The following is a 57,671-nucleotide window of genomic DNA, read 5'->3' on the forward strand; positions in this document are numbered from 1 at the left end:
CTAACCAAGAAGGGCCCGCTAATGCCCGGCCCGGCCACTCTGCGGCGATTCCGCAATGCGCCGTAAGGGGTACGACTCGCGCCCGAATCGGGACAGAGGGGTTTACATCGGGCTTGGAGGTGGGATGGTCCGTTCGCCGACGTGCGATTCCCCGAGCGCACACTGAGCGAAAGGCCATGGCGCTTATGAACACCACGGTCAGCTGCGAGCTGCACCTGCGCCTCATCGTGTCCAGCGAGTCCTCACTGCCCGTCCCCGCGGGCCTTCGCTACGACACCGCCGACCCCTACGCCGTGCACGCCACGTTCCACACGGGCGCCGACGAGACCGTGGAGTGGGTGTTCGCCCGAGATCTCCTCGCGGAGGGGCTGCACCGACCCACCGGTACCGGCGACGTCCGGGTGTGGCCGTCGCGCAGCCACGGGCAAGGGGTGGTCTGCATCGCACTGAGCTCTCCGGAAGGAGAGGCCCTGCTGGAGGCCCCGGCCCGGGCGCTTGAGTCGTTCCTCAAGCGGACGGACGCCGCGGTGCCCCCCGGCACCGAACACCGTCACTTCGACCTCGACCGGGAGCTGTCCCACATCCTCGCCGAAAGCTGACCCCGACCGGAGGCGGTCCAGCCCCGCTGCCTGCGGGGCCTCACCCCCTGCCGTCATCGCAGCCGTCCTACTCGGGGGCACGGCAGCGGACTCAGCCGCGTTACGACGCGGCCTCGGGGCCGGTGGACCGCCCCGCTCCCACCGGAGCGGGGCTGCGGCACCGCAGGCGCCCGGTACCGGGCCGGTCATCCGTACGGGTGGCCGGCCCGGTGCCGGGCGCCTCAGCCTTGCCAGGGGTCGCACAGGGGGCGCACATGCCGGAGTGGAGTACGGATCCGGACGCTCCGGCGCAATCCGTACAGGCCTTCGAAAGAACGCACCACCCTTCTGCCACAAGGGCCGGTATGGTCTGGGGTAACCGCGGACGCGGGGTATCGGAGTCCCCCTGCGCGAGGAGCCCCTACGTGCTGATCACCCATGACACCGAGTGCGCGCTGAGCATCCTCGTGGAGCTGCTCAACACCGCACCCGAGGTGTGCGGCGCCGAGCGGCTGCCGGACATCGCCGCGCTGGACGCCTTCGTGGTGCGCCAGGAGATCAGCGAGATCGACTCGCTGACCGAGGACGACCTGCGCCGGGTGCACGAGCTGCGGACCCGGCTGCGCGAGGTGTTCGCGACGCAGTCCACCGCCGAGGCCGCCGAGCTGGTCAACTCGATCGTCGCGGCCGCCGGGACGACGCCCCGGCTCACCAACCACGACCAGCACGACTGGCACATCCACTACTTCGCGCCGCACGCCGCGCTCGGCGACCACCTGGCCGCCGAGCTGGGCATGGCGCTGGCCTTCATCCTGATGGCGGGCGAACGGGAGCGGCTGCGCCGGTGCGAGGCGCCGGACTGCGCCCGGGTCTTCGTGGACCTCTCCCGGAACCGCTCCCGGCGCTACTGCGACAGCCGCACCTGCGGCAACCGGCTGCACGTGGCCGCCTACCGGGCGCGACAGCGCTCCGCGGAGACCGTCGCCTCCGCCTGACGCCGCCGGCCCTTCAGGGGCTCCGCGGGCCTCAGATCCCGCGCTTGCGGAGGATCTCCTCGATGTCGGCGAAGTCGCCGAGGCCGTCGTCCCGCTTGCCCGCCGCCTGCCTCCCGGGCGCCTTGGGTGCCTTGGGCGCCTGGGCCACCGCCGGGCGCTCGGGCGCCGGGCCGGCTGCCGCGGGGCGCTCCGGCGAGGCCTCCACGGCGCCGCGGCGGCCCACCCAGCGGGTGGTGACCAGCAGGGCCGCGGAGACGCCGAGCAGCACGATGCCGGTCCACACCCGGGGGTCGAAGACCAGCCTGGCCGCCCAGTCCGCGAACTCCCGGCCGATCGTGCTCGCCAGCGGGAACAGACCGGTCAGGTAGAGCCCGGCGGGCAGCAGGGCCACCGCGAACCAGCGGGTCGCCGAGAGGAAGCGCCGCCGCCAGGCCCGCTGGCCCGCGATCGCCACTCCGCCGGCAGTGAGGATGAAGCTGATCGCCGCGGTCAGCACGGGTTCACCCCTTCGCTTCCGGTCGTCCTGATCATCGCTGCCTCCCTGTCGGTGCGTGCTCGGGCGCACCGCCGGCCGGAACGGGCACCCACTAGTGGAACACTGGGGGAATGATCGATGGTTCCCTCCCCCGCCTCGAGTTCTGGTGCGACCTCCAGTGCCCGGACTGCCGCACCGCGCTGGACGACGTGCGGGCGCTGCGCGAGCAGTACGGCGACGCCCTTCCCGTGGAGCTCCGGCACTTCCCGCTGGAGAAGCACAAGCACGCCTACCCCGCCGCCGAGGCCGCCGAGGAGGCGTTCGCCCAGGGGCTGGGGTGGCCGTTCGTGGAGGCGCTGCTGGCCCGGGTCGAGGAGCTGGACGCGCGGGGGCAGCAGGTGCTGCTGGAGGTGGCCCGGGAGGTCGGCGTGGACGCCGAGGAGGTCGACACCGCGCTGATCGACGGCCGGCACATGCTGACCGTGGACGCCGACCAGGCCGAGGGCCGGGCGATCGGGGTCACGGGCACGCCGACGTACGTGATCGGCGGGAAGCGGCTGGACGGCGGGCAGAGCCAGGACGGACTGCGGGAGCGGATCACGGCCGTGATCGAGGCGGCGCGGACCTCCTGACGTCACGTCACAGGTGCTTGCCGTAGAGGCGGTTGGTGGTCTGGTAGCCGAGTGAGGCGTAGAGCCGGACGGCGACGGCGTTGTGGGCGAAGACGTTGAGGCCCAGGTTCCGCACTCCGGCCGCCAGGCACTCCCGTTCGGCGATCAGCATCAGGGCGCGGCCGTGGCCCCGGCCCCGGTGGGCCGCGGCCACCTCGACGGTCATCACCCAGGCGAGCGCTTCGCCGTCCGGCAGGTCGCGCAGGTGGAGGTCGAGCCAGAGCGAGCCGAGCGGCTCCGGCTCGCCGTCCGCGTACAGGCGGCGCAGGACGACTCCGGGGCTCTCGGCACCCTGCGGGAAGAGGTCCTGGTGCTCCAGCCGCGACTTGTCCCGGGCCTGCTGCTCACTGAGGCCGGAGTCGAGGAGCGAGCGCAGGTGGTTCCGCTCCGCCTGGCCGAGCCAGGCGGGGAACTCCTCGGCGCCGATCGGGCGCGCGACGACACCCCGGGGCAGGGCGGGCGCGACGGTCAGGCGCTTGGACATGTTCCGCGCCCGCTCGGTGTAGCCGAGGGTCAGGGCGAGGCCGCGGGCGGCCGGGGCCGACTCGGGGACGTCGACGTCCACCCGGGTGCAGCCCCAGTTGCGCAGCACCTCCTCCGCGGCCAGCCCACCGAAGGTGCCGCGGCCCCGGCCGCGGCCCTCGGTGACCTCCAACTCGGATATCCGCCCCCAGAGTTGGCCGCTGCGGGGAACGGCGGTGGTGCGCAGCGCGCCGACCGGGCGGCCGTTCGCGAGGATCCGCCAGCGTCTGGTGCGGCCGCCGTCCGCGGTGGGTGTCTCCGGGCCCTCGGGGCGCAGCGTGGTGGTCATGTGGTGGTCCCTTCCCCCTGTCGCGAAGGTTATCCGCGCTGTCGGCCCCACCCGGGGTCACGGGTCGAGGTCGTCGCCGCTGCGCTCGGTGAAGACGGCCATGGCCTTGGCGGTGACCGGGCCCGTGCCGGGCAGTTCACGGTCGTCGACACGGGTGACGGCCTGGACGTCGCGGGTGGTGGAGGTCAGGAAGATCTCCTCGGCGTCCTGGAGGGCGCTGAGCGGGAGGTCGGCCTCCTCGGCGCCGCACCAGTCGATGACCAGCTGCCGGGTGATGCCGGCCAGGCAGCCGGAGGCGAGGGCGGGGGTGAGCAGGCGGCCGCCGACGACCAGGAAGACGTTGGAGCCGGTGCCCTCGCAGAGTCGGCCGGCGGTGTTGGCGAAGAGCGCCTCGGAGGCGCCGGCGCGGTGGGCGGTGGCCAGGGCGACGACGTTCTCGGCGTACGAGGTGGTCTTGAGGCCGGCGACGGCGCTGTGTTCGTTGCGGCGCCACGGGACGACGGCGACGGCGGTCTCGTCGGGGCGGCGGTTGATGACGCCGAGGGCGACGACCAGGGTGGGGCCGGTGGTGCCGCGTTCGGAGCCGAGCGGGGCGTTGCCGCCGGTGTAGGTGACGCGCAGGCGGCCGAGCGGGGCGGGGTTGGCGGCGAGGACCTGGGCGCAGGCCTCGCGGACCAGGTCGTGGTCGGGGTCGGGCAGGCCGAGGCCGCGGGCGGAGCGGGTGAGCCGGTCGAGGTGGCGGGTGACCGCGAAGGCCCGGCCGTCGACGGTCTTCATGGTCTCGAAGACGCCGTCGCCGGTGGTGAGGCCGTGGTCGAGGACGGAGACGGCGGCGTCGGTGGAGTCGACGAGTGTCCCGTTGACCCAGCTCGTGGTGCGGTTGTGCATGGAGGGCTGCTCCTAGGCGCGGTGCGGCTCGTGGTCGGGTTCGCTGCCCGACGCTATCGCGACCAGGCGGGCGGCCTTCAGTTCGGTTTCCGCCCACTCGCGTTCGGGGTCGGATCCCCAGGTGATGCCGGCGCCGGTGCCGAAGCGCAGGACGGGGGCCTCGGCGTCCCGCCGGTCGATCCAGAAGGTGCGGATGCCGACGGCGAGTTGGCCCTCGCCGCGATCGGCGTCGACCCAGCCGACGGCGCCGCAGTAGGGGCCGCGCGGCGCGGTCTCCAGGGCGTCGATGATCCGCAGGGCGCTGGACTTGGGGGCGCCGGTGACGGAGCCGGGCGGGAAGGTGTCGGCGAGGAGTTCGGGCCAGCCGGCACCGTCGCGCAGGGTGCCCTCGACGGTGGAGACGAGGTGGACCAGGCCCGGGTGCTTCTCCACCACGCAGAGGTCGGGGACGGTGACGCTGCCGGTCTCGCAGACCCGGCCGAGGTCGTTGCGGACCAGGTCGACGATCATCACGTTCTCGGCGTGGTCCTTGTCGAGGAGGTCGCCCTCGGTACGGCCGGTGCCCTTGATCGGGCCGGAGGCGACGGTGCGGCCGTTGCGGCTCAGATAGAGCTCGGGGGAGGCGGTGGCGATCTCGACGCCGTGCCCGGGCAGCCGGACGGTGCCGGCGTAGGGGGCGGGGTTGCCGTGGGCGAGCAGGCCGGTGAGGGCGTCGATGTCGCTGCGGTCGGGGTCGGGCAGTGGTGCGGAGAGCACTCGGCAGAGGTTGGCCTGGTAGACCTCGCCGGCGGCTATGTGCTCGCGGATGCGGCGGACGCCCGCGGTGTAGGCGGCGCGGTCCAGGGAGCTGTGCCAGCTGCCGGCGTCCGGGCCGTGCCAGCCGGCGCCGGAGGGCGGGGCGGGGGCGGGGCGGACGTCGTCGAAGCGGGCGCAGGTGAGCCGCCCCTCGTAGTCGTGGGCGACGGCCCAGTAGCCGGAGGAGTCGAGCGCGGCCGGGTCCGCGGTGACGTCGCGCAGTCCGGTGGCCAGGCGGCCGCCGAAGCGGGCGAGCGGAGTGCGGGGGTCGGGGTGGCCGGACACGGTTCTCCTGCGCAATGGTGTCTGGGGGTGGCGGTGCCTGAAGTGTAGGTCGGGGGGCGTGACCCGGGTCGGGCCCGCGCCCGCGCACGAGCAGCCGCGTGCGTCGCGCGGGTGTGCGCCGGGTGACCTGCCGATGATCGTCCGGGAGCGCCGCAGGTCGCGGCCGACGACCGGCCGGAAGGCCTGACGGGACGGCACTCGACGGGCATCCCCTCGGCACGCTGCGGGAACGGATTTTTAGCTGGCCCGGGAATCCGCTAGAGTTCAACACGTCGCCGGGGAGCGCAGCCGAAGAAAAGCGGTGAAGATCCCGGGAGACAGGCGGACGTGGCTCAGTTGGTAGAGCATCACCTTGCCAAGGTGAGGGTCGCGAGTTCGAATCTCGTCGTCCGCTCGATGGAGAACAGTGTAAGATCGTTCTTCATGTGTTGCCTGGTGGAGTGGCCGAGAGGCGAGGCAACGGCCTGCAAAGCCGTGTACACGGGTTCAAATCCCGTCTCCACCTCCAAGAGGATCTCCCGGTTCCACCGGGAGACCTCCCCGCGCGATTAGCTCAGCGGGAGAGCACTACCTTGACACGGTAGGGGTCACTGGTTCAATCCCAGTATCGCGCACGTCGGATCCTCCGGGGTCCGCTGCAGGACCGCCTCACCAGGCGCGATTAGCTCAGCGGGAGAGCACTACCTTGACACGGTAGGGGTCACTGGTTCAATCCCAGTATCGCGCACAGTAACGGGCCCTTCGAGGTTCGCTGCACAACCGCCACACCAGGCGCGATTAGCTCAGCGGGAGAGCACTACCTTGACACGGTAGGGGTCACTGGTTCAATCCCAGTATCGCGCACAGTAACGGGCCCCTCGGGGCCCGCTGCACAACCGCCACACCAGGCGCGATTAGCTCAGCGGGAGAGCACTACCTTGACACGGTAGGGGTCACTGGTTCAATCCCAGTATCGCGCACAGTAACGGCCGAGGCCGCGATCCGTGAGGGTCGCGGCCTCGGCCTTTTCGTCGTTCCGGTGGGTTCGGCACGGTTCGTCGGCTTCGAGGGTGGTTCGGAACAGGGAAGAGCCGCGTACGGTCGCCCTCACCGACGTCCGTACGCGGCATCTCCGCCTGCCGGGGTGCTCTGCGCACCGCTCTCGCCCGTCCGCGTGTCATCGCGGTCGCGGCCTCCCCGGCGGCACTGCTCCCCGTCCCCAGGGGACCAGTGCCAGTCCATTGGTGTTGCTGGTTCCGCTCCCTCAGCCGCCGATCAGATCGGCCAGGGCTTCGACCTGGCTCGCCATCTGCTCCCACCCGCCGAACAGCAGCACCAGGACCACGGCGCACGGCAGGGCCATGGCCAGCGCGACGGCGGGGTGCCGGGTGGGCTGCTCGGCGGACTGGGACTGGGTGAAGGCCGGCCGACGGCCGCGGGTGGCTCCCGTCTGCTGCGATGCCATGGCCTTGCTCCTGATCCGGTCGAGTTGGCGCGGTGGACGGCTTACCTCGGGGGACGAGCTCCCCGTCCACCGCTGGACACAACGCTATTGGTCAGGGGCCTGTCCGGGCGTCATGCCGTCGTACTGTTCCTCGGGCATCCCGGAGGATGACGCTCAGACTCAAGGCGTACTACCGGAGGGGGAGGACCGCCTGACCGCACCCCCGGGGGAACCCTGAGGGGCGACCCCGAGAAACGATTCGGCACCTCTGTGACCTGCAGCTCAGCGCAAGATCGGACAATCGCACGGTGGCTTGAGGTGTTGCGTATCAGCACACCGCAGCGGCCAGTCCGTAAGCTGTGCCAGACAGGAACTGACGATGCCCCAACGGACGGGGCCTCACCCACAGGCTGACGGGGAACGAAACATGGCGATGATGCGGCTGAGGCGTGAGGACCCCCGCATCGTCGGGCCGTACCGCCTGCACCGGCGACTCGGGGCCGGCGGCATGGGCGTGGTCTACCTCGGCTCCGACCGCCGGGGGCAGCGCGTCGCCCTCAAACTGATCCGCGCCGAACTCGCCGAGGACCAGGAGTTCCGCACCCGCTTCGCCCGCGAGATCGCCGCCGCCTCCCGGATCCGCGGCGGCTGCACCGCCCGCGTGGTCGGCTCGGACATCGAGGCCGACCGCCCCTGGCTCGCCACCGCGTACGTGCCCGGGCCCTCGCTCTACAAGCGGGTCGGCGACGAAGGGCCGCTCAGCTGGCCCGAGGCCGCCCGCATCGGCGCGGCGCTGGCCGACGGGCTGGTCAAGGTGCACGAGGCCGGGGTCGTCCACCGGGACCTCAAGCCCTCCAACATCCTGCTCTCGCCGCGCGGCCCCCGGATCATCGACTTCGGCATCGCGTGGTCGCGCGGCGCCAGCACCCTCACCCACGTCGGCACGGCGGTCGGCTCCCCCGGCTTCCTCGCGCCCGAGCAGGTGCGCGGCGCCGCCGTCACCCCGGCCACCGACGTGTTCGCCTTCGGGGCCACCCTCGCCTACGCGCTCACCGGGGACACCCCGTTCGGATCGGGGGCGTCCTCCGAGGTGATGCTGTACCGGGTCGTCCACGAGGAACCCGACCTCTCGGCCGTCCCGCCGCAGCTCGCGCCGCTCATCCGGGCCTGCCTGGCCAAGGAGCCCGCCGAGCGGCCGGGTGCGGCCGCACTGCACGAGCGGCTCAGCGAGCTGGCGGCGCGCGGGGCCGCGGGGGCCGGGCGCGCGGCACGACGGGGTGCGGCTCCAGCGGCACCACCGCAGCAGGAGGGCGTCCGGCACGGCGTCCCGGCACCGGGGCGTCCGCCCGAGTCGGCCGCTCCGGCGCGGGCCCGCGCCGCGGCCGCCGGCCAGCCCGGGGTGCATCCGGGAGGACACCCCGGCGGGCACCCTGGCATGCATCCGGGAGCGCACCCCGGCGCGCATCCGGGAGGGCACCCCGGTGTGCATCCCGGAGGGCACCCCGGCGTGCATCCCGGCGAGCAGGCTCCGGGGGCCGCGGCGCGGCGCCCGACCGCACCCCTCCCCCGCCCCGAGGCGACGCCGGTGACCCGTCCGCCACGGGAACGCCCGCGGGAACGCGCGCAGACTCCCCCGCCGGCGCGGCCGCGACCGCGGGACCGGCAGCACACCCCGGCGCCCGGCGGGCGGCCCGGCACGGCGCGGCAGCGGCTGCTGCGGCAGCGGCTGATCGTCTTCGTGACCGTGACCATCGGTGTCGCGCTGGCCATCGCGGCGGCGCAGGGGTGCGAGAACAAGGGCAACCAGGGCATGCGGCCGCCGGCCGGGCAGACCGCGACGGCCGGTGCCGCAGGCGGGCAGGCGGCGCCCGGAACCTCGATGGACGTCGCACCACAGACCTCGGCGACACCGCTCCCGGCGGCGGCGCGCGGGAACGCCGGGGACGGTGGGCTGACCACCGCGCTGGGGCCGGTGCCCACGGTGGACTGGCCCAACCGCAGCTACCCCGACGGGACGGGCGGGAACGCCATCGCGCTGCACGACGGGCACTCGGTCGGGGCCGGACCGCAGGTCACGCTGAGCGCGGTGCTGCCGGCCCGGTACAAGGGCCAGCCGGCCACGGTCGTCGTCCTGCGGCGGGCGGAGGGCTCGGCGCCGGTCGACCTCGTCCAGCTCTACACCTTCACCGGGGACACCCCCGTCGCCGCCACCACCCGCACCTCGACGGCCGACCCGCAGGCCATCACCACCTGGCGCCTGGACGGCGGGGCGGTCGTCCGCGAGGAGCGCGTAGCCGCCACCAACGCGGTCACCTCGACCCGCTACACCGTCCGCGCCGACGGCACCCTCGACGAGTCCTGGCCCGGCGCGGGCGCCTCCGGCGGCACCGGCCTCACCCCGCCCCCGGCCGCCGCCCCCGCACCCCCGACAGCCCCGGCGGGCTGAGCCCCGCCGGGCACGGCGCCGTGCGCAGGAAGTCGGATCGGCCGACTTCCCGTGCGCCACTGCTGACGCACGCCCGCCAGGAACCACACCCGCTACCGGGAAGACGGCCCGCGAAGCAGAACGCCGGCGGGCGGCCACGGCGTGACCCATGAGCTGGCGCAGGAAGTCGGACGGGCCGACTTCTCGTGCACCACCACCAACACACGCCTGCCACCGGGAAGACGGCCCGCGACGCACGACCGCGCTGAACGCAGGAAGTCGGACCGGCCGGCTTCCTGCGTTGGGGGGTGGGTCAGCTCGTGGTGACGGCGTAGAAGGCGACTGCTGCGGCGGCGCCCACGTTGAGGGAGTCGATGCCGTGGGCCATGGGGATGCGGACCGGGTGGTGGGCGGCGGCGATGGCGTGGGGGGTGAGGCCGTCGCCCTCGGCGCCGAGCATGAGGGCGGCCTTGGGGAGGCGGTGCGGGGCCAGGGTGGCGAGGTCGACGGCGTTGTCGGCGGGGGTGAGGGCGAGCAGGGTGAAGCCTGCCGCGCGGACGGTGTCGAGGGCGGCGGGCCAGGGGTCGAGCCGGGCGTAGGGGACCGCGAAGACGGCGCCCATGGAGACCTTGACGGCGCGGCGGTAGAGCGGGTCGGCGCAGTCGGGTGAGAGCAGGACGGCGTCCATGCCGAGGGCGGCCGCGCTGCGGAAGATCGCGCCGAGGTTGGTGTGGTCGACCAGGCCCTCCAGGACGGCGACCCGGCGGGCCCCGGCGAGCACCTCGGCGGCCTCCGGCAGCGGCTTGCGCTCCATCGAGGCGAGGGCGCCGCGGTGGACGTGGTAGCCGGTGACGGCTTCGGCGAGCGCGGGCTCGACCACGTGGACGGGGGCCTCGGCCTCGGCGATGACGTCGGCCATCACGTCCAGCCACTTGGCGGTGAGCAGCATCGACCGCATCCGGTAGCCGGCCGCGAGGGCGCGGCGGATGACCTTCTCCCCCTCGGCGATGAACAGGCCCTCGGCGGGTTCGCGGCGGCGGCGCAGTTCGACGTCGGTGAGGCCGGTGTAGTCGGCGAGGCGGGGGTCGGCCGGGTCGGTGATGGTGCTGGGTTCGGACACCCTGAGATCTTGCCAAGCCGGGGCGGGGAAGGCCAAACGGCCGAAGGGGCGGGGTGGTCGCTGGCTGGTCCGAGTGCAAGCATGACCGTATGGCCCGAAATCCGGGCCGATCCTGGGCTCCGTCGGCCTCTGGTGCCACTGGCGACGCCGGCTCCTCCGGTGGGCGCCCACACGGTCGGCAACAGCTGCCACGCGCGAAGCGGCCGCGGCCGGTACGGCACCGGTCGGTGGCCGGGCAGGTGTTCGCGCTGCAGATCCTGATCGTGCTGCTGCTGGTGGCGGGGGCCGCGGTGGCGTTGTTGGTGCAGTCGCGCAACGACGCCGACCACGAGGCGCGCAACCGGTCGGTGGCGGTGGCTCAGGCCTTCGCCAACTCGCCGGGCATCGTGGACGCGCTGCGCTCCCCCGACCCCACCGCGCTGCTGCAGCCGAAGGCGGAGGCCGCGCGGATCTCCTCGGGTGTGGACTTCGTCGTCGTCCTGAACGACGAGGGCATCCGCTACACCCACCCCAACCCGGCCCGGATCGGCCACAAGCTCATCGGCACGTACGAGCCCGCGCTGCACGGCCAGGTGGTGGTCGAGCACCTCAACGGCACGCTCGGCCCGCTGGTCCAGGCGGTGGTCCCGGTGTACGCGCCGGACGGTTCGGTGGCGGGGATGGTCGCGTCGGGCGTGACCCTGAAGAGCGTCTCCTCCGCGAGCGAGCGCCAGCTGCCGGTGGTCCTCGGCGCGGCGGCGGGCGCGATCGGGCTGGCCACCCTGGGCACCGCGCTGATCAGCCGGCGGCTGCGGCGGCAGACGCACGGGCTGGGCCCGGCCGAGATGACCCGGATGTACGAGCACCACGCGGCGGTGCTGCACGCGGTGCGCGAGGGCGTGATGATCGTCGGCGGGGACGGGCGGCTGCTGTTGTGCAACGACGAGGCGCGTCGGCTGCTGGATCTGCCGCCGGACGCCGAGGGCCGCCCGGTGGCCGAACTGGGCCTGGAAGCGGCCCCGCTGGAGCTGCTGACCGCCGACCGGCCGGTGACCGACCAGGTGGTGCTGTCCGGGGAGCGGCTGCTGGCGGTGAACGTACGGCTCACCGACCAGGCCGGCGGCCCGCCCGGCTGCGTCGCCACGCTGCGCGACTCCACCGAGCTGCGGGCCCTGGCCGGCCGGGCCGAGGGCGCGCAGCGGCGGTTGCGGCTGCTGTACGACGCCGGGGTGACGGTGGGCAGTTCGCTGGACGTGACCCGCACGGCGGAGGAGCTGGCGCAGGCCGTGGTGCCGCGGTTCGCGGACTTCGTCACGGTGGACCTGGCCGAGGAGGTGTACTCCGGCGAGGAGCCGCCGCCCGGCACCTCGCTGGGCCGGATGCGGCGCGCGGCCCTCGCCGGGACGCGGGACGACGCCCCGTTCCACCCGGTGGGCACGGTGCTGGACGTGGTGCCCGCGACGCCGCTGGCCGGGACGCTGAACAGCGGGGCGCCCGTCCTGGAGCCGCGGCTGGCCGAGACGGAGCGCTGGCGGGTGCAGGACCCGGAGCGCTCGGCGCAGGTGCTGGCGTACGGGGTGCACTCGCTGGTGCGGGTGCCGCTGCGGGCACGCGGGGTGCTGCTGGGACTGGTCCGGTTCTGGCGGGCGGATCGCGCAGAGCCGTTCGAGCCGGAGGACCTGACGCTGGCCGAGGAGCTGGTGGCGCACGCGGCGGTGTGCATCGACAACGCCCGCCGCTACACCCGCGAGCACGCCATGACGGTGACCCTCCAGCACAGCCTGCTGCCGCGCAGCCTGCCGGCGCAGAACGCGCTGGAGGTGGCGCACCGCTACCTGCCCGCCCGGGCGGGGGTGGGCGGGGACTGGTTCGACGTGATCCCGCTGCCGGGCGCCCGGGTGGCGCTGGTGGTCGGGGACGTGGTGGGGCACGGGCTGCACGCGGCGGCGACGATGGGACGGCTGCGCACCGCGATCCACAACTTCTCGACGCTGGACCTGCCGCCGGACGAACTGCTGGGGCACCTGGACGAGTTGGTGAACCGGATCGACCAGGACGAGGCGGCCGACGACGGCGGCGCCGGGCTGGCCGGGGCGACCTGCCTGTACGCGATCTACGACCCGGTGTCGCGGCGCTGCGCGCTGGCCAGCGCCGGGCACCTGCCGCCGGCCGTGGTGGACCCGCAGGGCCGGGTGGGGTACCCGGAGCTGCCGACCGGGCCGCCCCTGGGGCTCGCGGTGCTGCCGTTCGAGACGGTCGAGCTGGAGCTGGCCGAGGGCAGCCTGCTGGTGCTGTACACGGACGGGCTGGTGGAGGGCCGCGACCGGGACGTCGACGACGGGCTGGAGCTGTTGCGGTCGGCGCTGGGCGGGTCGGCGCGCACGCCCGAGCAGACCTGCGCGGACGTGCTCGACGCGATGCTGCCGACGCATCCGGAGGACGACATCGCGCTGCTGGTCGCGGAGACCAGGGGGCTGGCGGCGGACCACGTCGCGGAGTGGGACGTGCCGTCCGATCCGGCGGCGGTGCGCACCGTCCGGGCGGCGGTGGCGGAGCGGCTGGCGCGGTGGGGGCTGGACGAGACCGCGTTCGTCACCGAGCTGATCCTGAGCGAGCTGGTGACCAACGCCATCCGGTACGGCTCCGCGCCGATCCGGGTGCGGCTGCTGCGCGACCGGGTGCTGATCTGCGAGGTGTCGGACGGCAGCAGCACCTCGCCGCACCTGCGGTACGCGGCGACCGAGGACGAGGGCGGGCGCGGGCTGTTCCTGGTCGCGCAGTTCGCGGACCGCTGGGGGACGCGGTACACGGCGACCGGGAAGGTCATCTGGACGGAGCAGCCGCTGGAGTAGGACGTCGGACCGGCCGACTTCCCGCTCCCCCGCCCGTAACGGCTCGGGGATCGCGGATCACGGCCGGAAGGCGGCGGCCAGCACGTCGACCACCTCGCCGACCACGATCACCGCCGGGGGCTTGACCCCCTCCGCCTCGACCACCGCGGCGACGGTGCCCAGGGTGGCGTCCACCCGGCGCTGGGCGGCGGTGGTGCCCTCCTGGACGATGGCGACCGGTGTGTCGGCCGGGCGGCCGTGCTCGACCAGCTCGGCGGCGATCGCACCGATCTTGTCCACCGCCATCAGCAGCACCAGGGTGCCGCTCATCCCCGCGACGGCCCGCCAGTTGGTCAGCGAGCGCGGGTCGCCGGGGCCGACGTGGCCGGAGATCACGGTGAACTCCTGGGTCAGCCCGCGGTGGGTGACCGGGATGCCGGCCGTCTCCGGGACGCTGATCGAGCTGGAGATCCCGGGCACCACGGTGACCGGGATGCCCGCCTCGGCGCAGGCCAGCAGCTCCTCGCCGCCGCGGCCGAAGACGTACGGGTCGCCGCCCTTGAGCCGGACCACGAACTTGCCGGCCGCGGCGTGCTCGATCAGTGCCTGGTTGATCGCCTCCTGGGCCATCTGGCGCCCGTACGGGATCTTGGACGCGTCGATCACCTCGACGTGCTCGGGCAGCTCGGCGAGCAGCTCGCGCGGGGCGAGGCGGTCGGTGACCACCACGTCGGCGTCGGCGAGCAGGCGGCGGCCGCGCACGGTGATCAGGTCCGGGTCGCCCGGGCCGCCGCCGACCAGGGCCACGCCGGCGCCGTGCGCGCGGTACTGGCGGGCGGCCAGCGAGCCGTCCCGCAGGCCGCCGACGATCGCGTCCCGCAGCGCGGCGGAGTGGCGCGGGTCGCCGGTGAGGACGGCGACGGTGGCGCCCGCGTCGCGGCCGCTGGCCGGGGTCCAGGCGGTGGCGGCGGAGGCGTCGTCGCTGCGGGAGCAGAACACCCGCTCCCGCTCGGCCTCGGCGCTGACCTCGGTGTTCACGGCCGGGTCGTCGGTGGCGACCAGGACGTACCAGGCGCCGGCCAGGTCGCCGTCCCGGTACGGGCGGGCGTGCCAGGTCAGCTCGCCCGCGTCGGCCATGGCTTGGACGGCCGGGGTGGTGGCCGGCGATATCAGGTGCAGCTCGGCGCCGGAGGCGATCAGGGCGGGCAGCCGCCGCTGCGCGACCTGGCCTCCGCCGACCACGACGACGCGGCGGCCGGCCAGCAGCAGACCGACCGGGTACGGGGTGCGGCCCTCGGTGCTGGGGTGCGGGGTGGGCGCGGTCATCGGCGGTGCTCCTGATCGGGGATGAGGGTGTGTTGTCGGTACGGCGGTACGCCGCTCCGCGGGCCGGCGCGCCCTCGGGCCGGTCCGCGGAGCGTGGCGAGGTGCGTCAGGCCTTCTCGGTGACCCCGGCGGAGTCGAAGGTGGCTACATCGTGCATCGCGCGGGCCGCACTCTGCACCAGCGGCAGCGCCAGCAGGGCACCGGTGCCCTCGCCGAGCCGCAGGTCGAGGTCGATCAGCGGACGCAGGCCGAGCTTCGCCAGCGCGGCCTGGTGGCCGGGCTCGGCGGAGCGGTGGCCGGCGATGCAGGCGGCCAGCACCTCGGGGGCGATCGCCTTGGCGGCCAGCGCGGCCGAACCCGCGATGACGCCGTCCAGCACGACCGGGGTGCGCAGCGAGGCGGCGCCCAGCAGGAAGCCGGCGAGGGCCGCGTGCTCCAGGCCGCCGACAGCGGCGAGGACGCCGATCGGATCGCTCGGGTCGGGCTGGTGCAGGGCCAGCGCGGCGCGGATGACCTCGATCTTGCGGGTGTGGGTCTCGTCGTCGATGCCGGTGCCGCGGCCGGTGACCTCGGCCGGGTCGAGGCCGGTGAACACCGAGATCAGGGCGGCCGAGGCCGTGGTGTTGGCGATGCCCATGTCGCCGGTGACCAGCGCCTTGTTGCCCGCCGCGACCAGGTCGCGGGCGGTCTCGATGCCGACCTCGATGGCCTTCAGCGCCTCTTCCCGCGTCATGGCGGGGCCCTGGGTCATGTCGGCGGTGCCGGGGCGGACCTTGCGCGGCAGCAGGCCGGTGGCGCGGCCCTGCTGGACGGCCTCCGGCAGCTCGGCGGCCACGCCGACGTCCACCACGCACACCTCGGTGCCGATCTGCTTGGCGAAGGAGTTGATCACCGCTCCCCCGGCCAGGAAGTTGCCGACCATCTGGGCGGTCACCTCCTGCGGCCACGGGCTGACGCCCTGGGCGTGCACGCCGTGGTCGCCCGCGAAGATCGCCACGCAGGCGGGCTCCGGGATCGGCGGCGGGCACTTGCGGGACAGGCCGCACAGCTGGGCGGAGATGATCTCCAGCATGCCGAGCGAGCCGGCCGGCTTGGTCATCCGCTTCTGCCGGTCCCAGGCCTCGCCGAGCGCCTTGGCGTCCAGCGGGCGGATGCCGCGCAGGGTCTCGGCCAGCAGGTCCTGCGGCTCCTCGCCGGGCAGCGCGCGGTTGCCGTACTGCTCCTCGTGGACCACCCAGGACAGCGGGCGCTTCTTCGCCCAGCCCTGCTGCTCCAGCTCGGGCTCGTCCGGGAACGAGTCGACGAAGCCGACGCACAGGTAGGCGACGACCTCCAGGTGCTCGGGCAGGCCGAGCTCGCGGACCAGTTCCTCGTCGTCGAAGAAGCTCACCCAGCCGACACCCAGGCCCTCGGCGCGGGCGGCCAGCCACAGGTTCTCCACGGCCAGGGCGGCCGAGTACGGGGCCATCTGCGGCTGGGTGTGCCGGCCCAGGGTGTGCCGGCCGCCGCGGGTGCGGTCGGCGGTCACCACGATGTTGACCGGGGTGTCGAGGATGGCCTCGATCTTGATCTCACGGAACTGCTTGGCCCGGCCCTTGGGCAGCGAGTCCGCGTACGCCTCGCGCTGGCGCTCGGCCAGGGCGTGCATCCGCTTGCGGGTCTTGGCCGAGCGGATCACCACGAAGTCCCAGGGCTGCGAGTAGCCGACGCTGGGCGCGGTGTGGGCGGCCTCCAGGACGCGGATCAGCACCTCGTGCGGGATCGGGTCCGGACGGAAGCCGTTGCGGATGTCGCGGCGCTCGCGGATCACCTGGTGGACGGCGTCGCGGCCGGCCTCGTCGAAACCGGGGGCGGCCGGGCCGCGCGGCTCGGCGGGCTCGACGGGCTCGACGGCCTGCTCGGGCTCCTCGGCGTGCTCCGGCTGCTGGTCGGCGGGCTGCTCGGCCTGGGCGGCCTCGGGCTGCGGCTGGTCGGCGACCGGGGCCTCGGCGGGCTGCTCGGCCGGGTGCTCGGCGGCGGGCTGCTGCTCGGCACTCTGCTCGGCGTCCTGCCCGGCCGCGGGGGCCTCCTCCTGACCGGCCTCGGGCGCGGCGGCGAGGGCGACGGGCTCGGACTGCTCGGCCTCCGGCTGCGGCGCGTCGGCGGCCGGGGCCTCGACGGACTGCTCGGCGGCGGGCTCGACGGCCTGCGGCTCCTCGGCGGGCTGCGGCTCCGCCTCCGGCGCGACGGCCTCGACGGGCTGCGCCGCCTCGGCCTGTTCCGGCTGCTCGGCGGCGGGCTCGACGGCCGGCTCGGCCACGGGCTCGGCAGCCTGCTCCGCGACCGGCTCGGCCGACACGGCGGCCGGGGTCTCGGCGGCGGGCTCGGCCTGGGCGGCCTCCGGCTGCTGCTGCGGCTGCTCGGCGGCCGGGGCCTCGACGGGCTGTTCGGCCGGCTGCTCGGCGGCGGGCTCGCTGACGGCCTGGCCGGAGGGCATCTCGCCGGTACCGGCCGCGGTCTCGGCGACCGGCTCGGCGACGGCCTGCGGCGCGGCCTCGGCGCTCTCCGCGACCTCCGCGACCTCCACGGCCTCGGCGGCCGCGACGACCTCCGCGGTCTCGGCGGCCTCGGTGCCCTGCTCGGTCTGGACCGGCTCGACGGCCGGGGCCTCCTGCGCGGCCTGCGGCGCGTCGGCGGCCGCTATGGGCGCGGCCTGCTGCGGCGCCGCCTCCTCGGCCACCGGGGCCTGCTCGGCCGCCGGGATCTTGGGCAGGCCGTGCGGGGTCGGGGCGGCGAGGAAGGCGGAGATCCGGCGCGGCTGACCGGTCGGCGCGGCGGCCTCCGGCTGGGCCTCGGGCTGCTCCACGGGCGCGACGGCGACGGCCTCGGCCGCAGGCTCGGCGGCGGCCTCGACCATCACGGTCTCGACGGCGGCGGTCTCGACGACGGCAGCTTCGGCCACAGCGGTCTCGGCCACCACGGTCTCGACGGCGACGGCCTCCGCCGGAACCGGCTCGACCACGACGGCCTGCGCGGCCTCGGGAGCCGGTGCGCCCTGGACGCCCTCGACCACCGGCACCGCCTGGACGGCCTCCGGCGCCTCGACGACCTCGACCACCTCGATCGCCCCGACCGTCTCCACGGTCAGCACGCCCTCGACCGGCTGCCCGGGCAGGGGCACCTGCTGGAAGCCCTGGCCCTGCGGCGCCTGCTGAACCTCCTGCACGCCCTCGGCCGTCTGGGCCACCGGGGGCACCGGAGCCGTGGGGGCCATCGGAGCCGCCTGCGGCACGCCCTGCGGGGCGGCGCCCGGGACCGGCGCGGCGGCCTCGCCCATCGGCGCCCGGCCGACGACCGGGATGCCGTGCGCGGGCGTGCCGCCCTGCGACGGGCCGCGGTCGGCCAGCGAACGGACCGGCACCTGGCCGGTCATCAGCGACGGGTCCGGGACCGGCGGGCCGGCGTGCAGCGGGCGGCGCGGCGGCTGAGCCTGCGTCACCGGCTGCTGCGCCTGGACGGGCGGCTGCTGGACGTGGTCGCCACCGCCGAGCACCGGCGGGTCCACCGGCGGCCAGGAGGGCTCGACCGGGGTGCCGTCCGGCTGCGGCGCGTACTGCTCGGGCTGGGCGGGAACGACCGGCTCGCCCCAGGAGCCCTGCGGGCCGGGCATCAACAGCACGTCGTCCTCGTCGTCCAGGCCGTCCGGCTGGTCGACGAAGTGGAAGGCCGGGTGTCCGGCACCCCGGTCGACGGCCCAGCCGTCGCCCGGGACGGCCTGCGCGCCGGGAACGGTGAAGCCCTGCTGGCCCTGCGGCGGGATGACGCCCGCGCCGGGCACACCGAGCGGCGCCGCAGGGTTGGGGATCACCCCGCCGTCCGTCGCGACGCCCTGAAGGGGTGCAACGCCGGCGACGCCCTCCGGTCCGCCGAGCGGGTCGGGCCCGGCGTGCAGGTGCTCCGGCAGTCCCTCGCCCGGGACGTGGCCGCCATCGGTCATTGTCAAAGCTCCTTCCAGGCCGCTGCCGCGCCCTTGGCGACACGATCACCGACCGCAGCGCCCATCCGCTCGGAGCGGGCCTGCACCGACCCGCCCCTCAACCACATGCGGCCGCCGCGCCGAGGCGCTGCGGCCCAAGTCCTTCCGGCGCGCTGCGGCACCCCGGCCCGGGCACCGCCCGTACGGGAGGTGCACCATCTGAAACAACGACAACCCGGAGCAACCGGCACGACCGCACCGGACCCTACGACATTCTCCAGGTCCGGGACGCGGCCCGTCGAATTGCCCACGATCCGAGCGGAACCGGGTTGCACCACGTCAAAAAGGTGACAAACCGACCGAATCGGGCGGGTGGCCGGCGGCTACCGCCGCCTGGGACGCCACACTACCGGCCCCGCGCGGTCACCTCTCGAATCGGTGTCCGGATGCGACCTGGATCACCGCACGGGGGCGCGACGGCCCCGGCTCGCACCCGAGGCCTTCACACGATCTGCTCACCCCAGAGCAGCAGTGCGCCGCCCGCGCCCGCTCCGAGCTCCAGTCCGCCCCCCTCGTCGGCCGGCCGCAGCGGGGTGGACTGCAGCAGCGCGCCGTCCGCCCGGTAGCCGGCCTCGGCGATCGCCCGGCGGATCTCCTCCGCCTCGGCGAAGGTCCGGGCCAGTGCGACGAACCGCTCGGGCCTGCGGGCGAGCACCGCGCGCACCACGTCGAGGCCGCCGGACTCCACCACCGCCGCGTCCGGCTCCGGCAGCCCGCCCAGCACCTCGGGGCCCCGCCCGTGCACGGCCTCCACCTCGACCCCGTACCGACGGGCGTTGACGGTGAGTCGGGCGCAGGCCGAACGCGAGGCCTCGACCGCGACCACGGCGGCGCCGAACCGCGCGGCCTCCACCGCGAGGGCGCCGCTGCCCGCGCCCACCGACCAGAGCAGGTCCCCGGGGCGCGCGCCCAGCCTGGCCAGCACCAGGGCGCGTACGTGCGCCGGGAGCACCTCCGATGCGCCGGGCTCGCCCTCCGTGCGCCCGGCGCCCGCGTAGGCGTCGGCGGGGAGCGCCCAGCCGCGGTCCGCGCCGGGGTAGCCGATCGGGCGCCCGGCCAGCCAGCCGGCCGCCTCGTTCACCGCGCCGGTCGGGGCGGTGCCGCCGATCACCAGCACCACGTTGGGGTCGCGCCAGACGTGGTCGGCGATCCGGTCGGAGGTGAGGACGGTGACGTCCTCGTCCGGGGTGCCGAGGGCCTCGCAGACCACGAAGGTCCGGTGCACCCCGCGCAGCATCAGGGCGAGCTCGCTCGGACCGGCCCCCGGCGCGGTGAGCACCGCGACCTTGGGGTGGGCCCGGCAGATGTTGGCCGCGCGGCGCAGCCGTCCGCCGTGGGCGCTGACCACCTGGGCGTCCTCCCACGGCATGCCGGCCCGGGCGAAGGCGGCGGCGACGGAGGAGACGGCGGGCAGGACCTCCAGCTCCAGGCCGTACTCGGGGCGGCGCAGGGTGCGCACCACGCCGAAGAAGCCCGGGTCGCCCTCGGCGACGACGACGGCGGCGCCGCGGTGTTCGGCGATCCTGCGGGCGGCCTGCTGGACGTTGCCGAGGGTGATCCGTTCGGCGGTGTCCGGCACCGGGAGGGCGCCCAGTTGATAGGGGGCTCCGGCCACCAGGGTCGCCGCGGCGAGGGCCGCACCGGCGGCCTCGGTCAGTGGCGTTCCGTCCCACCCGATGACCGTGATCCGGTCAGCCATCTGCGGCCGTTCTCCCTCGACTCGATGCGCGGTGCGTCGCGCCGACTGCGCGGCGCCGGTGCAGAGGCTACCGGGTGTGATCCCCGAAACGCCGACATCTCGCACACATGTGCGCGCCGGTCGTACGGGCGGTCCGCTCCACGGCCGGGAACGGGCGGGGTCTCAGTCGCGCAGGACGTAGCGGTGGTCGCCGTGCCAGCCGTCGCGCCGCAGTTCGGGCGACTCCAGGTCCTCCGGGAGCAGGCTCCACAGGATCAGGTCGCTGCGGCTCTCTTCGACGACCTCCCCGGACTCGCCCCGCTCTATCCAGGCGCTGCGCAGCACGCCCTCGCTGATGCCGCCGACCTTCTGGGCGACCTGCTGGGCGGCGGTGTTCCCGGCGGCGGTGCGCAGTTCCAGGCGCAGGAAGCCGCGGTCCTCGAACAGCCACTGGGCGACGCCGAGGACGGCCTCCGGGGCGTACCCCTCGCCGCGGGCCCAGACGGCGGTGACGTAGGAGATCTCGGTGCTGCGCAGCCGCCAGTCGGTGTTGCGCAGCTCGACCAGGCCGACCAGGCGCTGGGTGAGGTGCTCGGTGACGGCGAAGACGATGCCGCGTCCGTCCGCCCGGTGGGCGGGGGCGAGGGTGCGGGCGAGCTCGGCCGCGTACTCCTCGGTGAAGGGGTGCGGCAGGTCCGTCCAGGCCAGTACGAGGTCGTCGGCCATCATGGTGGCCAGGCCGGGGGCGTCGTCCTCCGCAAGGGGCCGCAGCAGCAGCCGTTCGGTGCTGATGGCCGTCTCGGGGAAGCTCGCTGCCATGCCGTCTCTCCTCGCCGGGTCGTGAACACAACACCGTACGCCTCCGGCGCGCCCCCGGTGTCACGCGGTGCGCCGCCCGCACGACGGTACGTCAGAACGCGGCCCCCGTGCATATTGCCCGACCGGGCCCCCGCGGAGGTGTGCGGGGGCCCGGTCGGGCGTCAGGGCTGTGGCGTCACGACGATCAGGAGGCCGGGATGACCGAGCCCTGGAAGTTGTCGTTGATGTACTTCTTGACCTCGTCGGAGTGCAGCAGCTCGGCGAGCTTCTTGACCCGCGGGTCGTTCTCCTTGCCCTTCTTCACGGCGAGGATGTTGGCGTACGGGTTGCCCTCGGCCTTCTCCAGCACCAGCGCGTCGGTGGCCGGCTTCAGGCCCGAGTCGATCGCGTAGTTGCCGTTGATGACGGCGGCGTCGAGGTCGGCGATGGAGCGGGGCAGCTGGGCGGCCTCCAGCTCCTTCCACTTGAGGTTCTTCGGGTTGCCCGTCACGTCGGCCGGGGTGGCGGCGGTGCCGGCGCCGTCCTTGAGGGTGATGAGCTTGTTGTCGGCGAGCAGCTTGAGCGCGCGGCCCTCGTTGGTGGCGTCGTTGGGCAGGCCGATGGTGGCACCGTCCGGCAGGTCGGTGATCGACTTGACCTTCTTGGAGTAGACGCCGAGCGGCTCCAGGTGAACGGACCCGACCGAGACGATGTCGGTCCCGTTCTTCTTGTTGAAGTCCTCCAGGTACGGGACGTGCTGGAAGTAGTTGGCGTCGGCCGAACCGTCCTGCACCGCCGTGTTGGGGGTCACGTAGTCGGTGACCTCCTTGATGTCGAGCTTGAGGCCCGCCTTCTCCGCGAGGTTGTCCTTGACGAACTTGAGGATCTGCCCGTGCGGGGTGGGGCTGGCCACGACCTTCAGCGGCGCGTTCGGGTCCGAGGAGGAGGAGCCCGAGCTGCCGCAGGCGGCCAGCGAGAGGGCGACGCCGGCGGTGGCGAGGACGCTGGTGAACTTCACAAAGTTGCGCACGAAAAGTGCCTTTCTGCGTGATACGGGGAGCCGCGTCCGGAGGTCGGACGGGGGAGGTCTAGGAGGCGACGAGGTCCTCGTCGGGGGTGACGGCGCGCGGGCGGAGCAGGCGGGTGCGTCCGCCGCCGCGGCCCCGGTTGGCCAGCCTGCGCACCGCGAGGTCACCGGCCAGCTGGATGACGGTGACGATGATCGCGATCAACGCCACGATGATCCACATGAAGGTGGTCTCGAAGCGCAGGTAGCCGTACCGGTAGGCGAGGTCGCCGAGGCCTCCGCCGCCGACCGTGCCCGCCATCGCGGAGTAGCCGATCAGCGCGATGATCGTGGTGGTGACGGAGGCGACGATGCCGGGAAGGGCCTCGGGCACCAGCGTCTTGCGCACGAGCGTCCAGGTGCTGCCGCCCATCGCCTGGACGGCCTCGATCAGACCGCGGTCGACCTCACGGACGGAGGTCTCCACCAGCCGGGCGAAGAACGGGATCGCGCCGACGGTCAGCGGCACGGTGGCCGCCTGCCAGCCGAGGGAGTTGCCGGTCAGCCACCGGGTGAAGGAGATCAGCGCGATCATCAGGATGATGAACGGCAGCGAGCGCGCGACGTTCACGACCGCGCCGAGGACCTTGTTCACCGGCTGGTTCTGCAGCGCCCCGCCCTTGGACGTGAGCACCAGCAGGACGCCGAGCGGCAGCCCGAGGAGAACGGTGCAGAACGTCGCGACCCCGACCATCTGGAAGGTCTCCTGGGTGGCGGGCCACATCAGCTCCTGCATCTGGTCCCAGGTCATGCCACCACTCCGTTCACCGCGCCGAGTACGTCCACCTGCAGGCCCTGCTCGCGCAGGTAGCCGATCGGCACCACGTTGTCCTGGTGGCTGCCGGCCAGTTCGACCCGCATCCGGCCGACCATCCGGCCCGAGATGGTCTCCACGGCGGCGCCGAGGATGTTGATGTCGATCTGGTAGGTGCGGGCGAGCTGGGAGACGAACGGCTGGGCCGAGGTGTCGCCCTGGAAGGTGATCTCCAGCACGGTGGTGCCGGCGTGGCCGGTGCCGAACTCGCTGAGCGGGAACAGCTCGCGGGCCAGCTCGGAGCCGGGCTTGGCCAGCAGGTCGGCGAGCTCGCCGGACTCGACCACCCGGCCGCCGCGCATCAGGGCGGCGGAGTCGCAGACGGACTTGATGACGTCCATCTCGTGGGTGATCAGCAGGACGGTGAGGCCCAGCTGCTGGTTGAGGTCGCGCAGCAGCTTGAGGATCGAGCGGGTGGTCTCCGGGTCGAGGGCCGAGGTCGCCTCGTCGGAGAGCAGCACCTTGGGGTCGCCGGCCAGGGCGCGGGCGATGCCCACGCGCTGCTTCTGGCCGCCGGAGAGCTGGTTGGGGTAGCTGCGGGCCTTGTCGCCGAGGCCGACCAGGTCGAGCAGCTCGGCGGCCTTGCGGCGGCGCTGGGTGCGGTCCAGGCCGATGATCTCCAGCGGGAGCTCGACGTTCTGCTGCACCGTGCGGGAGGCGAGCAGGTTGAAGTGCTGGAAGACCATGCCGATCCGGCGGCGCGCCTCGCGCAGCTCGCGGCCGGCCCGGTTCTCACCGCCGGACAGCGCCGTCAGCTCGACCCCGTCCACGCTGACCGTGCCGGAGGTCGGGCGCTCCAGCATGTTCACGCAGCGGATGAGGGTGGACTTGCCGGCACCGCTGGTGCCGACGACTCCGTAGACCTCGCCCGGGCGGACGTGCAGGTCGACGCCGGCGAGGGCGGTCACCTCGCGGCCTCGGGAACGGTAGACCTTCGTGAGGTCCGTGGTGGTTATCACAACTATTTCCGTGGGTCGGGGGCGGGCGTCGGCGTCAACCGCCCGACCGATCACGGTCGGCGGCTCCGCACAGCGCTTCACCAGGGGGATCCGGACCTGCCATCCCTTGATCGTGGCCGTCGGACGGCCGGGCCACGCGACGGCGTGGCCCTCACGAGTCACCGGCACGCGCGGGTGAGCGGGCAGGCCGGTGGGGAAGGGGTCCGGGAGGAGGGGCGTGCTCGCACCGACGGGAGCGACGCCGAGTCTCGCTTCGGGGCGCGAGGGGGTGGCACCCTCAAGGGGGCGCCGGGGGCGATGGCCCTCAGCAGTGACACATTCGACGGCACATGGCACGCTCACCTGCCGGCAGCGTGCCGGTGGGGGTCCAGTTCGTCGTCGCAGTCATGTGAGCCAGTAAAACAGATCCGCCGGGGCTGCGCCCAATTGTTCTGAAGGGCTGTCCGCATTGCGGACAGTCTCCGCGGCCATCAGCGCCGATACGGCTCGACGCCGCCACCGGAATGTCCGGATGGTGGCGGCGTCGAGGGGCCCGGTACGGGCGGGGGCTCAGGCGGTCGCGGCCAGCGGGGCCTCGGCGGGCTTCTCCAGGTGGACGAAGCTCAGCCGGCTGCTGATCTGTTCGACGCCGGTCTGCCGGTAGCCCTGGCGGGCGTACAGCCGCAGGTTGCCCAGGCTGCGGTGGCCGGTGAACAGGCGGTAGGCGGACACCGGGCGGCCGTCCTCGGCCAGTCGGCGCTCCAGCGCGTCCAGCAGCCGGCCGCCCAGGCCGTGCCGCTGCATCCGGGGGTGGACCACCAGACGCCCTATCCGGCCGATGCCGTCGTCGCCGATGTGGCCGCGGATGGTGCCGACCACCTCGTCGCCCAGTCGGGCGACCAGGACGTGCTGTTCGGTCAGCTCGGCGCGCAGGCTCTCCAGGCTCTGCGTCAGGGGCTCGATCGCCCAGTCGCCGTACAGCTCCGCCTCGGTCTGGTAGCCGAGGTACTGGAGCTTGAGGATCTGCTCCGCATCCTCGGCCGTCGCAGCCGAGATGATCACGCTCATGCCCATGTGGAGGGGCCTCCCCAGTCGTCGTGCCCGGCGCGCAGAGGGTGGCGCGCTCACGCTCAGTATCCGAGTGATCGCGTCACCGTCAAGAGCTATGTTCGCCAGCGCTCTACCCGGGTGTCAGCTTCTCTCAACCTCCAGGGAGGCGGACGTGGCGAGAGTCACGCCCGGGCGGGGAGGGGACGGGCACGGATGGCGAGGGGCCGGTCGCCCGGTGTCACGGGTAGCGCTCCGCGTGGAGGAGCAGCCGCAGGCAGGCCAGGCAGCGGGAGCGGGTGGGGCCGATCGAGCCGCGCGGCATGCCGAGGCGCTCGGAGAGCTCGCGGTAGGTGGGTGGCGGGTCCTCGGCGAGGGCGGCGATCAGTTGCGGACAGCGGCCGGGCAGCGCGGCGACGGTCTCACGGACCACCCGGCGGCGGCGCTCGGCGAGGTAGACGTCCTCGGCGGAGGGGACGGGCGAAAGGGGGGTGCACACACCGTGCATGACGGGCCCGGGCGGGGCCGGTTACGCCCCGGTCGGGGCGCGCACACAGGAGGGGCGCGCCGGTCGAACCGGGCGCGCCCCTCCCCCGCGGGCCGAGGATCAGCCCGGGGCCTGTCTTCGAACTCCCGTCGTCCGCCCGGAGGGCGGGCGGGGCGGCGTTGGGGTGCGTGCATCGCAAGGCGGAGGAGGGAGCCACTGCGGAGCATTGGCGACCGACGACAACGCGGCGAGGTGCGTGCCCCGGCGCCGCCCCGCAGACGCGAGTTTGAAGACAGGCCCCAGGGCTCCTGCCTCGATCCGCCGCGGACCCAAGGAGGACGCCGTGACCGGACCCGTCGCCGCCGGACCCGTCGTGGTCGGATTCGACGGCTCACCCGAGAGCCTGGCCGCCACCGAGTGGGCCGCCCGTGAGGCGCAGCGCCGTGGTGTGCACCTCGACGTCGTGGAGGCCTGGCCCTGGCCGAAGCGGGACGTGGTCGGCAGCGAACAGGTCTACGAGCGCGCGATGTCACAGCTCGCCGAGCGTGAGGCCGGGCTGCGCGCCCTGCTGCCCGACCTCTCGATCTCGTCCTCGGTGGTGTCCGACGACCCGGCCGAGGCGCTGGAGGCCGCCGGGCGGGACGCCGGGCTGCTCGTGCTCGGCTCGCGCGGGCTGGGCGCCCTGCGCGGCTTCCTGACCGGTTCGGTGAGCCAGGCGGTGCTGCGCCGCGCGCCCAGCCCGGTGGTGCTGGTCCGGGCCGAGGGCGGCGAATCGGACGGCCCCGTGATGGTCGGCCTCGACGTGGCGCACCCGGTGGAGGACCTGCTGGCGTTCGCCTTCGAGGCCGCGGCCCTCCGCTCGGCGCCGCTGCGCGTCGTCCACGTCTGGTCCCCGCCGGCCGGCAGTGAGTACATGGCCTTCGACGCCATCGGCGGGCTGGAGAAGGAGGTCTCCGCCGTCGAGCGGACCGAACTCGACGAGGCACTGGAGCCCTGGCGGGCCCGCCACCCCGAGGTGGAGGTGTCGACCGACCTGATCCGTGGCAAGGCCGCCGTCACCCTGGTGGACGCGGCCGCCACGGCCCGGCTGCTCGTCGTCGGCCGCCGCGCCCGCCGGCTGCCGCTGCTCCACCACCACCTCGGCTCGGTGGCGCACGCCGTCATCCACCACGTCCACTGCCCGGTCGCCGTCATCCCGTTCGGCTGACCGGAGGACGAACCGGGGGCCGATCCGCGGATGTTCGGCCGTTCGTACCCGGCGCGCCCGGGCCCCGACGAGGGCCTGGGTCCGGGCCCGGGTCCGCCGGCCCCGGCATGGGGTCCTCCGGCCCTGATGCGGCGTCGCCGGCCGCTCCGATCCTGGACGCGTGGAAGCGGCCGTCCGGCCGGATCCGGTCGAGTCGACGGTGCGCCCTTCCCGCCGCTCGACCGACACCCACGAGTCCCGGAGGACCCGCATGTTCTGCTTCCAGTGCGAACAGACCGACCGCACCGGCGCCACCCCCGGCTGTGCCGGTCCGGTCGGCAACTGCGGCAAGGACTCCCCCACTTCGGACCTCCAGGACCTCCTGATCCACGCGGTCAAGGGCATCGCCCAGTACGCCGCGCAGGCCCGCGCCCTGGGCGATCCGGACGACGACGCGGCGGCCTTCACGCTGTACGCGGTCTTCACCACGCTCACCAACGTCAACTTCAACCCGACCCGCTTCGCCGCCCTGATCCAGGAGGCCGCCACCGTCCGCGACCGCGCCCGGGAGCGCTACGAGCGGGCCTCCCGCGCCGTCGGCCGGGAGCCGCGGCCGCTCGCCGGCCCGGCCGCCTGGACGCCGGGCGCGGACGCCGCCGCGCTCGCGCGCCAGGCGCGGGAGTTCCGCGTGGACGCCGGGCTCGCCCTGGTGGGGCCGGACGTGGTCGGGCTGCGCTCGCTCCACCTCTACGCGCTGAAGGGCATCTGCGCCTACGCCCACCACGCCGACGTGCTCGGCCGCCGCAGCGCCGCGGTGCTCGGCGGCGTGGAGGACGCCCTGGCCTACCTGGCCGGCGAGCCCACCGACCCCGCCGAACTGCTGGAACGCGCCGTCGGCCTCGGCCGGCTGAACCTCACGGCGATCGAACTGCTCGACGCGGCCAACACCGGCAGCTACGGCGCCCAGCAGCCCACCGCCGTGCGCACCACCCCGGTCGCGGGCAAGGCGATCCTGGTCAGCGGCCACGACCTGGGGGACCTGGAGGCCCTGCTGGAGCAGACCGCGGGCCAGGGCGTCAACGTCTACACCCACGGCGAGATGCTCCCGGCCCACGCCTACCCGCTGCTCAAGGCCCACCCGCACCTGGTCGGCAACTACGGCGGCGCCTGGCAGGACCAGCAGCAGGAGTTCGCCGCCTTCCCCGGCCCGATCCTGATGACCTCCAACTGCATCATCGAGCCGCACATCGGCTACCGCCGCCGGATCTTCACCGCAGGACCGGTCGGCTGGCCCGGCGTCCGACACCTCGCCGACCACGGCTTCGGCCCGCTGATCCAGGCCGCCAAGGCCCTGCCGGGCTTCCCGGAGACCCCGGCCGAGGAGGAGTTCATCACCGTCGGCTTCGGCCGCGACGCCGTGCTCGCGGTCGCCGACCAGGTGGTCGACGCCGTCCGCCAGGGCGCGATCCGGCACTTCTTCCTGATCGGCGGCTGCGACGGCCCCACCCCCGGGCGCGACTACTACACCGAATTCGCCCTCGGCGCTCCCCGGGACAGCGTGGTGCTCACCCTCGGCTGCGCCAAGTACCGCTTCAACCGGCACGACTTCGGCGAGATCGCCGGCCTGCCGCGGCTGCTGGACCTCGGCCAGTGCAACGACACCTACTCCGCCATCCGGATCGCCACCGCGCTGGCCGACGCCTTCGAGTGCGAGATCAACGACCTGCCGCTCACCCTGGCGCTGTCCTGGACGGAGCAGAAGGCCGTCGCGGTGCTGCTCACCCTGCTCGCGCTGGGCATCCGCAACATCCACCTCGGGCCGTCGCTGCCCGGCTTCCTCACCCCCGCGCTGGTCGACGAACTGGTGAGGCGCTTCGACCTGCGGGTGATCGGCGACCCGGCCGCCGACCTGGCCGCCGCGCTGGAGCGGACGGCGTCATGAACCCCGTCGTCCTGACCACCACCGACGGCGCCCGCCTGGAGTTCGACTGCTCCCCCGGCCAGAGCGTACTGGAGGCGGCGGCCGAGTCCGGTGCCACCCTGCCGGCCTACTGCCGCCAGGGCACCTGCGGCTCGTGCCACGCCTCCGTCACCGACGGCCCGTACGAGCTCGGCACGCACAGCGAGCAGGCCCTCCCGCCGGACGAGCGCGAGCGCGGCGAGGTGCTGCTCTGCCGCACCTTCCCGTGCGGGCCGCTGGCGGCCGCCCTGCCGTACGAGCGGTCCCGGATCCTGGACGGCGGGATCCCGGTCCGCGAGGCCGTCGTCACGGCGCTGGAGCCGGTCGCCCGGGACACCGTGCGGCTGGAGCTGCGCCTGGACGGGGACCTGGACTGCCAGTTCGACCCCGGCCAGTTCATGGAGCTCCAGCTGCCTGGCAGTGGGGCGAAGCGCGCGTACTCCCTGGCCAACACCGGCAACTGGGAGGGCCGGCTGGAGTTCTTCGTCCGGCTGAGGGAGGGCGGGCTGTTCTCCGCGTACCTCGCCGAGCGGGCCCGCCCGGGCGACCGGCTGACCGTGCACGGCCCGCAGGGCGCCTTCGGCCTGCACGAGACCGGCCTGCGCCCGCGCTGGTTCGTGGCCGGCGGCACCGGCCTGGCCCCGCTGCTGGCGATGGTCCGGCGGATGGCGGAGTGGCAGGAGCCGCAGCCCGCCCGGCTGTTCCTCGGCGTCAACGAGCCGCAGGACGTCTTCGGCGTCGCCGAACTCGACGCGGTGGCGGCCGAGCTGCCGGGCTTCCGGTACGACGTCTGCGTCTGGAAGCCGGCCCCGGCCTGGTCCGGTCCGACCGGCCTCCCGGCGGACCTGTTCGGTGCGGCGCTGCCCGAACTCGCGGGCGCCACCCCGGACGTGTACGTCTGCGGGCCGCCGCCCCTGGTGGACTCGGTGCTGCGGGCTGCCCTGCTGGGCGGGGTGCCGCCCGAGCAGGTCCACCGGGAGCGCTTCCTCGCGACCTGAGCCGGGCGCGGTCGGCCGCACGGCCGACCGCGCTACAGTCCGTCGCATGAACGACTCCGTACGCCCGCCCTTCGGAAACTTCACAACCGCCTCCCCCGCCCTGGAGGTTCGCGACGAACTGGCCGCGCCCGTGGCCGACGCCCTGGAGACCTGGGGCGCACGGGAGGCGGCCGCCTCCGTGCTCTACGTGGACACCGACCCGGAGAAGGCCGACACCGCGGTGTTCTGCGCGGCCTACGACGCACCGCCGGAGCTCTCCGCGAACTGCGTGGTGGTCGCGGCCAAGCGCGCCGGGGAGGTCACGCTGGCCGCCTGCCTCGCCCTGTCCACCACCCGGGTCGACGTCAACAAGGCGGTGCGCACCCACCTGGGGGCGAGGAAGGCCTCGTTCGCCCCGATGGACACCGCGGTCGAGCTGACCGGCATGGAGTACGGCGGCATCACCCCGCTCGGCCTGCCCGGCTCCTGGCCGCTGCTGATCGACGAGGCGGTGGCCGCGGCCCCGTACGTCCTGGTGGGCAGCGGCCGGCGCCGGGGCAAGCTCATCCTTCCCGGCTGGGCGCTGACCCGGCTGCCGGGCGCCGAGGTGCTGACCGGCCTGGCCGGCTAGGCCCTGTAGGGGTCGGCGGTCAGAGGTTCGCGAACAGCCCCTCCAGCGGGGCGGGCACCCGGTCCGGCTCCAGCGCCTCCACGAGGAGCCGGCCGTACCGGATCTTGCGGCCCTTCTTGGTGCCGAGGAAGCGCCGCAGCTGCTGGTGGGCGGCGCGGTCCCGCTGGGCGGGCTGCTGCAGGAAGATCAGCAGCGGGCGCAGGTCGCCCTCGGCCTCGATGAGCTCCCGGACGGTCTCCACGCCCAGTGCGCGGATCAGCTCGTCCTCCAGGTCCGCCGCGCAGACGAAGAACCGCTGCGCCGTGGCACCGGCCAGCTCCCACCCGCGGTCGAAGTACCCGCGCTCCGCCTCGTCGCACAGCCCGGTCAGGCGCAGCCGCAGGCCGCGCCGCCCGAGGCGGCGGGCGTAGCGCCCCACGCTCATCGCCCCGCCCATCGGCAGCACGCAGACCCCCTCGGCCGCCAGGTCCCGGCCGCGGACCCGGGCCAGCGCGTCGACCGCGGCGGCGTCGCTCAGCCCTTCCAGCAGGACGGCCGTCCGGACGTCCAGCACCTCGGCCAGCTCGTACGCCGGCTCACCCGGGCCGCCCGCCGCCCACGCGGCGACCGCCTCACGGAACGACGACATGTCGACTGTCATCGGACGAACGACCCCCTCGGCCTCTGCCGCACCTCTCCGGGCGGCCCCATCAACTCCGCTACCCACCACAGGCCCTGGGCCCTGGGGCCCGGCATCGACTACGGCTTGCGCCCCCAGGTCGAGATCATCGGCGCGGTGGCCAGGTCCAGCCGCCCGGAGGTGACACTGGCCAGGTGGCGCTCGATCTCCTCGTCGGTGGCGAGCCCCTGCTCCACCAGCAGGTGGCGGATCTGGCGCACCGTCGCCTCCTCCAGGACGGCGCAGGCCGGGGAGGTGATCGGGAAGTAGGCGTCCGCCTCGACGTCGGCCAGCCCGGCCCCGCGCAGCACCCGGGGCAGCGTGCGCCCGTACGAGAGGTCCGCGCCGCGCCCCGCCATCAGGGTGCGGAAGCCGGCGCGCAGCCGGTTGGCGAGCTGCTGCTCGGGGCCCGACTCGTCCGGGCACAGCAGCGGCTGCAGCGCGGGGTCGGCGTCCTCCAGCAGCAGCCAGCCGCCGGGCCGCAGCGCCCGCACCATCCGGCGCAGCGCCTCGGCGCGGTCGGCCACGTGCACCAGGACCAGCCGGGCGTGCACCAGGTCGAAGCTCCCGGCGGGCGGCGGGTCGCCCGCCACGTCGTGGGTGTGCACCTCGATCACGCCGCCCTCGATGCCATGGGTCCAGGAGACGTCGATGTCGGTGGCGACCACCGATCCGGTCGGCCCCACCCGCTCGGCCAGCCCGAGCGGCACCGACGGTCCGCCGGCCCCGACCTCCCAGCAGCGCATCCCGGCCCCGATCCCGAGCCGGTCCACGTGCCGGAAGGTCACCGGGTCGAACAGCTCGGCCAGCGCCCCGAAGCGGACACCCGCCTCGGACTGCCGGTTGTCCAACAGGTACCTCTGGTCACCCTCGTGCTCAGCCATACCGGGATTCTGGCAGACCCCCCGCCCACCGCACCCCCCGCCCACTGCGTGGACGGCCGAGGCGGCCCGCCGGAACGGCCGTTAACATGCGGTGGACGCCGCCGCCGGTCGGTTCGACCGCGACGGATCGCCCCTGCCGCTGAGGAGTTGACGATGAGTGGAACCTTCCCGCTGGTCCGGACGACCGAGCCCGTCCCCGAGGCGGAACGTCACGGCATCCTCGCCGCGCCGGGCTTCGGGAGGTTCTTCACCGACCACATGGCCACCGCCACCTGGACCTCCGCCGAGGGCTGGCACGAGCGCCGGATCGGCGCGCTCGCGCCGTTCTCGCTGCACCCGAGTGCGGCCGTGCTGCACTACGCGCAGGAGATCTTCGAGGGACTGAAGGCCTACCGCCACGCCGACGGGAGCGTCTGGCTGTTCCGCCCGGAGTTCAACGCCCGCCGCTTCGCCGCCTCCGCGCGGCGCCTCGCCCTGCCCGAGCTGCCGGAGGAGGACTTCCTGGCCAGCGTCGAGGAGCTGGTCCGGGCGGACGAGGCCTGGGTGCCGGCCTCCGGCGGCGAGGCCAGCCTCTACCTGCGGCCGTACATGTTCGCCTCGGAGGCCTTCCTCGGCGTCCGCCCCGCCGACCGGGTCACCTACTCCGTCATCGCCAGCCCGGCCGGGCCGTACTTCGCCGCCGGAGTCACCGGCATCACGCTCTGGGTCAGCGGCGAGTATACCCGCGCCGGGCGCGGCGGCACCGGCGCGGCCAAGTGCGGCGGCAACTACGCCTCCAGCCTGGCGGCGCAGTTGGAGGCGAGGCAGCGCGGCTGCGACCAGGTGCTCTTCCTGGACGACACCGGCGGCGAGGGCGACCTGGAGGAGTCCGGCACGATGAACCTCTGCCTGGTCACGTCCGCCGGCGAGCTGATCACCCCCGCCCTCGGCTCCATCCTCGACGGGGTGACCCGTTCCTCGATCCTGGCGCTGGCGGGCGAGTTCGGGCTCACCCCCGTCGAGCGCGCCATCACGCTGGCCGAGCTGCGGGCCGGCGCCGCCGACGGCACGGTCACCGAGGTCTTCGCCGCCGGCACCGCCGCCGTGATCACCCCGATCGTCGCCTTCAAGGGCGAGGGTTACGAGTTCACCGTCGGCGGCGGCGCCCCCGGCAAGCAGACCGTCGCCCTCCGCGAGCACGTGCTGGACATCCAGTACGGACGCGCGGAGGACCGCCACGGTTGGCTGCGCCGGGTGCTCTGACCCGCCCGGCACCGCCGTACCCGTGTCAGGACACCAGCGGGCCCTCGGCGAGCTCGGTCAGCGTCACCGTGCACAGCCCACCGCGCTGGGCCTGTACGTCGGTGACCTCCAGCTGGGTGCCCGGCAGCAGGATGAACTCCTCCTCCCCGGTGAAGGCGGAGAACCGCTGGATGCCCGCGGCGCGGCGCGGGCGCACCTCGAAGAGGGTGCGCTTGCCCCGGCTGCCGAGGAACGACTGGGCCACGCCGAGCTTGGACGTGCAGGAGGACACGCCCCACCAGGTCACCGTCCGCCCGAGCGGGTACTGGCGGCGCAGGTCCAGCGACACCCCGCGCCAGAGCGGCTCGGTGCGCACGGGCAGCTGGGAGACCGCCGCGAACAGCAGCCGCAGGTACGGCAGGTACGGCACCAGCCGGCCGCGGTCCGGGGAGCGCAGCACCGCGTTGATCTCCCGGTAGAAGGCGGACTCGCAGGTGTAGAGGTAGAGGGCGGCGATCGCGTCGGCGGACAGGCCCGCGGCCTGCCCCTCGTCGGCTCGCCGCTTGCCGAAGTCGTGCGACTGCGCGACGTGCCGGTCCAGCCCCCTGAGCAGCCTGGCCACCGGGGCCACGGCGTCCCGGAAGCCCAGCACCGGCGTGTCGAACACCCCGCTGATCGACGGGAGTTCGAGGCCCTCGTCCTTGACGCTCGCGAGCCGGTCCAGGTACAGCTGGTGCAGCTCCATGGTGGAGGCGATGAACGCGCCCATCCGCTCGGCGACGTCCCCGTCCGCGCCGCCGTGCTGCGCCGCGCCGCTGTTCCAGCCCTTGCTCGGGAGCCAGTCGATCTCGTCGGCGCCGAGCGAGGCCAGGGCGGCGTTCACCGTGGCGAAGTGGTCGTTGTCGCAGAAGATGTCGCCCTGGGCGGCGGGGTTGGCGTGGTCGATGTGGCGGACCTCGACCCCGGGGTACTTCTTCTCCAGCCGCCGCACCACGCTCTTCAGGGTGCGCGCGTGCGCGCCCCACCAGGCGAAGACCACACCGCGGTCCTCCTCGTCGGCCTCCTGCTTGGCCCGGAGGATCTCCTCGACGATCCGCTCGATCACCGGCCGCCAGAACGCGGTGTGCTGGTCCGGGCCCATCGACCCGTCGGCGCTGGCGGTGAGCGCCGCGTTCAGCAGCAGCACGCCCTGGGTGAGCATTGCCTGGAACCACTCCGGCGGCTGGACGGTGTCCCGCTTCTTCAGCAGCGCCCGTATGTCGGCGATCGGGGTCTTCTTGGGGATGCCGTACTTCCACATCGCCGCCGCCTTGATGATGCAGCGGATGCTGATCACCCGGCCGAACTGGCTGTCCTTCCAGTCGTGGAAGGCGTTGTCGAACATCGCGATGCCGGTGGCGCTCTCCGGCCGCGGGTAGGGGTTCTGGCCGAAGACCACGACCTTCCACTTGTGCGGCGCGTGCGGCTTGAGGGCCTGGAAGGTCAGTTCGCGGACGGGGACGACGTCCGGGCCGCGGCCCGGGCCGATGAACGAGGCCGCGGCCGGCTGCGCCTCGATGACCGGCTTGAGCAGCGGGAGCCACGGCTCGCCGCCGCCCTGGAAGAGCTCCGCGAGGGCCAGGGGGTCGTTCGGGTCGGGCTGGGCGGCGGGGGTGTCGACGGTGTTCATGGTGGCGGCGCTCCGGCTGGGTCGTTCGGTACGGACGGCGGGACTGGCGTGAGGTGAGTATCCGTCAGATCCCCTGGCGGACAGCACAGTCCTATCCGACGGGACTGACAGTCCCGTCCGCCCGGCAGGGGCGGACGCACTGTCGGTGGTGCCCGCTAGCGTCGTTCACGACCAGGGGAACCGGGCCTACCGACAGGAGTCGCAGCATGTCCACGTACCACGCGCAGTACCCGCTCAGGGTGGTGCTGACCGACCTCAGCGCGACGGTGGTCGAGTCGTGGCGGTCGGCCTTCGCCGACACCCCCGGCGTCGAGATCCGGCAGGGCTCGATCCTGTCCGAACCGGTCGACGCCTGGGTCAGCCCGACCAACTCCCGCGGCCGGATGGACGGCGGGACGGACGGGGCGATCAGGCGGCACCTGGGCGCCGGAATCCAGCTGCGGGTGCAGAAGGCGATACGCGCCCGGTACGCGGGCCTGATGCCGGTGGGCGGCGCGGTCTGCGTGCCGACCGGAGCGGTCACCCCGAGGTACCTGATCTCGGCGCCGACGATGGAGAGTTCCTCGCAGAACGTCAGCGAGACCTTGAACGTGGCCCTGGCCTGCGCCGCCGCCTTCCAGGCCGTCCACCGGCAGAACATGGTGGACCCGGGCAGCATCCGGTCGGTCGCGCTGGTCGGCATGGGCGCCCAGACCGGGCGGGTCCCGGCCCGGGTCTGCGCCAACCTGATGTGGTCGGGCTACACCCTCTTCAACGACTACTGCTTCAAGAGCGACGTCGACCTGCGCGCGACCATCCTCGACCAGCTGGAGGACATCGAGCAGGCACCGCCCACCCGCCGGGTCCGCCTCACGCCGCCCACGGACCGCGGCCGCGGTCGCGGTCGCAGCCAGAGCCAGAGCCAGGGTCGGCGGTAGCGGACCCGACCGCGGTAAATCGGTTCCGGGGGCCGCACACCGTCGCCTACATTGAGGTCCCGGGAGACAGTTGATCACGATCCGAGTGGTCACGCCCGACCGACAGGAGAGCGCCATGGCGGACGACGTGCAGGAACTGAGCGGGGTGAAGGTGCTCGTGTGCGACGCGGCCGGGCCCGCGATCACCACCGTGCAGGACGCACTCGATCTCATCGGCGCGAGCTACGTCGGCGCCGAGATCGTCGCCGTGCCCGCCGACCGGCTGGACGATCGCTTCTTCGTCCTGAGCACCGGTTTCGCCGGCGAGGTCATGCAGAAGTTCGTCAACTACCGCGTCCGGCTGGCCGTCCTCGGCGACATCTCCCGCCATCTGGAGGCCAGTTCGGCGCTGCGCTCGCTCGTCCACGAGTCGAACGCGTCCGACCACATCTGGTTCCTCCCGGACGTCGACGCCCTCACCGCCCGACTGGGCGCCCGGGCCTGAGCCCCGCGCCGCGCCCTGCGCCGGGCCTCGCGCCGCGCCGACCCCACGGTCGGCGCGGCGCAGCCGTGTCGGCGGGCCGTCAGGCGGCGGTCCGCCGCGCGTACACCTCGATCTCGATCTTCATCCGGGGGTCGGCGAGCCCGCACACCAGCATCGTCGCGGCCGGCCGGACCTCACCGAAGCAGCGGCGCAGCACCGGCCAGCAGGGCTCGAAGTCCGCACGCTCGGGCAGCAGGTAGCGCACCCGCACCACGTCGCCGAAGCCGCACCCCGCCTCCGCCAGCGCGGCACCGATGTTGCGCAGGCACTGCTCGGCCTGCTCCACCACGTCGTCGGAGATCGTCATGGCGGTGTAGTCGAAGCCGGTCGTCCCGGACACATGGACCCAGTCCCCGTCCACCACGGCCCGGGCATAGCCGATCTGCTCCTCGAAGGTCGAGCCACTGAGGATCGCACGTCGCTCTGTCATGCGCGGAACGCTAGGTGACCTGCGGTGATACGTCCAATACAGCTTCCGGCATGACGTGATATCCCTGGGCGTATGGACATCCCCGGGCGTACCGAGCACCGCCCAGAACTCCCCCTCCCCCAGCTGCACGCCTTCACCGTGCTCGCCGAGGAGCTCCACTTCGGCCGCGCGGCCGCCCGGTTGGGCATCGCCCAGCCCCCGCTGAGCCAGCAGATCCGGCGGCTGGAGGAGAGGGTCGGCCACCCGCTGTTCGGCCGCGAGCCCGGCCGGATCGCGCTGACCCCGGCCGGCCGCGAACTCCTGCCCGCCGCCCGCCGGGCCCTGGCCGACCTCGCCGACGGACTGGCAGCGGCCCGCGCCGTCGGCGGCGGCGAGGCCGGCCGGCTGCGGATCGGCTTCTCCGCCTCGCTGGCGCTGACCCTCCTCCCCGGCCTGCTGCGCACCTTCCGGGAGCGCCACCCCGGGGTGCACCTGGACATCCGGGAGATGACCACCGCCCCGCAGCTCGCCGCCCTGAACGACCGGACCATCGACCTCGGCCTGCTGCGCGAACCGCCGGACACCGAGCCCGGGCTCGGCTTCCGCACGGTGCTCACCGAGCCCTTCGTCGCCGTGCTCCCGTCCGCCCACCCGCTGGCCGCCGAACGGACCGTCCGGCTCGAACGGCTGGCGGACTCGCCGTTCGTCCTGCTCCCCCGCGCGGTCGGCCCGCGGCTGTACGACCGGATCACCGGCCTGTGCACCGCCGCGGGCTTCACCCCGGGGATCGCGCAGCACGCGGTGGAGTGGCAGACGGTGTGCGCGTTGGTCGGCGCCGGTCTCGGCGTCTCGCTCGCCCCGGCGAGCATCCGCCGGATCCGGCTGCGGGGCGTCGCCTTCCGCCGGATCGAACCCGGCTCGGCCCGCACCCGGGTGGCCGTCGCCTGGCGCCGCACCGACCCGAACCCGCTGGTCGCCCAGTTGCTCGCGACCGTCAGCCACACCGACCCCGACGGCATCGGCTGACCGTCCGCCACCCCCTGCCACACGCCCGGCTCAGCTGCCACACGCCCGGCTCAGCCGCCGCACGCCTCCGGGAGGCCGCGCACCGCCCGGATCCGGGAGCGGACGAAGGCCACCGTCTCGATCAGCGGCGGCGGATCGAGCGGCGTGCCGAAGCCGACGTGGAAGTCCGCCGTCCCCGGCCGCAACGGCGGCCGCCACCCGACCGCCGCCGGCCGGTCCGCGGCCGGCCCGGTGAAGGCGCAGCCGAGCAGGACGTCGATGTCGCGCCGCCCGGCGGCCGCGAACAGCTCGTCCAGCGCGGCGGCCGGGAGCGCGCCGTGCGGCGAGACGCTGATCACCAGCCGCTTCGCTCCGCCGGCCCGGCCCGGTGTCGCGCCCGGCCGGGCGGCCGGGTTCCACCAGGCGTACGCGGGCGGCGGCCCGGGGAACCACATCCTGGTCCGGCCGGTGCCGAGGTCCGGGGCGGTGACGAGCGCCGCGAGGTCGGGGCGGCGCGGCGGTACGGGCCGGTGGTGCTCGGCGACCACCCCGAGGTAGTCGCCGGGCCTGACCACCGGGTCGACCAGCGGGAGGTTGTCCCCCAGGGTGAGCAGTGCGGCGTCGCTGCGCCCGACCACCCGGTGGGCGACGGCCCGCCGGGCCAGCCCGGAGACCACCACGTCCCCGGGCCGCACCTCGCAGAAGGGCCGGGGCCGTACGGTGACGACGGCACCGGGGGCGATCGCGGGCAGCATGCCCCGGTCGGCGGCGCGCAGCCGGGCGCTGCCCGAACTGTCGAGGGCGCGGCGCAGCTGTGTGATCTCGTCCGTGGTCCTTGTCCCTTCTCGCGGCTTGCGGGCGGAATGCTGACCCAGCGGGCGAATTATGAGGATGCCGATCCGTACACCGACCAAGGGAGGGCAAAGTTTGCCCTGTCATCCGCGACCGCCGCGTGCTCACGTTGTGAGGGAAGTTTGGCCGACCGGGCCCTACCGAACGGCACGGCGGTCGTCCACCATGCTCCCGTGGACACCAAGATCGCGATCCGCGACTTCCTCGTCTCGCGCCGCACCCGACTGCGCCCGCAGGACGTCGGCATGCCCGCGCTGGCCGGCCAGCGCCGGGTGGAGGGCCTGCGCCGGGAGGAGATCGCGGCCCTGGCCCACGTCAGCGTCGACCAGTACGTGCGGCTGGAGCGCGGCCAGGCGTCCCGGGTGTCGGACACGGTGATCGACGCGGTCGCCACCGCGCTGCGGCTGACGCCCGCCGAGCACCGGTACCTGCACGGCCTCGCCCGCCCGGCGCCGCCGCCCCGGACCGCCGTCCGCCGGGGCCCGGTGCGGCCGAGCGTCCAGTGCTTCCTCGACTCGCTGCGCGCCGCACCGGCCTACCTGGTCGGCCACGGCGGTGCCATCCTCGCCTGGAACCGCCTGGCCACCCGGGTCTTCGTGGACTTCGCCGAGGTGCCCGAGGACCGGCGCACGCTCGGCTGGGTGATCTTCACCAACCCCAGGGCGCGCGAGGCCTACGTGGACTGGCCGCTCAAGGCGCACGAGGCGGCCGCCTATCTGCGCAACGAGCTCGGACGACACCCGCACTGCCCGGAACTGACCCGACAGATCGAGCAACTCTGCTGCTACAGCCAGGAGTTCGACACGCTCTGGCGCCGCCACGGGGTCGTCGAGCTGTCCCACGGGGTGACCAGGGCGCGCACCCGGTTCGGCGTGGTGGAGCTGTGCCGGGAGATCCTCCGGCTGGCCGGCGAACCGGGCGAGTTCGTCATCCTCCACACCCCGGCCACTCCGGACGCGGCGGCCGCCCTCGCCAGCCTGGAGGCGCCGGGTACGGACTGACGACGCCTCCCGGCCTCCCCGACGGACGCGCCGTCACCCCGCAGTGAGCGCCAGCCGGATCCAGCGCTCGGCCTCCGCGGTCGCCACCGCGACGTCGAAGGCCTGCGGCCCGGCGGCCGCCTGCGACACCAGCCCCTTGACCAGGCCGACCAGGGCCAGCCCGAAGGCCTGTGGGTCCACCCCGGCGCGCACCTCGCCCTCGGCCAGCCCCTGGCCGACCACGTCCGCCGCCCAGCCGCGGGTGCGGGCATCCAGCTCCGCCACCGCGTCGGTCAGTTCGGAGGCCCCGGCGAGCGCCTCGGCGCCCAGCACCACGAAGGCCCGGCCCAGGTCGGTCGGGTTGCGCACGCCCTCCAGGCAGCCGCGCGCGAACCGGCACAGTTCGTCCACCGCCCCGGCGCCGCTGCGCTCCGGCGCGGCCGCCGCCATCGCCTCGGCCAGCGCCTCGTCCTGGAGTCTGGCCAGCAGTGCGGCCTTGGAGCCGAAGTAGTGGGTGGCCAGGCCGCGACTGAAGCCCGCCTCCTCCCCGACCCTGGCGAGGGTGACCCCGGTGCTGCCGTGCTCGGCGACCAGCCGGGCGGCCGCGGCGAGCAGTGCGGCCTCGGCCCGGGCGCGCCGTTCGGCCTGGGTGCGGCGGGTCGGCTCGCCCTGCGGTGACACTCCCGGGCCGGCCGCTTCATCGTGCGTGCGCATGGCACCATGCTAGGGTCGAACTTGCTTGTTGAACAACAAGCAAGTTTGGGGTGGCGACCACCCGGCCGAGCACTCCACCGGCCCCGCCGCCCCCGGCAGAAGGGAAGTCCCGATGACCGCCACGATGCTCGCCGGACGGCTCGACGTCGCCAAGGGCTCTTTCGCCGTCGAGGAGGTGCCCGTCCCGGTGCCCGGCCCGGGCGAGGTGCTGATCAAGGTCGAGGCGGCCGGCGTCTGCCTCTCCGACGTCCACCTGATCGAGGGCATCCTCAAACCGCTCTTCCTCAAGGGCGACAAGGTCACCCTCGGCCACGAGGTCGCCGGCACCGTGCACACCCTCGGCGAGGGCGTGACCACCGCCGCCGTCGGCGACCGGGTGCTCCTCCAGGCCGGCGAGAGCCGGGGCGGCCGGGTGTACACCCGCGGCGTCGACTACGACGGCGGCTGGGCCGAGTACGCGCTCGCCACCGCCACCACCCTGGTGCCGATCCCGGACACCCTGCCCTTCGAGCAGGCCTGCTTCATCCCCGACGCGGTCTCCACCCCCTGGGCCGCGATCACCGCCACCGGCGCCGTCCGCCCGGCCGAGGCCGTCGGCGTCTGGGGCGTCGGCGGGCTCGGCGCCCACGGCGTCCAGCTGCTGCGGGCCATCGGCGCCTTCCCGATCGTCGCCGTCGACCCGCTCCCGGCCGCCCGCGAGCGCGCCCTGGCCTTCGGCGCCGACGCCGCGCTCGACCCGGCCGACCCGCGGTTCGCCGAGCGCCTGCGCGAGGCCACCGGCGGGCGCCCGCTCTCCGCCGCCTTCGACTTCGCCGGCGTCGCCCCGGTGCGCGAGCAGGCGATGGCCACGCTCGGCGAGCACGGCCGGCTGGTCCTGGTCGGCCTCACCGACAAGCCGCTGACCATCACCAACGGCACCCTGGTCAGCTACCTGCGCCAGCAGATCCGCGGCCACTACGGCTCCGAGGGCCAGGACGTCGAGGACCTGGTCAACCTGGTCCGCGGAGGCCGGCTGGAGTTCTCCCGCTCGGTGAGCGGCACCTTCCCGCTGGCCGAGGCCGCCCACGCGGTCGAGGCGCTGGAGCGCAAGGAGGGCAACCCGATCCGCCTGGTGCTCAAGCCCTGACCTGCCCTTCTCCGGTCGCGGGGCGGATGATTGGATCCCTTTCCAGGACGTTGCGGAAGCCTGCCGCAACCCGTGGAGAGGACGGCCCATGGACACGCCCCGCGACATCCCCTGGCACGAGGGCAGCTGGCTCAACGAGCCGGAGCACGTACGGACCGACGGCACCGACCTCCTGGTCACCGCCCGCGACCGCAGCGACTTCTGGCGCACCACCGGCTACGGCTTCGTCCGTGACGACGGCCACGCGCTGCTCACCGGCTTCCCGGCGGGCAGCGCCACCGAGGTCACCTTCGTCGCGGACTTCACCGCCCTCTACGACCAGGCCGGCCTGCTGGTCCGGGTCGCCCCCCAGACGTGGATCAAGGCCGGAGTGGAGCTGAGCGACGGCGTCCCGCACCTGGGCGCGGTGGTCACCCACGGCGTCTCGGACTGGTCCCTCGCCCCCGTCCCCGACTGGCACGGCCGCGCCGTCACCGTCCGCGCCAGCCGCACCGGCGACGCCGTCACCATCCGCGCCCGCTGCGAGGACGGCCCCTGGCGCCTGGTCCGCCTCGCGCCCCTCGCCCCGGACGCCACCGCCACGGCCGGCCCGTTCTGCTGCTCCCCCGAACGAGCCGGCCTCCAGGTCCGCTTCACCCGCTTCACCCAGGGCCCCGCGGACACCGCCCTGCACCTGCCGGAGTGACGGGGTGGACGGCGGCCCGGCTCCCCGGCCGCCGTCTACTCCACCGGCGACACGTGCAGCACCGGGCCCGCCGGCTCCACCGGCCCCGCCACCGGACGCCCCGTCGACTCCCGGTACAGCAGCACCCGGAACACCCCGTACAGACTCGCCGTCACCGTCACACCCGCGCCCAGGCACAGCGCCGCGCCGACCATCAACAGCACCCCGAGCCCCCGGTCGGTCGCCGTGAGCCCCACGACGAACAGCACCAGGGCCGGCAGCACCGACACCAGCACGGGCGCCGTCATCGCGTTCGCCCCCTGCATGAACCGCCCCCGGTCCCGCCGGTGGACCGCCCGGGACGTCCGCAGCGCCGTCCGCACCCCGACACCGTCCAGCACCACCGCGGGAAGCACCAGGTAGCACGCGAACGACAGCGGGATCCCGACCACCAGCAGCGCCCCGAGCACCAGCAGCGCACCGACCGGCGCCCACCCCGCGATCACCCGCAACCGCCCGGCCGCCCGCGCGTAGCAGGCCCCGATCGCCACCGGCCGCCCCCGCAGCGCGTCATCGGCCGCCAGGAGCGTCACGGCGCTGAAGAAGGTCGCGAGCACGGCCAGCACCAACACCCCGCCCACCTCCAGCGCCACGCTCTCCCCGACCTTCAGGTCCACCCACACCAGCAGCCACGACAACCCGCCCAGCACCGCCGTGGCGATCCCCGGCAGCAGCAACAACTCCTTCCGCCGCCGCACCACCCGCACCAGCGCCCGCACCGACCCGCTGTCGCTCAACGCCCCCACCTCGGTCATCCCGTCGAAGAACGGTCAGGCTACTGCCCACCGCCCCGGCGCCCGACCGTCAACCCCGGTCCGCCGGACCCGAAATGACATGCATGCCACTAGCCAACCGTCCAGTAGCACCCCTACCGTCGACTCCCCGTGGCTTCGACGGAGGAGCTCGCCTTGCGCCTACGCCCCCACCGCCTCCGATTCCGATTCCCGGCCGTCGCCCTCGCGTCGGCCCTGCTCGTCACCACCGCCCTGACCACCGCACCGGCCACCGCCGCCCCCACGGCGACGACGACCGCGACGACGACCGACTACTGCGCCGGCCGCTGCACCGACATCCTGCCGCCCGGTGAGAACGGCAACGCCACCCTCGCCGAGATCCTGCTCAACCGGGCGTTCGGCACCCGCCCCGCCCACACCGACGACCAGCTCGGCCCGTACGCCGCACTCGCCTCCGGCTACCCGGGGCTCACCGAGGCCGGGCTGCGCACCTTCTTCAACGACGCCTCCTTCGGCGTCCCCGCCGACCAGGTCGCCAGCACCACCACCCCGCGCCCGGACGTGACCATCGTGCGCGACAAGGCCACCGGCGTCCCGCACATCACCGGCACCACCCGCTACGGCACCGAGTTCGGCGCGGGCTACGCCGCCGCCCAGGACCGGCTCTGGGTGATGGACCTGTTCCGGCACGTCGGCCGCGGCCAGCTGTCCGGCTTCGCGGGCGGCGCCGCCGCCAACCGCCAGCTGGAGCAGAGCTTCTGGCAGGCCGCGCCGTACACCGAGGCCGAGTTGCAGCAGCAGATCGACGCCCTCGCCGCCCGCGGCGGCCGGGCCGCCCAGGCGCTCGCCGACGCCACCGCCTACCTGGACGGCATCAACCAGTACGCCAGGGAGGCCTACAACGGCCGCACCTTCCCCGGCGAGTACGACCTGACCGGGCACATCGACCCGATCACCAACGCCGGTTCGATCGAGCCGTTCAAACTCACCGACCTCGTCGCCCTCGCCTCCGTGGTCGGCGCGCTCTTCGGCTCCGGCGGCGGCAACGAACTCGCCTCCGCCCAGGTCAAGTCGGCCGCCGAGGCCCGGTACGGCAAGGACGCCGGCGACGCGGTCTGGAAGTCGCTGCGCGAGGCCGACGACCCGGAGGCCGTCCAGACCCTGCACGACGGACAGAGCTTCCCGTACGCCACCGTGCCCGACGCCCCGCAGGGCCAGGCGCTGCCCGACCCCGGCTCGGTGGTGCCCGAGCCGCTGGTCTACAACGCCACCGGATCCGCCAACTCCGCGTCCACCAGGGCGAACGGCGTCCTGCCCGGCAACCTGCTCACCGCCCGGCACGGCATGTCCAACGCCCTGCTGGTCTCGGGCGCGCACACCGACGACGGCCATCCGGTCGCCGTGTTCGGCCCCCAGACCGGTTACTTCGCACCGCAGTTGCTGATGCTGGAGGAGATCCAGGGCCCCGGGATCAGCGCGCGCGGCGCGGCCTTCGCGGGCCTGAGCTTCTACGTGCAGCTCGGCCGCGGCCAGGACTACGCCTGGAGCGCCACCTCGGCCGGGCAGGACATCACCGACACCTACGCCGTCCCGCTCTGCACCACCGACGGCTCACCGGTCACCACCGCCGCCAACTCCTACCTCTGGCACGGCCAGTGCCTGCCCTTCGAACGGCTGGACCGCCAGGACTCCTGGAGCCCGACCACCGCCGACTCCACCCCGGCCGGCTCGTACACCCTGACGATGTACCGCTCCCGGTACGGCCTGGTGACCGCCCGCGGCACGGTCGGCGGGGCGCCCGTCGCCTTCACCTCGCTGCGCTCCACCTACCGGCACGAGGCCGACTCCATCATCGGCTTCCAGGAGCTGAACGACCCGGGCGCGGTGCACGACGCGGCGAGCTTCCAGCAGGCGGCCCAGGACATCAACTACACCTTCAACTGGTTCTACGCCGACTCCCGCGACATCGCCTACTACAACTCCGGCAACAACCCGGTGCGGGCCCCCGGCGTCGACCCGGGCCTGCCCGTACTCGCCCAACCCGCCTACGAGTGGGCCGACTTCGACCCGGCCACCAACACCGCCCGGTACACACCGCCCACCGCGCACCCGCAGTCCGTCAACCAGGACTACTACATCTCCTGGAACAACAAGCAGGCGAACGGCTACACCGCCGCCGGCTTCGGCAACGGCTCGGTGCACCGCGCCAACCTCCTCGACGACCGGGTCAAGGCGCTCCTCGCCAACGGCGGCAGGGCGAGCCGGGTCTCGCTCACCCAGGCCATGGAGGGCGCCGCGCTCGCCGACCTGCGGGCCGAGGACGTCCTGCCCGACCTGATCCGGGTGCTGCGCAGCGCACCGGTCACCGACCAGACCGCCCTCACCGCACTGCAGCAGCTGGAGGCCTGGCTCGCCGACGGCGACCAGCGGAAGGAGACCTCGCCCGGCAGCCACACCTACGCGGACGCCGCCGCGATCCGGGTGATGGACGCCTGGTGGCCGCTGGTCGCCGACGGCGTGATGCGGCCGGGGCTCGGCGACCAGCTGTTCACCGCGCTGACCGGCGCCCTGCAGATCAACGAGTCCCCCTCCGGCGGCCAGACCGGCGCCACCGGCGGCGGCCCGGTGAGCGCCAACGAGGCCATCCCGCACAAGGGTTCGGCCTTCCAGTACGGCTGGTGGAGCTACCTGGACAAGGATCTGCGCTCCGTCCTCGGCGACCAGGTGGCCGGCCCGCTGGCCCGCCCGTTCTGCGGCGGGGGCGATCTCGCGGCCTGCCGGACGGTCCTGCTCACCACCCTGAAGCAGGCCGCCGCCCAGACGCCCGCCCAGGTCTACCCGGGCGACGCCGACTGCCCGGCCGGCGACCAGTGGTGCGCCGACACCATCATCCAGCGCCCGCTGGGCGGGGTGACGGACGCCAAGACCACCTGGCAGAACCGGCCGACGTACCAGCAGGTGGTGCAGTTCCCCAGCCACCGGTGAGACGGCGCCGCCGCCGCCCGCACAGGGCGGCGGCGGTTCCCGTGGGGAATCAGCGGCGGTTCCCGTGGGGAATCACGAGAACCCGCCCATGTAGCACCTGAAACCCCATTAGGCTGCTTACATGGCAGCAGCAGACTCCCTCGCGACCCGCCAGCGCTCGCTCGGCGACCCCGACCTCGACTACCCCCTCCGGCCCCCGCTCACCGCGGGCTGCCCCCGCACCGGCACGCAGGACGTCGCCTACCCCGTCGAGGTCGACTACGCCTACGACCAGGTCGACCCGGCCGCCCTCTTCGCCCCCGCCACGACCCGCGGCGGCCTGGAGCGCTGGGCCCCGCTGCTGCCCCCGCTGTCCGCGCCCGGCCTCGGCGAGGGCGCCACCCCGCTGGTGGAGCTCGAACCCGGCGTGTACGTCAAGGACGAGTCCCGCAACCCCACCTGGTCCCACAAGGACCGGCTGAACCGCTGCACCACCAGCGCCGCCGTGGGCGTCGGCGCGCCCGGCATCGCGGTCGCCTCCTCCGGCAACCACGGCGCCTCGGCGGCCGCCTACGCCGCCCGCGCCGGACTGCCCTGCGTCGTCCTCACCGGCCCCGACCTGCCGCCCGCCGTGGACTCCTTCCTCAACGCCTACGGCGCCGTCGTGCTGCCGGTCCCGTGGGAGGCGCGCTGGCCGCTGCTGCGCCAGGTGGTCGACCGGCTCGGCCTGCACCCGGTCAGCAACCTCACCACCACCCACACCGGGCACGCGTACGGCCCGGAGGGCTACAAGACCGTCGCGTACGAGATCTTCCGGGACGTCGGGACGCCCAGCGCGGTCTTCGTGCCGACCGGGTACGGCGAGCTGCTGTTCGGGGTCTGGAAGGGCTTCGACGAGCTGCGCCGCCTCGGCCTCGCCGACCGGGTGCCGCGCGTCTTCGCCTGCGAGTCCGCCGCCTCCGGCCCGCTGCACCGGGCGCTCGCCGAGGGCCTCCCGGCGGCGCACGTGACGGTCGGTCCGAGCGACGCCTACTCGATCAACTCCCCGGTGAGCGGCTACCGGGGCGTCGTCGCCGTGCGCGCGAGCGGCGGCCGCGCGCTGACCGTGGACGACCGTCAACTCGCCGACGCCCAGCGCGAACTGGCCCGCGCCGGCCTGTGGGCGGAACTGTCCGCGGCGGCCGGACTGGCCGGGCTGCGCAGCCTCGGCGCCCCCGACCTCGCCGAGGGCCCGGTGGTCTGCGTGTCCACCTCCAGCGGCTTCAAGGACAAGGGCACCGCCGGCCGCCGGACGGAGCCGGTCGCCCCGGAGTGGGAGGCGGTGCACCGCCGGCTGCGGGCGGCGGGGATCACCGGCTGACCCTCCGCCCGCCCCTCGGCGGGTCGGGTACGACCGTTGCTGGAGGCCCTCTGTTCGCCGTTCCGTTCGCTGACGTAGGGTCGGCGTTCGCCCACGCACTCCAGGCTGGCTCCGCCCCAACTCCCCCGCGTCGAAGGGCTGTCACCGTGACCCGTTCCCCCCGCCGTCTGCTGCCACTGGCCGTCGCCGTCGCAGCGGTGCCCGTGCTCGCGCTCCCGGCCGTGCCCTCGGCCGCGGCCTCGTACGGCACCCCGACGATCACCTTCTCCGCCGCCTACCTGTCCGGCGCGGTCGGCGCCACCGGCGACCCGACGGTCACCGTGACGGTGGCCCAGAGCGGCGCCCCGGCCTCGGCGTTGACCGTCGCCGCCTCGGCCAGCACCCGCGGCACCGTGGCCCGGACCGGCGACGTGACGGTCACCGGGACCAGCGACACCCGCACCCTGGCGGTCGCCGCCCAGGGCGTCGGCTACACCGACCTGACCGTCAAGGTGACCGGCCTGGGCGGCAAGAGCGCCACCCGCACCCTGCACTACGCCGCCTCCGCCGCCGTCCGGGACTCCGCCGCCAGCCGCTACCTCACCGGCTCCAGCGACGCCTCGGCCGCGGTGGACGCCGGCGGCGGCTACATCCTGGTCGGCGACGACGAGTCCAACACCCTGCGCCTGTACGACCGCAACAACTCCGGCGCCCCGGTGCGCACCTGGGACTTCAGCGCGGCGCTCGGCGTCTCCAAGGAGATCGACATCGAGGCCGCCACCCGGGTCGGCGACACGATCTACTGGACCGGCTCGCTCGGCAACAACAAGGACGGCGCGGTCAAGCCCGACCGCCACACCCTGTTCACCACCAGGGTCACCGGCTCCGGTGCCGACACCCAGCTCTCCCTGGCCGGTTCGTACCACGGCCTGCGCGCCGACCTGATCGCCTGGGACACCGCCCACGGCAACCGCTACGGCTTCGCGGCCGGCGCCGCCGACGGGCAGGCCCCCAAGCAGATCAACGGCTTCAACGTCGAGGGCCTGGAGTTCGCCCCCGGCAGCACCACCACCGCCTACATCGGCTTCCGTGCGCCGCTCACCCCGGCGGTCACCGGCGGCCGGGCGCTGCTGGTGCCGGTCACCAACTTCTCGTCCCTGTTCGACGGTTCGGCCGCACACGCGACCTTCGGCGACCCGATCGAGCTGGACCTCGGCGGGCTGTCGATCCGCGACCTGCGCCGCAACGACCTCGGCCAGTACCTGATCGTGGCCGGCTCCTGGGCCGCCGAGGACAACTCCGCCCCCTACGCGCTCTACCGCTGGGACGGCCGGGCCGCCACCAAGCCGGTCAAGTTGCTCGACCTGCCGACCGGCGACGCCGGCGCCTGGGAGGCCCTCCCCGAGGTCCCGGACCTGGACGCCCCCGGCGCCCGCGCCCAGCTGATCACCGACAACGGCTCCGCCGACCTGTACGACGACGGCAGCGCCGCCAAGGACCTCACCCACCCGGAGTGGAAGAAGTCCCGCAGCACCTGGTTCACCCTGGGCTGACCTCACGAGCAGGGCCCCCGGCGCCGCCAGGCCGGGGGCCCACCCCCGGGCCCGGTCAGACCTCCACCAGCACCTTGCCCCGGGTGGCCGAGCGGTCGACGTACAGGCTGCGGTACGCGGCCGGGATGCTGTCGAAGCCCTGGTGCACGGTCTCCTGGTAGCGCACGTCGCCGCTGCGCACCAGCGCGCCGAGGTCCCGCCGCAGCGCCGACCAGTTCTCCTCGGTGAACCACTCCAGCGAGAAGATGCCGCGGATCGTGGTGCGCGGGAACATGATCATCGGCAGCAGCCGGGGGCCCGTCCACTCCCCGCCGACCTGGCTCCCCCACTGCCAGCACACCGCCACCCGGCTGTCCACCGCGAGCATCCCGAAGACCACGTCGGTGAGCGAGCCGCCGAGGCTGTCGAAGTAGCGGTCGATGCCGTCCGGGGCGAGGTCGGACAGCTCCTTGGCCAGCCGCTCCGGGTCGTCGCCGTCCCGGTAGTGCAGCACCGCGTCGAAGCCCAGCTCCATCAGCCGGTCGGCCTTCGCCGGGGTCGCCGTGGTGCCGATGACCCGGGCGCCGCGCCGCTTGGCCAGCTGGCCGACCAGCGAGCCGACCGTCCCGCTCGCCGCGCCGACCAGCACCGTCGAACCGGGGCGCACGTCCAGGAACTTCTCCACCGTCCCCCAGGCCGTCATCCCCGGGCCGCCGAGCACGCCGAGCGCGGTGGTGATCGGCAGCCGCTCGTCGTAGTCGGCCCGGTCCAGTCTGCGGTAGGCGGGGAACATCATCGGGAAGGTGCCGGTCTGCCACAGCGCGGGCTCGCCGTCGCTGATCACGTGGGTGCGCCAGCCGCCGAAGCCCTGGACCAGGTCGCCGACCGGGAAGCGGGCTCTCGGACCGGCCGCCACCACCTCCATGATCGAGTCGGCCCCCATGTGGTCGCCGATCGGGGTGTCCAGCGCGATCCCCTGGAGGTACGGGTCCACCGACACGTACAGGGTGCGCAGCAGCATCTCGTCCTCGGCGAGCCGGACGTCCACGTCCTCGACGACCTTCTCGTACATCCGCTCGATGTCCGGCACTCCGTCCACGTGCGCGCGGACGATCCACTTCTCGATCCTCACGAGGTGACTCCAAACTGCCGGTCGGGGCCGACCGGGTCGATGATCAGGGTGGGCGGCGGCGCGCTGTCGTCCACCGCCGCGGTGAACGGCCTGCGGTCGTCGCGGCAGATGAACTGGACGACGTGCCGGCCGGCGGCGGCCGCGCGGATCAGGCCTCCGGTGGTCGCCCAGACCCCGGAGAGGTAGAAGTTGGCCAGGCCGGGCAGCCCCGGGCCGTTGCGCTTGATCTCGTCCTCAAGGGTCTCGCCGCTCTCCACGAAGGGCTGCCAGCCCAGCACCGTCCCGTCGTAGTTGCCGGTGTAGCGGACCTGGGTGAGCGGGGTGGAGACGTCCTTGACCGCCACCGCCTCCCGGAGCCCCGGGTGGTGGCCGTCCAGGAAGTCGATGATCGCGTCGCGCACCCGGCGCTTCTCCCGCTGGTACTCCCGGCCCCGGCCCACCGGCAGGGTGTGCAGCTCCTCCCCGCGCCGCAGCCGGGGGGCCTGCTCGGGCCCGGTGCTCAGCTCCCGCCAGGGGGCGATGTCGCAGAAGTAGCTGGCGTACACCACGGTGGTGCCGGCCGGGGACAGCTCCGGGTAGTGCCGGCTGCGGAACTGGACGTTGATGCTCGGGTGCCGGATGCCGGTGAGCCTCGCGGCGAGCCCGTCCTCCAGCAGGTAGGTGGTGCACGGGTCGCCCGCCGGGAACGGGCGGCGCAGGCCGAGGAAGACGGTCAGGTAGCCGGGGAAGACCATGCCCGGCTCGGCGATGGTCCGGGTGTAGAGCCGCCGGTAGGTGTCGTTCAGGTAGCGGCCCTTGAGCAGGTCGAGCATCGTGGTGCGGCCGTCGCAGGCGGCCACCACGATGTCCGCCCGCACCTCCCGCCCGTCGCTGAGCCGGACCCCGACCGCGGTGTCGTTCTCGACCAGGATCTCGGTCACCCTGGTGTTGTAGGCGATCTCCCCGCCGAGCCGCCGGTAGCGCTGCTCGACCGAGCGGGCCAGGCCCAGCGAGCCGCCTTCCGGCACTCCCGCCGACTGCCCGGCGTGCGAGGCGAGTTGGAAGTAGGTCGGCAGCACCGGGAAGTTGGGGTGCTTCTCGTACAGCACGAAGTTGAACGCCTCGCGCAGCAGCGGGCTGCGGAACCGCGCCGAGTAGTCGCTCATCAGCACCGAGATGGAGCGCCGGATCACGTTGAAGTACGGCAGGAAGGAGGCCAGCATCCGCCAGCGCTCCCACCGGCCCATCAGCCCGACCGGCTGCAGGAAGGGGTAACGGGTCAGCGCCACCCGGAACTTCCGCAGCCCGTCGCAGAACTGCCGGATCCGCCGGGCGTCCTCCGGGGCGAGCTCCAGCAGGTGGGCCTCCAGCCGGTCCGGGTCGGAGTAGAAGTAGACCGCCCGCCCGTCCCGGGTGCGCACCACGTTGAAGACGTCGAAGTTGCGCATCCGCTTGCCCTGCAACGCGCCGAGTTCGAGCCAGATCTGGTGCATCTCGTTGCCCGGGCCGCTGCCGAGCAGCCAGCTGACGCAGCAGTCGAAGGTGAACTCGCCGCGGTCCCAGGCGGTGCAGCAGCCTCCGGGCAGCTCGTGCATCTCCAGGACCTGCGTGCGGTAGCCGTTCATCTGCGCGTAGCAGCCGGTGGACAGGCCGCCGAGCCCGCCACCGATGATCACCATGCTCCGCCGTCCGCTGCTCGTCCCCGTCATTCCGGTCCTCCGGCGGTCGTCTGGCCCACGGTGGCCCGGTCGAGTTGCGGCAGGCGGCCCCACTTGCCCGTGTGCCAGGGTTCCCGGTTGTCGCTGGGCCAGGCCCGGAACGGCCGGCCGAGCTCCCGGCAGAGGTACTGCGCGGCGTACCGGCCGCTGGTGGCGGCCCGGATCAGGCCGCCGAGCGCCGTCCACTGCCCGGCCATCGAGAAGCCGCCGAGGCCCGGCAGCCGCATCCGGTCCCGGTTGACCAGCCGGTTGACGGCGTCCTCGGCCTCGGAGAAGGCCTGCCAGGCGAGGATGCTGCCGTAGGTGTTGCCGGTGAACCGCTCGGTGGTCACCGGCGAGGCCACGTCGACCAGTTCGATCCTCGGGCCCAGCTCCGGATAGGTCCGCGTGAGGAACTCCCGTACGAACGAGGCGACTTCCTGCTTGCGCTCCCGGTAGGCCCGGCGGTCGGCCGTCCGCAGCTCCTTCCAGGAGCGGTAGTCGCTGAAGTAGGTGCAGTGCAGCACCGACTTGCCGGGCGGCGCGAAGCCCTCGGCGTAGTCGGAGCGCAGCTGCACCACCAGGCTGTGCTGCAACGACCCGGGCAACCGGGATCCCTGCTCCGGCGTCAGCAGGTAGGTGGTGGCGTGCGGCTCGCCCGCCGGCAGCGGGCCGTCCACACCGACGAAGGCGGAGACCACGGCCGGGTAGAGGTTGCCGGGCTTGTCCAGCAGCTCGCCGTAGAGCAGCTCGGTGGCGGGACTGGAGTACCGGCCCCCCAGCAGCCGGTCGAGCACCGTCGGACCGTCGCAGGCGGCCACCACGTGGTCCGCGAAGTGCCGTGAGCCGTCCTTCAGTTCGACGCCGACCGCGCGCCCGCCCTCGACCAGGATCCGCTCGACCCGGCAGCGGTAGCCGATCACCCCGCCGAGCGAGGTGTACCGCTCCTCCACCGACCGGGCCAGGCCGAGCGAACCGCCCTGCGGGAAGCCCGCGTTGCCGCTGTGCGCGGCCGCCAGGGTGTACAGGTACGGCAACAGTGGGAAGCCCGCGGGCTCCTGGAGGAACATGTTGGGGAAGGCCCGGCGCAGCAGCGGGTCCCGGAAGCCCTCGGCGAAGCCGCTCATCGGGGTGGTCGCGGTGCGCCAGAACAGCCGGAAGGCGGGCAGCACGGCGCGCAGGTGGCGCAGCCGTTCGGCGGTGGTCCGCAGCGGCGGCGGGGTGAGGTCCCAGGGCAGGTCGATCGCGGTGAAGCGGCGCAGGTCCCGGCAGAAGGCCCGGATCGGCTTGGCGTCGCCGGGCGCGAGGTCCAGCAGGTGGGCCTCCAGCCGGTCCGGGTCGCCGAAGAAGGTGACGGCCCGGCCGTGCTCGTCCACGACCCGGTTGAAGACGTCGAAGTGAGTCACCGACTTGCCGTCCAGGGCCCCGAGTTCGCGCCAGACCTGATGGGCGCCGGTGCCCTCGGCGGTGCCGATCAGCCAGTCGATGCAGTAGTCGAACAGGTAGCCGTGCCGGGACCACGCGGCGCAGCAGCCTCCGGGGAGCACGTGCTTCTCGAAGATGCGGGTCTCCAGCCCGCTCATCTGCGCGTAGCAGCCGGTGGCGAGGCCGGCCAGCCCGGCCCCGATCACGATCACCCGGGGCGGGCCGCCGTCGGCCCGCTCCCTGGCGGACCAGTCCGGCCCGCGGTCAGCCGCGGCCATCGGCGGTGCCTCCGGCCAGGATGGCGCCCGCCAGTTCCGCGTTGCGCTCGGCGAACTCGCCGTCGAGCATCTCGGCGTGGTCGCCGTGCCCGGCGTACACCGCGGTGCCGGTGGTGGAGGCGCCGTGCCAGGAGCCGTCCTCGCCGCCCGCGTGCACGGACAGCCGCTCCCGCTCGCAGACCACGTCCAACCGGGCCTTCACCGTGCCGGTGTTGGGCGTCCGGCTGCAGAACTCCAGGTAGTCCCTGGCCTGTTCGAGGGTCTCCCGGGCGACGATCCGCGAGCCGGTGTGGCGGTGGAGGTGCTCGTGCAGCTCGCGTTCGAAGACGGCCAGGTGCTCCTCGCCGAGTTCGTAGGCTACGACGGCGCGGTAGGCGTCCACCAGCAGCACCGAACTCACCGTACGGCCGCGCCGCTCCAGCTCCTTGGCGACCTCGAAGGCGAGGTTGCCGCCGAGCGAGTAGCCGAGCAGGACGTACGGTCCGGCCGGGTGCAGCGCCTCCACCAGGTCGGCGTAGCGGGCGGTCTTGTCCTCGCCGGTCAGGTAGTTGAAGGCGGCGATCCGCTGCTCGGGCAGGTGGGCGGCGAGCTGCCGGTAGACCAGGCCGTGGCCGCCGGCCGGCGGGAAGCAGAAGACCGTACGGTCGTGTGGCGCCCGGGCGTTGAACCAGAGGTAGGGTTCGCCGCCGGCCACCTCGCCGGTGATGATCTGCTCGACGGTGCGGGCCATGCCGTGCAGGGTGGTGACCTTGAACAGCTGGCCGACCGGGATGCTGATGTTGAACTCGGTCTGGAGGTGGTGGATCAGCTCGATCAGCCGGATGGAGCTTCCGCCGAGTTCGAAGAAGTCGTGCTGGAGGCCGACCTCGTCCAGGCCGAGCAGGTTCCGCCAGTGTTCGGCGACCCGCACCTCGTAGAGCGTGACGGGCGGTTCGTGCCGCTCGCCGCCGGTGTCGGCCTTGGGCTCGGGCAGGGCGGCCAGGTCGACCTTGCCGTTCGGGGTGAGCGGCAGGGCGGGCAGTTCGGTGAGGTAGGAGGGGATCATCACGGTCGGCAGGTGCTCGGCGAGGTGGCGGCGCAGTTCGCGCCGGTCCAGCTCGACGCCCTCGGCGGGCACCACGTACGCGGCCAATACGGCCTCACCGGAGCCGTCCTGCCGTACGGCCACACAGGCCTGGGCGAGTTCGGGCCGGGCGGTGAGGTGGGCCTCGATCTCGCCCGGCTCGATCCGGTGACCGCGGACCTTGACCTGGTTGTCGATCCGGCCGAGCAGGTGCGCGGTGCCCTCGGTGTCCCAGTGGCCGAGGTCGCCGGTGCGGTAGAGCCGCAGCGGCGTGCCGTCGAACTCCAGGGTGGTGAAGCGCCGTTCGGTCTGCTCCCGGTCGCCCGGGTAGCCGGCCGCGACGCCCGCGCCGCCGATCCACAGCTCGCCGGGCACCCCGGCCGGGACGGGCTCGCCGTACCGGTCGAGGATGTACAGCGCGCTGTTCGGGAAGGGCCGCCCGATCGGGACCATCCGGCCTGGTTCGAGCCCTCCGGCGGTGCCCTCGTAGTAGCTGCTGTCCACGGTGGCCTCGGTCAGGCCGTAGGAGTTGACCAGTCTGGTCCGCTCCCCGCACAGTGCCCGCAGCCGCTGGTGCTCGGCGGCCTTCCAGGCGTCGGAGCCGACGATCAGCAGCCGCAGGAAGTCCAGCCGCAGGCCCTCGCGTTCGCAGTGGGCCATCAGGGCACGGGCCACGGCGGGCACGAACTCGCCGCAGTCCACGGCCTCCTCGCGCATCACCCGGTACAGCCGGGCGGTGTCGAAGAGCAGCTCGCGGTCGACCAGGACGAGGGTTCCGCCGGTGCTGAGCGCCCGGGCGAGGTCGCCGGAGAACACGTCGAAGGCGGTCCCGGCCATCTGGAGGTGCACCCGGGCCTCGGTGTCCAGCCGGTACTCCTCCCGCCATCCGGCCGTGACGGCGGCCAGGTTGCGGTGGTCGACCCGCACGCCCTTGGGGCGGCCGGTGGAGCCGGAGGTGTGGATCACGTACGCGGGCCGGTCGGGGTCGGCGGCCGGCAGCGGCCCGGTGGTGTGGGCGGGCCGCTCCAGTTCCTCCAGGGTGACGGGCACGGCGGGCAGTTCGGCGGTGAACGGGCGCCGCTCGTCCACCACCACCAGGGCGGCCCCGGCGTCGGACACCTGGTGGGCCAGCCGGTCGACGGGGTGCCCGGGGTCGAGGGGAAGGTAGGCGGCGCCGGCCCGCCAGATCGCCAGCAGGGTGGTGATCAGCTCGGGTGACTTGTCCAGGCAGACCGCGACCACCGAGCGTTCGCCGACGCCCAGTTCGCGCAGCTTCACGGCGAGGCGCTGGGAGCGCTGGTCGAGTTCGCCGTAGGTCATCCGCCGGACGCCGCCCCGGCCGGGCGCGACCACCGCGACGGCCTCGGGGTGCTCGGCGGCGGCCTTGGCGATCAGCTCCGGCACCGGCACGTCGTGGTCGATCCGCCGCCCGGCGCCACTGAACCCGGTGAGGATGCGGTGGCGCTCGGCCGTGTCCAGCATCCGCAGCCGGCCGACCGGCTCGCTCTCGCCGGCCCGGGTCATCGCGTCCAGCAGGTTGCGGTAGTGCGCGGCCAGCCGCTGCACGGTGGCGGGCTCGAAGAGGTCGGAGTTGTACTTGAAGACGCAGTGGAAGCAGCCGTCCGAGCGGTCCTCGTAGGCGGACAGTGTCAGGTCGAACTGCCCTTCCTCCTCCGGGAGTTCGATGTACTCCAGGCGGTAGCCGAACCGTTCCACCGCGACCTTGTGGGTCAGCAGGATGAACATCGCCTGGAACACCGCGGAGCGGCTCGGGTCGTGCTGCAGCCCCAACTGCTCGACCAGCAGCGGGAACGGGTACTCCTGGTTGTCCAGCCCGCCGAGCACGCTCTCCCGCACCCGGGCCAGTAGCCCGGCCACCGTCGGCTCCCCGGCCAGGCTCACGTGCAGCGGCAGCGGGTTGACGAAGTAGCCGTAGACGGAGGAGAACTCCTCCTGGGTGCGGCCGGTGACCGGGCTGCCGACCACGATGTCCGGCTGGCCGGACCACCGGTGCAGCAGCAGGTAGTAGGCGCTGAGCAGCACCATGAACGGGGTGGCGTTGTTCGCGCGGGCCAGCTCGTGCACCCGGGCGGTCAGTTCGTCGTCCAGCCGGAAGAACTCGGAGGCCCCGTTGTGGGTCTGCACCGCCGGGCGCGGCTTGTCGGTGGGCAGCGCCAGCACCGGCATCCCGGCCGGCAGGTGGCCGCGCCAGTAGTCGAGCATCCGCTGCGCCTGCGGCCCGGCCAGGAAGCGGTTCTGGTGGTTGAGGAAGTCCAGGTACCGGGCGGCCACCGGGGGCAGTTCGGGGGTGCGGCCCTGACGCAGCGCCTCGTAGACCTCGAACAGCTCCTCGATGAAGGTGAAGGTGGAGATCGCGTCCGAGACGATGTGGTGGACGGCCTTCATCAGCACCCAGCGGTCCGGGCCGCGCCGGAACAGCCGCAGCCGCACCAGCGGGTCCTGCGCCAGGTCGTACGGCCGCCGGTACTCGCGGACGATCAGCTCGTGGATCTCCTCCCACGGGCGGCCCTCGACGTCGAACAGCCCGGTGTCGGCGACCACCTCCGCGCGGATCCGCTGGACGGGGCGGCCCTCCTCGGCGGTGAAGGCGGCCCGCAGCCCGGGGTGCCGGGCGACCAGGAAGGCGAAGGCGGCGAACACCAGCTCCGGGTCGAGCTCGGCGCGGACCTCGACCGCGCCGCCGATGTTGTACGCGAAGCCGTCCGGGTGCAGCAGGCGCAGGAACCAGAGCGCCTGCTGGTTGTGGGTGAGCGGGTAGCGGGACTCGTCGGTGTGGAGCTCGACCTCGGCCTGCTCCTCGCCGCCCTCGGTGTCGAGCCGCTCGGCCAGGCCCTCGGCGAGAAGGTCGACCAGGTCGCCGACGCTGCCGTTGCTGAGCAGCGCCACCACCGGCAGCGCGACGCCGAGTTCGCCGTGCACCCGGGCGCGCAGCTCCATGGCGAGCAGCGAGTCCAGACCGTGCGCGCCGAGTCTGGTCTGCTCGTCGATCCGCTCGGCGCCGATCCGCAGCACGGCCGCGGCGGCGGCGGTGAACCGCTCGGCGATCAGCTGCCGGCGGGTCTGCGGGTCGGCCGCGCGGTAGGCGTCCAGGAAGCCGCCGGTCTCCGCCGGGGCCTGCTCGGCGGCCTCGGCCGCGAGTTCGGCGACCAGCGGCGGCGGCGCCGGGTACCAGGCCAGGAAGGTCGGCCAGTCGACCACGGTGGCGACCAGCAGCTGGGCCCGGTCCTGCCCGAGGACGCGCTCCAGGACGGCCGTCCCGGCGTCCGGCGGCAGCGAGCTCATGCCGCGGGCGTCGCGGTAGTGGGCGACCAGGCCCAGCTCCTCGATCATGCCGGTGGCCCAGGGCCCCCAGTCCAGGCTGAGCGCGGGCAGGCCGTCGGCCCGGCGGTGGTGGGCGAGGGCGTCCAGGAAGGCGTTCCCCGCCGCGTAGTTGGTCTGTCCGGCGGTGGTGAGCAGCGAGGCGACCGAGGCGAACAGCACGAAGTGGTCGAGGGGTTCGTCTCGCAGCAGCCGGTGCAGCAGGTGGCCGCCGATCACCTTGGGGGCGTACCCGGTGTCGAAGGCGGCGCGGTCCATCTGCGCCAGCAGGGTGTCCTTGACCTGCCCGGCGAGGTGGAACACCCCGC

The 57,671-nt window shown here is 73.9% G+C and carries 44 protein-coding genes, 6 tRNA genes and 1 pseudogene (1 of these 51 only partly in view); 25 read left to right on the forward strand and 26 right to left on the reverse strand.

Annotated elements, in window-relative coordinates; translation table 11 throughout:
- Positions 1-185 precede the first annotated feature (185 nt).
- Together RZ50_RS22245 and RZ50_RS22250 are read left to right on the forward strand one after the other, a co-directional pair.
- Positions 186-599 carry an SsgA family sporulation/cell division regulator gene (locus tag RZ50_RS22245; protein ID WP_030056266.1) on the forward strand — a complete coding sequence of 138 codons (414 nt, stop codon included), beginning with the start codon at positions 186-188 and terminating at the stop codon, positions 597-599.
- Between the two features lie 404 nt (positions 600-1,003).
- Complete coding sequence (locus tag RZ50_RS22250) at positions 1,004-1,573, forward strand: CGNR zinc finger domain-containing protein (protein WP_196952256.1); 570 nt, start codon at positions 1,004-1,006, stop codon at positions 1,571-1,573.
- Between the two features lie 31 nt (positions 1,574-1,604).
- Here the strand turns inward: RZ50_RS22250 and RZ50_RS22255 are convergent, their stop codons facing one another.
- Positions 1,605-2,069 carry a hypothetical protein gene (locus tag RZ50_RS22255; RefSeq protein ID WP_196952257.1) on the reverse strand — a complete coding sequence of 155 codons (465 nt, stop codon included), beginning with the start codon at positions 2,067-2,069 and terminating at the stop codon, positions 1,605-1,607.
- A 110-nt stretch (positions 2,070-2,179) separates the two neighbouring features.
- On the opposite strand from RZ50_RS22255, the gene RZ50_RS22260 reads away from it, so the two are divergent.
- Entirely contained in the window at positions 2,180-2,680 is a 501-nt protein-coding gene (locus RZ50_RS22260) for a DsbA family protein (protein WP_196952258.1), read from the forward strand.
- 7 nt (positions 2,681-2,687) lie between these two features.
- On the opposite strand, the gene RZ50_RS22265 is transcribed toward RZ50_RS22260, so the two are convergent.
- The 3 genes from RZ50_RS22265 to RZ50_RS22275 are packed head-to-tail and all read right to left on the reverse strand — an operon-like array spanning position 2,688 to position 5,498.
- Positions 2,688-3,530: a GNAT family N-acetyltransferase gene (locus RZ50_RS22265; protein WP_196952259.1), complete on the reverse strand. Its 843-nt coding sequence runs from the start codon at positions 3,528-3,530 to the stop codon at positions 2,688-2,690.
- A 57-nt stretch (positions 3,531-3,587) separates the two neighbouring features.
- On the reverse strand, positions 3,588-4,418 hold the full coding sequence (locus RZ50_RS22270) for an aminotransferase class IV (RefSeq protein WP_196952260.1): 831 nt from the start codon (positions 4,416-4,418) through the stop codon (positions 3,588-3,590).
- 12 nt (positions 4,419-4,430) lie between these two features.
- Positions 4,431-5,498, reverse strand: a complete 1,068-nt coding sequence (locus RZ50_RS22275) for a chorismate-binding protein (protein ID WP_196952261.1) — start codon at positions 5,496-5,498, stop codon at positions 4,431-4,433.
- Between the two features lie 321 nt (positions 5,499-5,819).
- On the opposite strand from RZ50_RS22275, the gene RZ50_RS22280 reads away from it, so the two are divergent.
- The 6 genes from RZ50_RS22280 to RZ50_RS22305 all read left to right on the forward strand — a co-directional run bounded on the left by RZ50_RS22280 (position 5,820) and on the right by RZ50_RS22305 (position 6,457).
- A tRNA-Gly gene (locus RZ50_RS22280) sits at positions 5,820-5,892 on the forward strand.
- Between the two features lie 40 nt (positions 5,893-5,932).
- Positions 5,933-6,006 (forward strand) — tRNA-Cys (locus RZ50_RS22285).
- A 34-nt stretch (positions 6,007-6,040) separates the two neighbouring features.
- Positions 6,041-6,112, forward strand: a tRNA-Val gene (locus RZ50_RS22290).
- 41 nt (positions 6,113-6,153) lie between these two features.
- Positions 6,154-6,225: transfer RNA gene (locus RZ50_RS22295), tRNA-Val, on the forward strand.
- Between the two features lie 44 nt (positions 6,226-6,269).
- Positions 6,270-6,341, forward strand: a tRNA-Val gene (locus RZ50_RS22300).
- A 44-nt stretch (positions 6,342-6,385) separates the two neighbouring features.
- Positions 6,386-6,457, forward strand: a tRNA-Val gene (locus RZ50_RS22305).
- A 284-nt stretch (positions 6,458-6,741) separates the two neighbouring features.
- Here RZ50_RS22305 and RZ50_RS22310 read toward each other — a convergent pair.
- Positions 6,742-6,942 (reverse strand): hypothetical protein, encoded by a 201-nt coding sequence (locus RZ50_RS22310; RefSeq protein ID WP_196952262.1) that lies wholly within the window; start codon positions 6,940-6,942, stop codon positions 6,742-6,744.
- Between the two features lie 406 nt (positions 6,943-7,348).
- On the opposite strand from RZ50_RS22310, the pseudogene RZ50_RS22315 reads away from it, so the two are divergent.
- Positions 7,349-8,713 (forward strand): annotated as a pseudogene (locus RZ50_RS22315) (serine/threonine-protein kinase); the annotation flags it as partial.
- Positions 8,714-9,659: 946 nt separating this feature from the next.
- Here RZ50_RS22315 and RZ50_RS22320 read toward each other — a convergent pair.
- Complete coding sequence (locus RZ50_RS22320) at positions 9,660-10,466, reverse strand: RNA methyltransferase (protein WP_196950031.1); 807 nt, start codon at positions 10,464-10,466, stop codon at positions 9,660-9,662.
- 239 nt (positions 10,467-10,705) lie between these two features.
- Between RZ50_RS22320 and RZ50_RS22325 the strand changes: the two genes are divergently transcribed.
- Complete coding sequence (locus tag RZ50_RS22325) at positions 10,706-13,297, forward strand: SpoIIE family protein phosphatase (protein WP_374199991.1); 2,592 nt, start codon at positions 10,706-10,708, stop codon at positions 13,295-13,297.
- A 57-nt stretch (positions 13,298-13,354) separates the two neighbouring features.
- Here RZ50_RS22325 and cobA read toward each other — a convergent pair whose 3' ends face one another.
- The 9 genes from cobA to RZ50_RS22370 form a co-directional block, all read right to left on the reverse strand.
- Entirely contained in the window at positions 13,355-14,602 is a 1,248-nt protein-coding gene (gene cobA, locus RZ50_RS22330) for a uroporphyrinogen-III C-methyltransferase (RefSeq protein ID WP_217680724.1), read from the reverse strand.
- A gap of 106 nt (positions 14,603-14,708) precedes the next feature.
- Positions 14,709-18,578, reverse strand: coding sequence for a nicotinate-nucleotide--dimethylbenzimidazole phosphoribosyltransferase (gene cobT, locus RZ50_RS22335; protein ID WP_217680726.1), 3,870 nt, complete (start codon positions 18,576-18,578; stop codon positions 14,709-14,711).
- A gap of 481 nt (positions 18,579-19,059) precedes the next feature.
- Positions 19,060-20,316, reverse strand: coding sequence for a precorrin-6y C5,15-methyltransferase (decarboxylating) subunit CbiE (cbiE, locus tag RZ50_RS22340; protein ID WP_196949354.1), 1,257 nt, complete (start codon positions 20,314-20,316; stop codon positions 19,060-19,062).
- Positions 20,317-20,478: 162 nt separating this feature from the next.
- Entirely contained in the window at positions 20,479-21,114 is a 636-nt protein-coding gene (locus RZ50_RS22345) for a GNAT family N-acetyltransferase (protein WP_196949355.1), read from the reverse strand.
- A 184-nt stretch (positions 21,115-21,298) separates the two neighbouring features.
- On the reverse strand, positions 21,299-22,123 hold the full coding sequence (locus RZ50_RS22350; protein WP_196949356.1) for a MetQ/NlpA family ABC transporter substrate-binding protein: 825 nt from the start codon (positions 22,121-22,123) through the stop codon (positions 21,299-21,301).
- 58 nt (positions 22,124-22,181) lie between these two features.
- Positions 22,182-22,910, reverse strand: a complete 729-nt coding sequence (locus tag RZ50_RS22355) for a methionine ABC transporter permease (RefSeq protein WP_196949357.1) — start codon at positions 22,908-22,910, stop codon at positions 22,182-22,184.
- On the reverse strand, positions 22,907-23,932 hold the full coding sequence (locus RZ50_RS22360; protein ID WP_196949358.1) for a methionine ABC transporter ATP-binding protein: 1,026 nt from the start codon (positions 23,930-23,932) through the stop codon (positions 22,907-22,909). Before RZ50_RS22360 ends, RZ50_RS22355 begins: the two co-directional genes overlap by 4 nt.
- 549 nt (positions 23,933-24,481) lie before the next feature.
- On the reverse strand, positions 24,482-24,985 hold the full coding sequence (locus tag RZ50_RS22365) for a GNAT family N-acetyltransferase (RefSeq protein ID WP_196949359.1): 504 nt from the start codon (positions 24,983-24,985) through the stop codon (positions 24,482-24,484).
- Between the two features lie 214 nt (positions 24,986-25,199).
- Positions 25,200-25,457 (reverse strand): winged helix-turn-helix domain-containing protein, encoded by a 258-nt coding sequence (locus RZ50_RS22370; RefSeq protein ID WP_196949360.1) that lies wholly within the window; start codon positions 25,455-25,457, stop codon positions 25,200-25,202.
- A 331-nt stretch (positions 25,458-25,788) separates the two neighbouring features.
- Between RZ50_RS22370 and RZ50_RS22375 the strand changes: the two genes are divergently transcribed.
- The 4 genes from RZ50_RS22375 to RZ50_RS22390 all read left to right on the forward strand — a co-directional run bounded on the left by RZ50_RS22375 (position 25,789) and on the right by RZ50_RS22390 (position 30,199).
- Complete coding sequence (locus RZ50_RS22375; RefSeq protein ID WP_308272052.1) at positions 25,789-26,652, forward strand: universal stress protein; 864 nt, start codon at positions 25,789-25,791, stop codon at positions 26,650-26,652.
- Between the two features lie 250 nt (positions 26,653-26,902).
- Entirely contained in the window at positions 26,903-28,573 is a 1,671-nt protein-coding gene (hcp, locus tag RZ50_RS22380; RefSeq protein ID WP_217680730.1) for a hydroxylamine reductase, read from the forward strand.
- Positions 28,570-29,589: a 2Fe-2S iron-sulfur cluster binding domain-containing protein gene (locus RZ50_RS22385; RefSeq protein ID WP_217680732.1), complete on the forward strand. Its 1,020-nt coding sequence runs from the start codon at positions 28,570-28,572 to the stop codon at positions 29,587-29,589. The genes hcp and RZ50_RS22385 overlap by 4 nt, the downstream gene beginning before the upstream one ends.
- Positions 29,590-29,635: 46 nt before the next feature.
- Positions 29,636-30,199 carry a YbaK/EbsC family protein gene (locus RZ50_RS22390; protein WP_217680734.1) on the forward strand — a complete coding sequence of 188 codons (564 nt, stop codon included), beginning with the start codon at positions 29,636-29,638 and terminating at the stop codon, positions 30,197-30,199.
- Positions 30,200-30,218: 19 nt separating this feature from the next.
- Here the strand turns inward: RZ50_RS22390 and RZ50_RS22395 are convergent, their stop codons facing one another.
- Positions 30,219-30,827, reverse strand: coding sequence for a TOPRIM nucleotidyl transferase/hydrolase domain-containing protein (locus tag RZ50_RS22395; RefSeq protein ID WP_217680736.1), 609 nt, complete (start codon positions 30,825-30,827; stop codon positions 30,219-30,221).
- Between the two features lie 110 nt (positions 30,828-30,937).
- Complete coding sequence (locus RZ50_RS22400) at positions 30,938-31,741, reverse strand: class I SAM-dependent methyltransferase (RefSeq protein WP_217680738.1); 804 nt, start codon at positions 31,739-31,741, stop codon at positions 30,938-30,940.
- Between the two features lie 153 nt (positions 31,742-31,894).
- Between RZ50_RS22400 and RZ50_RS22405 the strand changes: the two genes are divergently transcribed.
- On the forward strand, positions 31,895-32,983 hold the full coding sequence (locus RZ50_RS22405) for a branched-chain amino acid aminotransferase (protein ID WP_217680741.1): 1,089 nt from the start codon (positions 31,895-31,897) through the stop codon (positions 32,981-32,983).
- 25 nt (positions 32,984-33,008) lie between these two features.
- Here the strand turns inward: RZ50_RS22405 and RZ50_RS22410 are convergent, their stop codons facing one another.
- A complete protein-coding gene (locus RZ50_RS22410; protein ID WP_217680743.1) occupies positions 33,009-34,631 on the reverse strand; it encodes an ADP-ribosyltransferase domain-containing protein in 1,623 nt (540 codons plus the stop codon).
- Positions 34,632-34,837: 206 nt separating this feature from the next.
- Here RZ50_RS22410 and RZ50_RS22415 point away from each other — a divergent pair, with 206 nt between their 5' ends.
- Both RZ50_RS22415 and RZ50_RS22420 read left to right on the forward strand, forming a co-directional pair.
- Positions 34,838-35,548, forward strand: a complete 711-nt coding sequence (locus RZ50_RS22415) for a macro domain-containing protein (RefSeq protein WP_217680745.1) — start codon at positions 34,838-34,840, stop codon at positions 35,546-35,548.
- Positions 35,549-35,663: 115 nt separating this feature from the next.
- A complete protein-coding gene (locus RZ50_RS22420; RefSeq protein ID WP_217680746.1) occupies positions 35,664-36,032 on the forward strand; it encodes a DUF4180 domain-containing protein in 369 nt (122 codons plus the stop codon).
- A gap of 79 nt (positions 36,033-36,111) precedes the next feature.
- On the opposite strand, the gene RZ50_RS22425 is transcribed toward RZ50_RS22420, so the two are convergent.
- Positions 36,112-36,501, reverse strand: a complete 390-nt coding sequence (locus RZ50_RS22425) for a RidA family protein (protein WP_196952072.1) — start codon at positions 36,499-36,501, stop codon at positions 36,112-36,114.
- Between the two features lie 72 nt (positions 36,502-36,573).
- On the opposite strand from RZ50_RS22425, the gene RZ50_RS22430 reads away from it, so the two are divergent.
- A complete protein-coding gene (locus tag RZ50_RS22430) occupies positions 36,574-37,506 on the forward strand; it encodes a LysR family transcriptional regulator (RefSeq protein ID WP_196952073.1) in 933 nt (310 codons plus the stop codon).
- A 50-nt stretch (positions 37,507-37,556) separates the two neighbouring features.
- On the opposite strand, the gene RZ50_RS22435 is transcribed toward RZ50_RS22430, so the two are convergent.
- Positions 37,557-38,399, reverse strand: coding sequence for a S26 family signal peptidase (locus tag RZ50_RS22435; RefSeq protein WP_196952074.1), 843 nt, complete (start codon positions 38,397-38,399; stop codon positions 37,557-37,559).
- A 111-nt stretch (positions 38,400-38,510) separates the two neighbouring features.
- Between RZ50_RS22435 and RZ50_RS22440 the strand changes: the two genes are divergently transcribed.
- Positions 38,511-39,338 (forward strand): helix-turn-helix transcriptional regulator, encoded by an 828-nt coding sequence (locus RZ50_RS22440; protein ID WP_196952075.1) that lies wholly within the window; start codon positions 38,511-38,513, stop codon positions 39,336-39,338.
- A gap of 33 nt (positions 39,339-39,371) precedes the next feature.
- Here RZ50_RS22440 and RZ50_RS22445 read toward each other — a convergent pair whose 3' ends face one another.
- Positions 39,372-40,031, reverse strand: a complete 660-nt coding sequence (locus RZ50_RS22445; protein WP_196952076.1) for a TetR/AcrR family transcriptional regulator — start codon at positions 40,029-40,031, stop codon at positions 39,372-39,374.
- Positions 40,032-40,143: 112 nt separating this feature from the next.
- On the opposite strand from RZ50_RS22445, the gene RZ50_RS22450 reads away from it, so the two are divergent.
- The gene (locus tag RZ50_RS22450) at positions 40,144-41,157 is read left to right on the forward strand and encodes a zinc-binding dehydrogenase (RefSeq protein ID WP_196952077.1); all 1,014 of its coding nucleotides are present in this window, start codon (positions 40,144-40,146) and stop codon (positions 41,155-41,157) included.
- An 88-nt stretch (positions 41,158-41,245) separates the two neighbouring features.
- Positions 41,246-41,842, forward strand: a complete 597-nt coding sequence (locus tag RZ50_RS22455) for a DUF1349 domain-containing protein (protein ID WP_196952078.1) — start codon at positions 41,246-41,248, stop codon at positions 41,840-41,842.
- 35 nt (positions 41,843-41,877) lie between these two features.
- On the opposite strand, the gene RZ50_RS22460 is transcribed toward RZ50_RS22455, so the two are convergent.
- Complete coding sequence (locus RZ50_RS22460; RefSeq protein WP_196952079.1) at positions 41,878-42,618, reverse strand: hypothetical protein; 741 nt, start codon at positions 42,616-42,618, stop codon at positions 41,878-41,880.
- A 171-nt stretch (positions 42,619-42,789) separates the two neighbouring features.
- Here RZ50_RS22460 and RZ50_RS22465 point away from each other — a divergent pair, with 171 nt between their 5' ends.
- The 3 genes from RZ50_RS22465 (at position 42,790) to RZ50_RS22475 (ending at position 48,471) form a co-directional block, all read left to right on the forward strand.
- Positions 42,790-45,600, forward strand: a complete 2,811-nt coding sequence (locus tag RZ50_RS22465; RefSeq protein ID WP_374199973.1) for a penicillin acylase family protein — start codon at positions 42,790-42,792, stop codon at positions 45,598-45,600.
- A 121-nt stretch (positions 45,601-45,721) separates the two neighbouring features.
- Positions 45,722-46,939, forward strand: coding sequence for a pyridoxal-phosphate dependent enzyme (locus RZ50_RS22470; protein WP_196952080.1), 1,218 nt, complete (start codon positions 45,722-45,724; stop codon positions 46,937-46,939).
- Between the two features lie 146 nt (positions 46,940-47,085).
- The gene (locus RZ50_RS22475) at positions 47,086-48,471 is read left to right on the forward strand and encodes a DUF3616 domain-containing protein (protein WP_374199974.1); all 1,386 of its coding nucleotides are present in this window, start codon (positions 47,086-47,088) and stop codon (positions 48,469-48,471) included.
- A 55-nt stretch (positions 48,472-48,526) separates the two neighbouring features.
- Here RZ50_RS22475 and RZ50_RS22480 read toward each other — a convergent pair whose 3' ends face one another.
- The 4 genes in view from RZ50_RS22480 to RZ50_RS22495 are tightly spaced (at most 26 nt apart) and all read right to left on the reverse strand, a layout consistent with a single transcriptional unit that may run on beyond the window.
- Positions 48,527-49,582 carry an NADP-dependent oxidoreductase gene (locus RZ50_RS22480; RefSeq protein WP_196952081.1) on the reverse strand — a complete coding sequence of 352 codons (1,056 nt, stop codon included), beginning with the start codon at positions 49,580-49,582 and terminating at the stop codon, positions 48,527-48,529.
- A complete protein-coding gene (locus RZ50_RS22485) occupies positions 49,579-51,240 on the reverse strand; it encodes an NAD(P)/FAD-dependent oxidoreductase (RefSeq protein WP_196952082.1) in 1,662 nt (553 codons plus the stop codon). The genes RZ50_RS22480 and RZ50_RS22485 overlap by 4 nt, the downstream gene beginning before the upstream one ends.
- A 26-nt stretch (positions 51,241-51,266) precedes the next feature.
- A complete protein-coding gene (locus tag RZ50_RS22490; protein WP_196952083.1) occupies positions 51,267-52,961 on the reverse strand; it encodes an NAD(P)/FAD-dependent oxidoreductase in 1,695 nt (564 codons plus the stop codon).
- Positions 52,948-57,671, reverse strand: partial view of a non-ribosomal peptide synthetase/type I polyketide synthase gene (locus RZ50_RS22495; RefSeq protein ID WP_196952084.1) — the 3' portion only. 4,519 nt of this gene lie beyond the right edge of the window; the window shows 4,724 of its 9,243 coding nt (coding positions 4,520-9,243); its start codon lies beyond the right edge, outside the window; the stop codon is at positions 52,948-52,950. Before RZ50_RS22495 ends, RZ50_RS22490 begins: the two co-directional genes overlap by 14 nt.

The organism is Kitasatospora sp. SUK 42 (genome assembly GCF_015776785.2).
Lineage (GTDB): Bacteria > Actinomycetota > Actinomycetes > Streptomycetales > Streptomycetaceae > Kitasatospora.

Coding starts and splice junctions, on each gene's coding strand:
- RZ50_RS22265 (WP_196952259.1), bottom strand. CDS start 3,530: ATGACCACCACGCTGCGCCCCGAGGGCCCGGAGACACCCACCGCGGAC.
- RZ50_RS22420 (WP_217680746.1), top strand. CDS start 35,664: ATGGCGGACGACGTGCAGGAACTGAGCGGGGTGAAGGTGCTCGTGTGC.
- RZ50_RS22345 (WP_196949355.1), bottom strand. CDS start 21,114: ATGGCAGCGAGCTTCCCCGAGACGGCCATCAGCACCGAACGGCTGCTG.
- hcp (WP_217680730.1), top strand. CDS start 26,903: ATGTTCTGCTTCCAGTGCGAACAGACCGACCGCACCGGCGCCACCCCC.
- cobA (WP_217680724.1), bottom strand. CDS start 14,602: ATGACCGCGCCCACCCCGCACCCCAGCACCGAGGGCCGCACCCCGTAC.
- RZ50_RS22395 (WP_217680736.1), bottom strand. CDS start 30,827: ATGTCGTCGTTCCGTGAGGCGGTCGCCGCGTGGGCGGCGGGCGGCCCG.
- RZ50_RS22415 (WP_217680745.1), top strand. CDS start 34,838: ATGTCCACGTACCACGCGCAGTACCCGCTCAGGGTGGTGCTGACCGAC.
- RZ50_RS22355 (WP_196949357.1), bottom strand. CDS start 22,910: ATGACCTGGGACCAGATGCAGGAGCTGATGTGGCCCGCCACCCAGGAG.
- RZ50_RS22485 (WP_196952082.1), bottom strand. CDS start 51,240: ATGGTGATCATCGGTGGCGGGCTCGGCGGCCTGTCCACCGGCTGCTAC.
- cobT (WP_217680726.1), bottom strand. CDS start 18,578: ATGACCGATGGCGGCCACGTCCCGGGCGAGGGACTGCCGGAGCACCTG.
- RZ50_RS22455 (WP_196952078.1), top strand. CDS start 41,246: ATGGACACGCCCCGCGACATCCCCTGGCACGAGGGCAGCTGGCTCAAC.
- RZ50_RS22405 (WP_217680741.1), top strand. CDS start 31,895: ATGAGTGGAACCTTCCCGCTGGTCCGGACGACCGAGCCCGTCCCCGAG.
- RZ50_RS22450 (WP_196952077.1), top strand. CDS start 40,144: ATGACCGCCACGATGCTCGCCGGACGGCTCGACGTCGCCAAGGGCTCT.
- RZ50_RS22410 (WP_217680743.1), bottom strand. CDS start 34,631: ATGAACACCGTCGACACCCCCGCCGCCCAGCCCGACCCGAACGACCCC.
- RZ50_RS22365 (WP_196949359.1), bottom strand. CDS start 24,985: ATGGGCATGAGCGTGATCATCTCGGCTGCGACGGCCGAGGATGCGGAG.
- RZ50_RS22490 (WP_196952083.1), bottom strand. CDS start 52,961: ATGGCCGCGGCTGACCGCGGGCCGGACTGGTCCGCCAGGGAGCGGGCC.
- RZ50_RS22385 (WP_217680732.1), top strand. CDS start 28,570: ATGAACCCCGTCGTCCTGACCACCACCGACGGCGCCCGCCTGGAGTTC.
- RZ50_RS22260 (WP_196952258.1), top strand. CDS start 2,180: ATGATCGATGGTTCCCTCCCCCGCCTCGAGTTCTGGTGCGACCTCCAG.
- RZ50_RS22400 (WP_217680738.1), bottom strand. CDS start 31,741: ATGGCTGAGCACGAGGGTGACCAGAGGTACCTGTTGGACAACCGGCAG.
- RZ50_RS22245 (WP_030056266.1), top strand. CDS start 186: ATGAACACCACGGTCAGCTGCGAGCTGCACCTGCGCCTCATCGTGTCC.
- cbiE (WP_196949354.1), bottom strand. CDS start 20,316: ATGGCTGACCGGATCACGGTCATCGGGTGGGACGGAACGCCACTGACC.
- RZ50_RS22445 (WP_196952076.1), bottom strand. CDS start 40,031: ATGCGCACGCACGATGAAGCGGCCGGCCCGGGAGTGTCACCGCAGGGC.
- RZ50_RS22430 (WP_196952073.1), top strand. CDS start 36,574: ATGGACATCCCCGGGCGTACCGAGCACCGCCCAGAACTCCCCCTCCCC.
- RZ50_RS22310 (WP_196952262.1), bottom strand. CDS start 6,942: ATGGCATCGCAGCAGACGGGAGCCACCCGCGGCCGTCGGCCGGCCTTC.
- RZ50_RS22270 (WP_196952260.1), bottom strand. CDS start 4,418: ATGCACAACCGCACCACGAGCTGGGTCAACGGGACACTCGTCGACTCC.
- RZ50_RS22470 (WP_196952080.1), top strand. CDS start 45,722: ATGGCAGCAGCAGACTCCCTCGCGACCCGCCAGCGCTCGCTCGGCGAC.
- RZ50_RS22390 (WP_217680734.1), top strand. CDS start 29,636: ATGAACGACTCCGTACGCCCGCCCTTCGGAAACTTCACAACCGCCTCC.
- RZ50_RS22425 (WP_196952072.1), bottom strand. CDS start 36,501: ATGACAGAGCGACGTGCGATCCTCAGTGGCTCGACCTTCGAGGAGCAG.